The sequence below is a fragment of the Streptomyces flaveolus genome (genome assembly GCF_044765825.1).
Classification (GTDB): domain Bacteria; phylum Actinomycetota; class Actinomycetes; order Streptomycetales; family Streptomycetaceae; genus Streptomyces; species Streptomyces flaveolus.
The window spans coordinates 226,841-283,216 of the sequence record NZ_JBIWKU010000004.1; the positions used below are offsets into that span (position 1 = coordinate 226,841).

Annotated in this window: 47 protein-coding genes and 3 pseudogenes (2 of these 50 only partly in view); 28 read left to right on the top strand and 22 right to left on the bottom strand. The window is 73.4% G+C overall.

The window, feature by feature from the left end; all coding sequences use genetic code 11:
* Positions 1-707, top strand: the 3' end of a protein-coding gene (locus ACIRG6_RS14290) for an OmpL47-type beta-barrel domain-containing protein (protein ID WP_403323124.1). It extends 1,483 nt beyond the left edge of the window; only the last 707 of its 2,190 coding nucleotides appear in the window; its start codon lies beyond the left edge, outside the window; it ends in the stop codon at positions 705-707.
* A 1-nt stretch (position 708) separates the two neighbouring features.
* Here the strand turns inward: ACIRG6_RS14290 and ligD are convergent, their stop codons facing one another.
* Positions 709-1,734, bottom strand: coding sequence for a non-homologous end-joining DNA ligase (gene ligD, locus ACIRG6_RS14295; protein ID WP_350715201.1), 1,026 nt, complete (start codon positions 1,732-1,734; stop codon positions 709-711).
* Positions 1,735-1,808: 74 nt separating this feature from the next.
* On the opposite strand from ligD, the gene ACIRG6_RS14300 reads away from it, so the two are divergent.
* The gene (locus tag ACIRG6_RS14300) at positions 1,809-2,876 is read left to right on the top strand and encodes an ATP-dependent DNA ligase (RefSeq protein ID WP_239764560.1); all 1,068 of its coding nucleotides are present in this window, start codon (positions 1,809-1,811) and stop codon (positions 2,874-2,876) included.
* 11 nt (positions 2,877-2,887) lie between these two features.
* Here the strand turns inward: ACIRG6_RS14300 and ACIRG6_RS14305 are convergent, their stop codons facing one another.
* Positions 2,888-4,078 (bottom strand): zinc-dependent alcohol dehydrogenase, encoded by a 1,191-nt coding sequence (locus tag ACIRG6_RS14305; RefSeq protein ID WP_364677198.1) that lies wholly within the window; start codon positions 4,076-4,078, stop codon positions 2,888-2,890.
* A 197-nt stretch (positions 4,079-4,275) separates the two neighbouring features.
* Here ACIRG6_RS14305 and ACIRG6_RS14310 point away from each other — a divergent pair, with 197 nt between their 5' ends.
* Positions 4,276-5,283 (top strand): DUF3048 domain-containing protein, encoded by a 1,008-nt coding sequence (locus tag ACIRG6_RS14310; RefSeq protein ID WP_365023820.1) that lies wholly within the window; start codon positions 4,276-4,278, stop codon positions 5,281-5,283.
* Here ACIRG6_RS14310 and ACIRG6_RS14315 read toward each other — a convergent pair whose 3' ends face one another.
* Positions 5,284-5,748, bottom strand: coding sequence for a MarR family winged helix-turn-helix transcriptional regulator (locus ACIRG6_RS14315; RefSeq protein ID WP_364677195.1), 465 nt, complete (start codon positions 5,746-5,748; stop codon positions 5,284-5,286).
* 224 nt (positions 5,749-5,972) lie between these two features.
* Between ACIRG6_RS14315 and ACIRG6_RS14320 the strand changes: the two genes are divergently transcribed.
* From ACIRG6_RS14320 to pcaDC, 7 genes are read left to right on the top strand one after another with little or no spacing between them, the layout of a single operon-like run.
* Complete coding sequence (locus ACIRG6_RS14320) at positions 5,973-6,728, top strand: CoA transferase subunit A (protein ID WP_364677193.1); 756 nt, start codon at positions 5,973-5,975, stop codon at positions 6,726-6,728.
* Complete coding sequence (locus ACIRG6_RS14325) at positions 6,728-7,372, top strand: CoA transferase subunit B (RefSeq protein ID WP_364677192.1); 645 nt, start codon at positions 6,728-6,730, stop codon at positions 7,370-7,372. Before ACIRG6_RS14320 ends, ACIRG6_RS14325 begins: the two co-directional genes overlap by 1 nt.
* Entirely contained in the window at positions 7,369-8,610 is a 1,242-nt protein-coding gene (locus tag ACIRG6_RS14330; RefSeq protein WP_364677190.1) for a thiolase family protein, read from the top strand. The genes ACIRG6_RS14325 and ACIRG6_RS14330 overlap by 4 nt, the downstream gene beginning before the upstream one ends.
* 42 nt (positions 8,611-8,652) lie before the next feature.
* On the top strand, positions 8,653-9,426 hold the full coding sequence (pcaH, locus tag ACIRG6_RS14335) for a protocatechuate 3,4-dioxygenase subunit beta (RefSeq protein ID WP_364677188.1): 774 nt from the start codon (positions 8,653-8,655) through the stop codon (positions 9,424-9,426).
* 5 nt (positions 9,427-9,431) lie between these two features.
* Positions 9,432-10,037, top strand: coding sequence for a protocatechuate 3,4-dioxygenase subunit alpha (gene pcaG, locus ACIRG6_RS14340; protein WP_364677186.1), 606 nt, complete (start codon positions 9,432-9,434; stop codon positions 10,035-10,037).
* Positions 10,034-11,362 (top strand): 3-carboxy-cis,cis-muconate cycloisomerase, encoded by a 1,329-nt coding sequence (gene pcaB / locus ACIRG6_RS14345; RefSeq protein ID WP_364677185.1) that lies wholly within the window; start codon positions 10,034-10,036, stop codon positions 11,360-11,362. The genes pcaG and pcaB overlap by 4 nt, the downstream gene beginning before the upstream one ends.
* Before the next feature lie 2 nt (positions 11,363-11,364).
* A complete protein-coding gene (gene pcaDC / locus ACIRG6_RS14350; RefSeq protein WP_364677235.1) occupies positions 11,365-12,480 on the top strand; it encodes a bifunctional 3-oxoadipate enol-lactonase/4-carboxymuconolactone decarboxylase PcaDC in 1,116 nt (371 codons plus the stop codon).
* 9 nt (positions 12,481-12,489) lie between these two features.
* Here pcaDC and ACIRG6_RS14355 read toward each other — a convergent pair whose 3' ends face one another.
* Positions 12,490-15,165, bottom strand: a complete 2,676-nt coding sequence (locus ACIRG6_RS14355; protein WP_364677183.1) for an ATP-binding protein — start codon at positions 15,163-15,165, stop codon at positions 12,490-12,492.
* A gap of 240 nt (positions 15,166-15,405) precedes the next feature.
* On the opposite strand from ACIRG6_RS14355, the gene ACIRG6_RS14360 reads away from it, so the two are divergent.
* Complete coding sequence (locus tag ACIRG6_RS14360) at positions 15,406-16,479, top strand: DUF2510 domain-containing protein (protein WP_350715178.1); 1,074 nt, start codon at positions 15,406-15,408, stop codon at positions 16,477-16,479.
* A gap of 147 nt (positions 16,480-16,626) precedes the next feature.
* Here ACIRG6_RS14360 and ACIRG6_RS14365 read toward each other — a convergent pair whose 3' ends face one another.
* Complete coding sequence (locus ACIRG6_RS14365; protein ID WP_364677181.1) at positions 16,627-17,238, bottom strand: TetR/AcrR family transcriptional regulator; 612 nt, start codon at positions 17,236-17,238, stop codon at positions 16,627-16,629.
* Positions 17,239-17,489: 251 nt separating this feature from the next.
* On the opposite strand from ACIRG6_RS14365, the gene ACIRG6_RS14370 reads away from it, so the two are divergent.
* Together ACIRG6_RS14370 and ACIRG6_RS14375 are read left to right on the top strand one after the other, a co-directional pair.
* Positions 17,490-18,320 carry a phosphatase PAP2 family protein gene (locus tag ACIRG6_RS14370; RefSeq protein WP_364677179.1) on the top strand — a complete coding sequence of 277 codons (831 nt, stop codon included), beginning with the start codon at positions 17,490-17,492 and terminating at the stop codon, positions 18,318-18,320.
* On the top strand, positions 18,317-19,279 hold the full coding sequence (locus ACIRG6_RS14375) for a DMT family protein (protein WP_364677177.1): 963 nt from the start codon (positions 18,317-18,319) through the stop codon (positions 19,277-19,279). The genes ACIRG6_RS14370 and ACIRG6_RS14375 overlap by 4 nt, the downstream gene beginning before the upstream one ends.
* 15 nt (positions 19,280-19,294) lie before the next feature.
* On the opposite strand, the gene ACIRG6_RS14380 is transcribed toward ACIRG6_RS14375, so the two are convergent.
* Positions 19,295-21,349 carry a phosphocholine-specific phospholipase C gene (locus ACIRG6_RS14380; RefSeq protein ID WP_364677175.1) on the bottom strand — a complete coding sequence of 685 codons (2,055 nt, stop codon included), beginning with the start codon at positions 21,347-21,349 and terminating at the stop codon, positions 19,295-19,297.
* 173 nt (positions 21,350-21,522) lie between these two features.
* Between ACIRG6_RS14380 and ACIRG6_RS14385 the strand changes: the two genes are divergently transcribed.
* Together ACIRG6_RS14385 and ACIRG6_RS14390 are read left to right on the top strand one after the other, a co-directional pair.
* Positions 21,523-22,818 (top strand): MFS transporter, encoded by a 1,296-nt coding sequence (locus ACIRG6_RS14385; protein WP_364677174.1) that lies wholly within the window; start codon positions 21,523-21,525, stop codon positions 22,816-22,818.
* A 241-nt stretch (positions 22,819-23,059) separates the two neighbouring features.
* A pseudogene (locus tag ACIRG6_RS14390) lies at positions 23,060-23,242 on the top strand (glycosyltransferase family 2 protein); the annotation flags it as partial.
* 28 nt (positions 23,243-23,270) lie between these two features.
* On the opposite strand, the gene ACIRG6_RS14395 reads toward ACIRG6_RS14390, so the two are convergent.
* Both ACIRG6_RS14395 and ACIRG6_RS14400 read right to left on the bottom strand, forming a co-directional pair.
* The gene (locus ACIRG6_RS14395) at positions 23,271-28,274 is read right to left on the bottom strand and encodes a DNA-binding protein (RefSeq protein ID WP_403322727.1); all 5,004 of its coding nucleotides are present in this window, start codon (positions 28,272-28,274) and stop codon (positions 23,271-23,273) included.
* A 41-nt stretch (positions 28,275-28,315) separates the two neighbouring features.
* Positions 28,316-29,185 carry a DUF4132 domain-containing protein gene (locus ACIRG6_RS14400; protein WP_365020886.1) on the bottom strand — a complete coding sequence of 290 codons (870 nt, stop codon included), beginning with the start codon at positions 29,183-29,185 and terminating at the stop codon, positions 28,316-28,318.
* A 205-nt stretch (positions 29,186-29,390) separates the two neighbouring features.
* Here ACIRG6_RS14400 and ACIRG6_RS14405 point away from each other — a divergent pair, with 205 nt between their 5' ends.
* Genes ACIRG6_RS14405 through ACIRG6_RS14415 form a run of 3 tightly spaced genes read left to right on the top strand, consistent with a single transcriptional unit; the run spans position 29,391 to position 31,566 of the window.
* Positions 29,391-30,464 carry an aromatic ring-hydroxylating dioxygenase subunit alpha gene (locus ACIRG6_RS14405; protein ID WP_318215338.1) on the top strand — a complete coding sequence of 358 codons (1,074 nt, stop codon included), beginning with the start codon at positions 29,391-29,393 and terminating at the stop codon, positions 30,462-30,464.
* Positions 30,461-30,631, top strand: a complete 171-nt coding sequence (locus tag ACIRG6_RS14410) for a hypothetical protein (RefSeq protein WP_364677167.1) — start codon at positions 30,461-30,463, stop codon at positions 30,629-30,631. The genes ACIRG6_RS14405 and ACIRG6_RS14410 overlap by 4 nt, the downstream gene beginning before the upstream one ends.
* Positions 30,628-31,566 (top strand): PDR/VanB family oxidoreductase, encoded by a 939-nt coding sequence (locus ACIRG6_RS14415; RefSeq protein WP_365020883.1) that lies wholly within the window; start codon positions 30,628-30,630, stop codon positions 31,564-31,566. Before ACIRG6_RS14410 ends, ACIRG6_RS14415 begins: the two co-directional genes overlap by 4 nt.
* Here the strand turns inward: ACIRG6_RS14415 and ACIRG6_RS14420 are convergent.
* From ACIRG6_RS14420 to ACIRG6_RS14465, 10 genes and pseudogenes are all read right to left on the bottom strand, one after another.
* A pseudogene (locus ACIRG6_RS14420) lies at positions 31,517-31,984 on the bottom strand (IclR family transcriptional regulator domain-containing protein); the annotation flags it as partial. The gene ACIRG6_RS14415 and the pseudogene ACIRG6_RS14420 sit on opposite strands and share 50 nt — an antisense overlap.
* A 49-nt stretch (positions 31,985-32,033) precedes the next feature.
* Positions 32,034-32,135: pseudogene (locus ACIRG6_RS14425) on the bottom strand (ABC transporter ATP-binding protein); the annotation flags it as partial.
* Between the two features lie 64 nt (positions 32,136-32,199).
* Positions 32,200-33,195: a LacI family DNA-binding transcriptional regulator gene (locus tag ACIRG6_RS14430; RefSeq protein ID WP_364677164.1), complete on the bottom strand. Its 996-nt coding sequence runs from the start codon at positions 33,193-33,195 to the stop codon at positions 32,200-32,202.
* 46 nt (positions 33,196-33,241) lie between these two features.
* Positions 33,242-33,916 (bottom strand): GntR family transcriptional regulator, encoded by a 675-nt coding sequence (locus ACIRG6_RS14435; RefSeq protein ID WP_351135179.1) that lies wholly within the window; start codon positions 33,914-33,916, stop codon positions 33,242-33,244.
* The gene (locus ACIRG6_RS14440) at positions 33,913-34,914 is read right to left on the bottom strand and encodes a proline racemase family protein (protein WP_364677161.1); all 1,002 of its coding nucleotides are present in this window, start codon (positions 34,912-34,914) and stop codon (positions 33,913-33,915) included. The genes ACIRG6_RS14435 and ACIRG6_RS14440 overlap by 4 nt, the downstream gene beginning before the upstream one ends.
* 8 nt (positions 34,915-34,922) lie before the next feature.
* Positions 34,923-35,813: a dihydrodipicolinate synthase family protein gene (locus tag ACIRG6_RS14445; RefSeq protein ID WP_364677159.1), complete on the bottom strand. Its 891-nt coding sequence runs from the start codon at positions 35,811-35,813 to the stop codon at positions 34,923-34,925.
* Positions 35,810-37,189: an FAD-dependent oxidoreductase gene (locus ACIRG6_RS14450; RefSeq protein ID WP_403322732.1), complete on the bottom strand. Its 1,380-nt coding sequence runs from the start codon at positions 37,187-37,189 to the stop codon at positions 35,810-35,812. Before ACIRG6_RS14450 ends, ACIRG6_RS14445 begins: the two co-directional genes overlap by 4 nt.
* Complete coding sequence (locus ACIRG6_RS14455) at positions 37,179-37,502, bottom strand: (2Fe-2S)-binding protein (RefSeq protein ID WP_350715145.1); 324 nt, start codon at positions 37,500-37,502, stop codon at positions 37,179-37,181. Before ACIRG6_RS14455 ends, ACIRG6_RS14450 begins: the two co-directional genes overlap by 11 nt.
* Positions 37,499-38,650, bottom strand: a complete 1,152-nt coding sequence (locus ACIRG6_RS14460; RefSeq protein ID WP_364821806.1) for an NAD(P)/FAD-dependent oxidoreductase — start codon at positions 38,648-38,650, stop codon at positions 37,499-37,501. The genes ACIRG6_RS14455 and ACIRG6_RS14460 overlap by 4 nt, the downstream gene beginning before the upstream one ends.
* A gap of 85 nt (positions 38,651-38,735) precedes the next feature.
* Positions 38,736-39,392: an MmyB family transcriptional regulator gene (locus ACIRG6_RS14465; protein ID WP_350715141.1), complete on the bottom strand. Its 657-nt coding sequence runs from the start codon at positions 39,390-39,392 to the stop codon at positions 38,736-38,738.
* Between the two features lie 232 nt (positions 39,393-39,624).
* On the opposite strand from ACIRG6_RS14465, the gene ACIRG6_RS14470 reads away from it, so the two are divergent.
* Both ACIRG6_RS14470 and ACIRG6_RS14475 read left to right on the top strand, forming a co-directional pair.
* On the top strand, positions 39,625-40,278 hold the full coding sequence (locus ACIRG6_RS14470; protein WP_239764527.1) for a helix-turn-helix domain-containing protein: 654 nt from the start codon (positions 39,625-39,627) through the stop codon (positions 40,276-40,278).
* Positions 40,279-40,418: 140 nt separating this feature from the next.
* On the top strand, positions 40,419-40,640 hold the full coding sequence (locus ACIRG6_RS14475; protein ID WP_318215327.1) for a hypothetical protein: 222 nt from the start codon (positions 40,419-40,421) through the stop codon (positions 40,638-40,640).
* A gap of 40 nt (positions 40,641-40,680) precedes the next feature.
* On the opposite strand, the gene ACIRG6_RS14480 is transcribed toward ACIRG6_RS14475, so the two are convergent.
* Entirely contained in the window at positions 40,681-41,361 is a 681-nt protein-coding gene (locus tag ACIRG6_RS14480) for a 4'-phosphopantetheinyl transferase family protein (protein WP_403322737.1), read from the bottom strand.
* 311 nt (positions 41,362-41,672) lie between these two features.
* Positions 41,673-43,031, bottom strand: coding sequence for a 6-phospho-beta-glucosidase (locus tag ACIRG6_RS14485; RefSeq protein ID WP_403322739.1), 1,359 nt, complete (start codon positions 43,029-43,031; stop codon positions 41,673-41,675).
* Between the two features lie 327 nt (positions 43,032-43,358).
* Here ACIRG6_RS14485 and ACIRG6_RS14490 point away from each other — a divergent pair, with 327 nt between their 5' ends.
* Together ACIRG6_RS14490 and ACIRG6_RS14495 are read left to right on the top strand one after the other, a co-directional pair.
* A complete protein-coding gene (locus ACIRG6_RS14490) occupies positions 43,359-44,126 on the top strand; it encodes an IclR family transcriptional regulator (protein ID WP_364677147.1) in 768 nt (255 codons plus the stop codon).
* A gap of 451 nt (positions 44,127-44,577) precedes the next feature.
* Positions 44,578-45,978, top strand: coding sequence for a glycoside hydrolase family 16 protein (locus ACIRG6_RS14495; protein ID WP_364677145.1), 1,401 nt, complete (start codon positions 44,578-44,580; stop codon positions 45,976-45,978).
* Between the two features lie 66 nt (positions 45,979-46,044).
* Here ACIRG6_RS14495 and ACIRG6_RS14500 read toward each other — a convergent pair whose 3' ends face one another.
* Positions 46,045-46,968, bottom strand: a complete 924-nt coding sequence (locus tag ACIRG6_RS14500; RefSeq protein WP_403322742.1) for a helix-turn-helix transcriptional regulator — start codon at positions 46,966-46,968, stop codon at positions 46,045-46,047.
* A gap of 157 nt (positions 46,969-47,125) precedes the next feature.
* Here ACIRG6_RS14500 and tkt point away from each other — a divergent pair, with 157 nt between their 5' ends.
* The 6 genes from tkt to gnd are packed head-to-tail and all read left to right on the top strand — an operon-like array spanning position 47,126 to position 55,648.
* Positions 47,126-49,201 carry a transketolase gene (gene tkt, locus ACIRG6_RS14505; RefSeq protein WP_364677142.1) on the top strand — a complete coding sequence of 692 codons (2,076 nt, stop codon included), beginning with the start codon at positions 47,126-47,128 and terminating at the stop codon, positions 49,199-49,201.
* A gap of 42 nt (positions 49,202-49,243) precedes the next feature.
* Entirely contained in the window at positions 49,244-50,413 is a 1,170-nt protein-coding gene (tal, locus tag ACIRG6_RS14510) for a transaldolase (RefSeq protein ID WP_403322744.1), read from the top strand.
* Positions 50,410-52,188: a glucose-6-phosphate dehydrogenase gene (zwf, locus tag ACIRG6_RS14515; RefSeq protein WP_403322747.1), complete on the top strand. Its 1,779-nt coding sequence runs from the start codon at positions 50,410-50,412 to the stop codon at positions 52,186-52,188. The genes tal and zwf overlap by 4 nt, the downstream gene beginning before the upstream one ends.
* Positions 52,185-53,120, top strand: coding sequence for a glucose-6-phosphate dehydrogenase assembly protein OpcA (opcA, locus tag ACIRG6_RS14520; protein WP_350715120.1), 936 nt, complete (start codon positions 52,185-52,187; stop codon positions 53,118-53,120). Before zwf ends, opcA begins: the two co-directional genes overlap by 4 nt.
* Entirely contained in the window at positions 53,113-54,765 is a 1,653-nt protein-coding gene (gene pgi / locus ACIRG6_RS14525; protein ID WP_364677136.1) for a glucose-6-phosphate isomerase, read from the top strand. The genes opcA and pgi overlap by 8 nt, the downstream gene beginning before the upstream one ends.
* Position 54,766: 1 nt before the next feature.
* Complete coding sequence (gene gnd, locus ACIRG6_RS14530) at positions 54,767-55,648, top strand: phosphogluconate dehydrogenase (NAD(+)-dependent, decarboxylating) (RefSeq protein ID WP_318215317.1); 882 nt, start codon at positions 54,767-54,769, stop codon at positions 55,646-55,648.
* Between the two features lie 52 nt (positions 55,649-55,700).
* Here gnd and ACIRG6_RS14535 read toward each other — a convergent pair whose 3' ends face one another.
* Positions 55,701-56,376, bottom strand: partial view of a bifunctional sugar phosphate isomerase/epimerase/4-hydroxyphenylpyruvate dioxygenase family protein gene (locus tag ACIRG6_RS14535; RefSeq protein ID WP_403322751.1) — the end only. Its footprint extends 1,121 nt past the window's final position; only the last 676 of its 1,797 coding nucleotides appear in the window; its start codon lies beyond the right edge, outside the window; its stop codon occupies positions 55,701-55,703.

A 56,376-nucleotide genomic window follows, 5' to 3' on the forward strand; every position in this document is an offset into this window, starting at 1 on the left:
TCGTCGACAAGCGGGAGGTCAGGGCGATCAACAAGGCCGCCCGGCAGTCGGGGATCGGCAAGCCCGGCCAGACCGACGGCTACCGCAAGATCCTGGACGGCTCCCAGGAGTCCTTCGCCAAGTGGGAGCAGGTGGGCGGTGGTTCGTTCGCGCTGAACGCGGACGGGTCGATCACGTCCAGCACCAGCACGCCGGGCATGGGCATGCTGTGGTTCCCCGAGCGCAAGTACGGGGACTTCTCGCTGAAGCTCCAGTGGCGTGACGACGCGCCGGGCACCGGGAACGCCAACGGCGGTGTGTTCGTGCGCTTCCCGTGGGTCCACGACCACCCCGAGGAGTCGCGGCCGGAGTGGGTCGCCATCAAGTACGGGCACGAGGTGCAGGTGCTCGACAGCCCGAGCGGCGACATGTACAAGACGGGGTCGATCTACGGCTTCGACCGGGTCGGGCTCGCCGGTGCCGGAGTCACCGGGAAGGGCACCTGGAACGACTACGAGATCCGGGTGGTCGACCAGCACTACTCCGTCTACCGCAACGGCGTGCTGATCAACGAGTTCGACAACATCGGCGGTCAGGACTTCTACCCGGCGCGCTCGGACGACCCGGGCACGGACGGGCGGCGGTTCGCCTCCGGCTATGTCGGGCTCCAGGTGCACAGCACGACGGACGTGGTCTCGTACCGGGACGTCCGGATCAGGGAGCTGTAGCTCACTGCGCTCCAGGAGCCGGCTTCTTCGCCCGGCTCGGCTGTACCCGTCTGGGTTCTCCCGGCATCTTCGGATACTCGGGCGGGTACGGCAGGTCGCCGAGTCCGTGGTCGTGCTCGTCCTTCGTCGCGAGTTCCAGCAGGGCGTCGAGGGAGTAGGCGTGATCGTCCATGTCCGCGTGCACGTCGCCGAGTTCGGCGAAGCGCGCGGGCATGGTCGTGATGTCGAAGTCCCGCGGGTGCGCGACGCCGACCTCCTCCCAGCGCAGCGGCGCGGAGACCGGGGCGTGCGGGCGGGGGCGCACCGAGTAGGCGGAGGCGATGGTGCGGTCCCGGGCGGTCTGGTTGTAGTCGACGAAGATGCGCTCGCCGCGTTCCTCCTTCCACCACTTGATGGTGACCTGTTCCGGCATCCGCCGCTCCAGCTCCCGTCCGACGGCGATGGCGGCGCGGCGCACCTGGGTGAAGGTCCAGCGCGGCTCGATCGGCACGAAGACGTGGATGCCGCGCCCGCCGGAGGTCTTGGGCCAGCCGCGCAGGCCCCCGAACTCCTCCAGCACAGCCCGCAGCTCGTGGGCGGCGCGGACCGCGTCGTCGTAGTCGGTGCCGGGCTGGGGGTCGAGGTCGATGCGCAGTTCGTCGGGGTGGTCGACGTCGTCGCGGCGCACGGGCCAGGGGTGGAAGGTGAGGGTGCCGTACTGCGCGGCCCACACGACCGCGGCCTGTTCGGTGGGGCACATCTCGTCGGCGCTGCGTCCGCTGGGGAAGGTGATGTGCGCGGTGGGGATCCAGTCGGGCATGCCCTTGGGGGCGCGTTTCTGGTAGAACCACTCGCCCGTGATCCCGTCCGGGTAGCGCTCCAGGGTGGTGGGCCGGTTCCGCAGGGCGCGCAGGATGCCGGGGGCGACCGCCTGGTAGTAGCGGGCGACGTCCAGCTTGGTGTAGCCGGGCTCCGGGAAGAAGACCTTGCCGGGGCTGGACAGCCGCACGGCTCGTCCGTCCGTCTCCAGTTCCACCGCTTCCGCCATGCGAGCCACGGTAGGCGCACCCCGCACACTTCGCATATCGCGCATCCGGGGCGTCCGGCGCGCAGAATCGGTGCATGGATCTCCCCGTCATGCCGCCCGTGAAGCCGATGCTCGCCAAGTCCGTGGCGAAGATCCCGCCGGGCATGCAGTACGAGGCGAAGTGGGACGGTTTCCGGGTGATCGTGTTCCGCGACGGTGCCGAGGTGGAGTTCGGCAGCCGGACGGGCAAGCCGCTGACCAGGTACTTCCCCGAGCTGGCGGAGGCCGTGCGGGAACGGCTGCCCGAGCGGTGCGTGGTGGACGGGGAGATCGTGATCGCGCGGGAGGGCCACCTGGACTTCGACGCGCTGACCGAGCGCATCCATCCGGCGGACTCCCGGGTGCGGATGCTGGCCGAACGGACCCCGTCGTCGCTGGTCGCCTTCGATCTGCTGGCGCTGGACGACGAGTCGCTGCTCGACGTGCCGCTCACCGACCGGCGGGCGCTGCTGGTCCGGGCACTGTCGGGTGTCACGCCGCCGGTGCACGTGGCGCCGGCGACGGACGACATCGAGGTGGCGCGGCAGTGGTTCGAGCAGTACGAGGGGGCGGGTCTGGACGGCGTCGTCGCCAAACCGCTCGACCTGCGCTACCGGCAGGACGAGCGGGCCATGTTCAAGATCAAGCACGAGCGGACGGCGGACGTCGTCGTGGCCGGCTACCGCCTCCACAAGAGCGGGCCCGTGGTCGGCTCCCTGCTGCTCGGCCTCTACGACGACCGGGGCCGGCTCCAGCACGTGGGGGTGAGCGCCGCCTTCTCGATGAAGCGCCGGGCCGAGCTGGTGGAGGAGCTGGAGCCGCTGCGCATGGACGACGTCCAGGGCCATCCGTGGGCCGCCTGGGCCGAGGAGGCGGCCCACGAGTCGGCGCGGCTGCCCGGCGCGCCCAGCCGCTGGTCGGGCAAGAAGGACCTGTCCTGGGTACCGCTGCGGCCCGAGCGGGTCGTCGAGGTGGCGTACGACCACATGGAGAACGGGGCGCGCTTCCGGCACACGGCCCGGTTCCGCCGCTGGCGCCCGGACCGCACGCCGGAGAGCTGCACCTACGCCCAGCTGGAGGAGCCGGTCCGCTACGACCTGGCGGAGATCCTCGGCGGCCCGTGAGCGCCTGAGCGCTACGGCTTCATCAGGACCTTGACCGCGCCGTCCTGCTTCTTCTGGAACATCTCGTACGCGCGCGGCGCCTCGGTGAGCGGGACCCGGTGGGTGGCGAAGTCGTCGACGCCGAGCGGGTCCTCGTCGGTGAGGTACGGGACGATCTCGTCGCTCCAGCGGCGTACGTTGGCCTGTCCCATCCGCATCTGGATCTGCTTGTCGAACAGGGTGAGCAGCGGCATCGGGTCGGCCATGCCGCCGTAGACGCCGCTCAGCGAGATGGTGCCGCCGCGCCGCACCAGGTCGATGGCGGTGTAGAGGGCCGCGAGCCGGTCGACGCTGAAGCGCTCCGCGAGCGGGCCGCCGATGGCCCGGGGCATCATGGCCGCGGACTGCTGGACCAGCTTGGCCACGGTGCTGCCGTGCGCCTCGGTGCCGACCGCGTCGATCACGGCGTCGGGGCCGCGGCCTCCGGTCTCGTCGTGGATCGCGGCGACCAGTTCCTTCTCGTTGTCGAAGGCCCGCAGGTCGTACGTCTCCACACCCCGGGCGCGGGCCCGCTCCAGCCGCTCCGGCACCAGGTCCACGCCGAACACGCGTCCGGCCCCCTTGACCTGCGCGACCCGGCAGGCCATGTCGCCGATGGGGCCGAGTCCGAGCACGGCGACGCTGCCGCCCTGGGGGACGGCGGCGTACTCGACCGCCTGCCAGGCGGTGGGCAGGACGTCGGAGAGATAGACGAAGCGGTCGTCGGCGGGCCCCTCCGGCACCTTGATGGGTCCGTACTGGGCCTGCGGTACGCGCAGGTACTCGGCCTGACCGCCGGGCACCGCGCCGTACAGGCGGGTGTAGCCGAACAGCGGGGCTCCCATGCCCTCGCCGGTGACCTGGGTGGTCTCGCACTGGGTCGGCAGCCCGGTGTCGCACATGTAGCAGTGCCCGCACGCGATCTGGAACGGCACCACGACCCGGTCGCCGGGCTTCAGACCGGTCACCTCGGCTCCGACCTCCTCCACGATGCCCATGGGTTCGTGGCCGAGGATGTCGCCCGGTGTCATGAACGGCGTCAGCACCTCGTACAGGTGCAGGTCGGAGCCGCACAGCCCGCTGGACGTGACGCGGATGACCGCGTCCGTCGGCTCCTGGATCTTCGGGTCGGGCACGTCCTCGACCCGCACGTCCCGCTTGCCCTGCCAGACAACTGCCTTCATCGCCTCGCGCTCCCTCCGTCGCCCGTGCGCGTCGGTCCTGCGTCGCGGCCGGGTACCCCGGGGCACCCCCACCGAACCGCGGCCGGTTCGGCCGAACAGCGCATTCCGGGTGCCTTGTCAGATTCAGTCGGGTATGGCCATAAACGCCTTGAGAAGCAGACAATCATGGATACGAAGTGGGTGGGCGGGTGGTCGGAATGCGACACAAGACGCGCAGGCGGAACCGTGCCGTGCGGCGCGGCACACGGGCCGGCGCCGTGCCGGTGCTGCTGGCCGCGGCGGTGACGGCCTCGCTGGCGGCGGGCTGCACGACGCCGCCGACGGCGAGGGAGGACGACGGCCGGGCCCCGCACCTGGAGCGGTCGCACGGCACGCACGGCACGCACCGCGCGGGCCCCGTACTCGCCGTCAAGGTCGACAACATGCCCGCGGCCCGGCCGCAGCGGGGTCTGGACGCCGCGGACGTCGTCTACGTGGAACCGGTGGAGGGCGGGCTGAGCCGCCTCATGGCGATCTACGCCACCAGGCTGCCGGAGTCGGTCGGGCCGGTGCGCAGCGCCCGGGAGTCCGACCTGGAGCTGCTGCGCCAGTTCGACCGGCCGACGCTCGCGTTCTCCGGCGCGCAGAGCAAGCTGCTCCCGCTGATCGACCGGGCGCTCCTGCGGGCGGAGCCGCCGGACCGGGCGCCCGACGCCTACGTCCGCGACGACGGCCGCCCCGCACCGCACAACCTCTACCTGCGCCCGGACCGGCTGATGCCGTCACCCCCGGGCGCCGCCGCGCTGACCACGGGCTACCGCTACGGCGAGGCTCCCGAGGGCGGCCGGGCCGAGACTTCGCGCACGGTGCGCTATCCGGCGGCGAGCTTCACCTTCACCTGGTCGGCGGACCGTGGCCGCTGGCTGATCGCCATGGACGGCGACCCCGTCCCCGCGGCCGGCGGCGGGCGCCCGGAACCGGCGACGGTCGTCGTCCAGCACGTGACCGTGCGCCAGTCCGCCTTCCACGACTTCCTCGGCAACCACTCGCCGTACGTGGAGTCGGTGGGCTCCGGGAAGGCGGAGGTGCTGCGCGACGGGCGCTCCTACGACGTGACGTGGAAGCGCGGGGCGGCCGAGGAGGGCACGGCCTTCAGTGCCGGGGACGGCACGCCGGTGAACCTCGCCCAGGGCCCGGTGTGGGTGGTGTTCACGAATACGCCCTGATCAGCCGGGGGCCACCACGGGCTCGGACGGGTTGCGGAGGCCCTCGGCGGCGTCCGCGACCCGTTGGATGAGGTCGAAGAACACGGCCTGTTCCGCGGCGGAGAGCGGGGCGAGGAAGACCTGGTTCATCCGGGCCGTCCGTACGCTCAGCCTGCGGTGCACGCGCAGCCCCTCGTCCGTCAGGCGCAGCAGGAAGCGGCGACCGTCCTGCGGATCGCGGACCTTGTCGAGCAGCCCGCGGCGGCCGAGCCGGCTGATCACCTCGGCGATGGTGGACCGGTCGAGACCCACTCGCTCCCCCACGGTGCGCTGGTCGAGGCCCGGTTCGGCGACGAGCGCGTTGAGGACCGCGAACTGCGGCGAGGTGGTCTCCTCGGAGACCATCGTGTTCCACAGCAGGTAGTGCGCCTGCTGCAGCCGCCGGGCCAGATGCCCGGGGTGGGTGGTCAGATCGACCGCTGCCATGTGCGCTCCCCTAGCGGCGAGATTCGTCGGTGCACTGACGATACATCGACCGACCTGAAATCGCCTGGGGCCTCCCCACGCGATCTACCTCGCACTTTTCGAGGTCTTGACGCCCCGGCCGACCGGTGGCAGCGTGTGGGCCATCTCGCTGAAATACTCAGTGCCCTGATTAATTTCGCGGGGATTCAGGTCCCGGGGCGCTTGGAAGAGATGGGGCTTCTCGGATGGACAAGGTGGTGGCCACAGCCGGTGAGGCAGTGGCCGACGTGCCGGACGGCGCATCGCTGGCGGTGGGCGGTTTCGGACTCAGCGGTGTGCCGAACGTGCTGATCGAGGCGCTCCACGAGCGCGGGGTCGGCGGGCTGTCGGTCGTCTCCAACAACTGCGGCGCGATGGACTCGGGACTGGCCGTCCTGCTGGCCGCGGGACGCATCGCCCGGGTGACCGGGTCCTACATCGGGGCCAACAAGGAGTTCGCACGCCAGTACCTCGGCGGCGAGCTCGAGGTGGAGATGATCCCGCAGGGCACGCTGGCCGAGCGGCTGCGGGCCGGCGGCGCGGGCATCCCGGCCTTCTACACGCCGGCGGGCGTCGGCACGCAGGTCGCCGAGGGCGGACTGCCGTGGCGCTACGACGGCTCCGGCGGTGTCGCGCTGGCGTCGCCGCCGAAGGAGGTCCGTGAGTTCGACGGCGGTCAGTACGTGCTGGAGCGCGGCATCCGCACCGACTTCGCCCTGGTCAGGGCGGCCAAGGGCGACCGGCACGGCAACCTGGTGTTCGCGAAGTCGTCGCGGAACTTCAATCCGCTGGCGGCCATGGCGGGCCGGATCACCGTCGCCGAGGTCGAGGAGCTGGTGGAGCCCGGCGAGATCGACCCGGACCTGGTGCACCTGCCGGGGATCTTCGTGCAGCGGGTGGTCGCGCTGACGGCGGAGCAGGCGGCGGACAAGAAGATCGAGCGGCGGACGGTGAGTTCCTGATGGCCTGGACGCGTGAACAGATGGCCGCGCGGGCCGCGCGTGAGCTGGAGGACGGCCAGTACGTCAATCTCGGCATAGGTCTGCCGACGCTGATCCCGAACTACCTGCCCGAGGGCGTGGAGGTGACCCTGGAGTCCGAGAACGGCATCCTGGGCACCGGCCCGTACCCGGCGGAGGACCAGGTCGACCCCGATCTGATCAACGCCGGCAAGGAGACCGTGACGGTCCTGCCGGGCGCGTCCTTCTTCGACTCGGCGCTGTCGTTCGGGATGATCCGCGGCGGGCACATCGACGTCGCCGTGCTCGGGGCGATGCAGGTCTCCGCCGCCGGTGACCTGGCCAACTGGGCCATCCCGGGCAAGATGATCACCGGGATCGGCGGGGCCATGGACCTCGTCCACGGCGCGCGCACGGTCATCGTCGTCATGACCCACACGGCGAAGGACGGCTCTGCGAAGATCCTCCAGGAATGCGCGCTGCCGCTCACGGGCAAGGCGTGTGTGAACCGGATCATCACCGACCTCGGCGTCCTCGACGTCACCGACGACGGCCTGGTCCTGGTGGAGACCGCACCGGACGTGGACGTCGACGAGGTCGTCGCCAAGACCGACGCCAAGCTCGTCATCGCGGAGGACCTGAAGTGAAGGACGTCTACGTCGTCGACGCGGTGCGCACCCCGTTCGGCAAGTACAACGGCTCCCTGGCCGGTGTACGCCCCGACGACCTGGCCGCGCACGCCGTCCGCGAGCTCCTCGCCCGCACCCCCTCCCTGGACCCCTCGCGGATCGAGGACGTGTACTTCGGCAACGCCAACGGCGCCGGCGAGGAGAACCGCAACGTCGCCCGCATGGCCGCCCTGCTGGCCGGCCTGCCCACCTCCGTGCCCGGCGTGACCGTGAACCGGCTGTGCGCCTCCGGTCTGGAGGCGGTGATCCAGGCCGCCCGTGCCATCGCGGCCGGGGACGCCTCGATCGTGCTCGCGGGCGGCGTGGAGTCGATGACCCGGGCCCCGTACGTGCTGCCCAAGTCGGACCGGCCCTTCCCGGCCGGGCACGCCGAGCTGTACTCGACCACCCTGGGCTGGCGCATGGTCAACCCGAAGATGGACCCGCAGTGGACCGTCCCGCTCGGCGAGTCGGCGGAGCTGATCGCGGACAAGCACAAGATCGGGCGGGAGCAGCAGGACGAGTTCGCCCTCGCCTCCCACCGGAAGGCCGCGCAGGCGCAGGCGGACGGCCTGTTCGACGTCGAACTCGCACCGGTGCCGGTGCCACAGCGCAAGGGCGACCCGGTCGACTTCGCCGCCGACGAGTGCGTACGCCCGGGCGCTTCCCTGGAGGCGATGGCGAAGCTCAAGCCGTCCTTCCGCACGGCGAGCGAAGCGAGAGGGGGGTCCCCCCGGCCGGAGGCTGGGGGAGGCACCGTGACCGCCGGGAACGCCTCGCCGCTCAACGACGGCGCCGCGGCGCTGCTCCTCGTCGACGAGGAGGGCCTGAAGGCCACCGGCCGCGAGCCGCTGGCCCGGATCTCCGCCACCGGTGTCTCGGCGAACGACCCGCAGTACTTCGGCCTCGCCCCCGTCGAAGCGGTGAACCGCGCCCTGGCCAAGGCCGGCAAGACCTTCGCCGACCTGGACGTCCTCGAACTCAACGAGGCCTTCGCCGCCCAGGTGCTGGGCTGCGTCGCCGAGTGGCCCGAGTTCGACCCGGCGATCCTCAACCCGCAGGGCGGTGCCATCGCCCTCGGCCATCCGCTCGGCGCCTCCGGCGCCCGCCTCGCCGGCACCGTCGCCCACCAGCTCGCCCGCAAGGGCGGCGGCACGGGCGTCGCCACCCTCTGCATCGGCGTCGGCCAGGGCCTCGCCCTCGTCCTCGACCGCTAGGGTCTGTCCGCCGGACAGACCCCAGTCACCCAGGGAACCCCCATGACTCTCACTCAGCACGACATCGACGCGGAGATCGCGGCCGAGCACGCCGCCTACGAGAAGCGGGTCGCCGACGGCGCGCCCGTCGAGCACCACCCGCGCCGCGACTACGCCCCGTACCGGTCCTCGGTGCTGCGCCACCCCAAGCAGCCGCCGATCAACATCGACGTCAGCAAGGACCCGGAGCTGGTGGAGCTGTCCTCCCCCGCCTTCGGGGAACGGGACCTCACCGGCATCGACAACGACCTGACCCGGCAGCACACCGGAGAGCCGGTCGGCGAGCGCATCACCGTCTCCGGCCGCCTCCTCGACCGCGGCGGCAAGCCCGTGCGCGGGCAGCTCGTGGAGATATGGCAGGCCAACTCGGCCGGCCGCTACGCCCACCGGCGCGAGCAGCACGACGCCCCGCTGGACCCGAACTTCACCGGCGTGGGCCGCACCCTCTCCGACGACGACGGCTTCTACCGCTTCACCACCATCCAGCCCGGCCCCTACCCCTGGCGCAACCACGTCAACGCCTGGCGTCCGGCCCACATCCACTTCTCGGTGTTCGGCTCGGCGTTCACCCAGCGGCTCGTGACGCAGATGTACTTCCCGAACGACCCGCTGTTCCCGTACGACCCGATCCTCCAGTCGGTGACCGACGACGCGGCCCGGCAGCGGCTGATCGCGACGTACGACCACAGCCTGTCCGTGCCCGAGTTCTCCCTCGGCTACCACTGGGACATCGTGCTCGACGGCCCGAACGCCACCTGGATCGAAGAAGGACGCTGACCGCCATGACGAAGATCGACACCAGCGGCGCGGAGAACGTGCTGCCCACCCCGTCGCACACGGTCGGCCCGTTCTACGGCTACGCGCTGCCCTTCCGCGGCGGCGAGGACATCGCGCCCCTCGGGCACCCCGACACCGTCACCGTGCACGGGTACGTGTACGACGGCGAGGGCCGGCCGCTGCCCGACGCCCTGCTGGAGGTGTGGGGTCCGGACCCGGACGGCAAGGTGCCCACCGCCGACGGCTCGATGCGGCGCGACCCCGCCTCCGGCGGCTTCCTGGGCCGCAACGGCGTGGAGTTCACCGGCTTCGGCCGCATCCAGACCGACGCCGACGGACACTGGTACGCGCGGACCCTGCGCCCGGGGGCACGCGGGCGGAACGCGCCCTACCTCAGCCTGTGCGTGTTCGCCCGCGGCCTGCTCGTGCACCTGTTCACCCGGATCTACCTGCCGGGCGACGACGCCGCGCTGGCCGCCGACCCGCTGCTGTCCCGGGTGGACGCGGAGCGCCGCGGCACGCTGATCGCCGGGGACGAGGGCAACGGCACGTACCGTTTCGACATCCGCCTTCAGGGCGAAGGCGAAACGGTCTTCCTGGAGTTCCAGTGACATCAGCTCCCGACGCCGGCCTGCTCGCCCCCGGGTGGGCGGGCTCGCCGGCCGCCGACGCGACCGGCGACCGCGCCTGGCTGCGGGCCCTGCTCGACGCGGAGACGGCGCTGACCCGGGCCCAGGCCGGGCTGGGGCTCGCTCCCGCCGAGGCGGCGAGGGCGGTGACCGAGGCCGCCGACCCGGCCCGCTTCGACGTGTACTCCCTGGCCGCGCGTGCCCGCGGCGGCGGCAACCCGGTGATCCCGCTGGTCGCGGACCTGACGAAGGCGGTCGGCGACGAGTACGGGCCGTATGTGCACCGGGGCGCGACCAGCCAGGACATCATGGACACCGCGACGATGCTGGTCGCCGCCCGCACCCTCGACCTGCTGCTGCCCGACCTCACCCGCACGGAGCGGGCGCTGGCCCGGCTGGCGGCCGAACACCGGGACACGGCGATGCCGGGCCGGACGCTGACCCAGCACGCCGTGCCGACGACCTTCGGGCTGAAGGCGGCCGGATGGCGCACGCTGGTGCTCGACGCGCGGGACCGGATCACGGCCGCACGCGACGCGCTGCCCGCCCAGCTCGGCGGCGCGGCGGGCACCCTGGCGGCCTTCGGGGCGTACGGCGCCGAGGACGCGACCGCGCTGCCCGAGGCGTACGCCCGTGAACTGGGCCTGCGGGCACCGCTGTTGCCCTGGCACACGCTGCGCACCCCGATCGCCGACCTCGCCGGCTGCCTCGCCTTCGCCGCCGGCGCCCTCGGGAAGATCGCCGTGGACGTGCTGACGCTGTCCCGCACCGAGATCGGCGAGGTCGCGGAGGGCAGCGGCGGCGGCTCGTCGGCCATGCCCCACAAGGCCAACCCCGTGCGCTCCACGCTGATCGCGGCGGCGGCCCGGCGCGCGCCGCAGCTCGCGGCCACGCTGTACGGCTGTCTGGCCGCCGAGGACGAACGCCCGGCCGGGGCCTGGCACGCCGAGTGGGAACCGCTGCGGGACCTGCTCCGGCTGACCGGCGGGGCGGCGCGCGATGCCGCCGAGCTGGCCGAGGGACTGCGGGTGCGCCCGGACGTGATGCGTGCGCACCTCGGCCTCACCCACGGGCTGATCGTGTCCGAGCGGCTCTCCGCCGAGCTGGCGCCGGTGCTCGGGCGGGCCCGCGCCAAGGCACTGCTCACCGAACTCGCCCGGCGCACCTACGCCGAGGACCGCAGCCTGGGCGACCTCCTCGCCGGGGTACCGGAGTTGGAGGACGTCGACCTCGACGCCCTGACCGACCCCGCCCGCTACACCGGCTCCGCCGGAGCCCTCACCGACCGTGCTCTGGAGCGACGTTGACCATGCTCAACCACCTGACCGAAGGCCCCTCCTCCGCTCCCCCGCTGCTGCTCGGGCCCTCGCTGGGCACCTCGTACGCCCTGTGGGACAAGGTGGCGCCCGAGCTGTCCATCGGCCACCGGGTGATCCGCTGGGACCTGCCGGGACACGGCGGTTCGTCGGCCGACCTCATCGGTCCCGGCGCCACCGTCGCCGACCTGGCCGGCCTGGTGCTTGCGCTCGCCGACTCGCTCGGCGTCGAGCGGTTCGCCTACGCGGGCGTGTCCCTGGGCGGCGCGGTGGGCCTGCACCTGGCCGTGCACCACCCGGAGCGGGTGTCGTCGCTGGCCGTCCTCTGCTCGTCGGCGCACTTCAACGGTGCGAAAGGGTGGGAGGAACGGGCCGCGCTGGTGCGCGCGGAAGGGCTGGACGAGCTCGCCGAGAGCGCCGACGCACGGTGGTTCACGCCCGGGTTCACCGTGCCGGAGCTGGTGCGGGACCACCGGGAGGCCGACCCCGGGGCCTACGCCGCGTGCTGCGACGCGCTGGCCGCGTTCGACCTGCGGGACCGGCTCGGCGAGATCGCCGCGCCCACCCTGCTGATCGCCGGCCGCGAGGACCCGGCCACACCGCCCGCGCATCTGCGGGAGATCGCCGACGCCGTGCCGGGCGCGGCGCTGGTGGAGATCCCGGGCGCCTCGCACCTGGCGCCCGCCGAGCGCCCCGAGGCGGTGCTGACCGCGCTGCGCGGGCACTTCGACGGGGGTGCCAAGCGGGGCATGGCGGTACGGCGCGAGGTACTGGGCGACGCGCACGTGGACCGGGCGCAGGGGCGGCAGACCCCGTTCACCGCGCGGTTCCAGGACTTCATCTCGCGCTACGCCTGGGGTGAGATCTGGACCGACGAGACGCTCTCGCGCCGCGAGCGCAGCATGGTCACGATGACGGCGCTGGTGGCGCACGGCCACTACGAGGAGCTGGCCATGCACGTCCGGGCGGCCCGCCGCAACGGGCTCACGCCGGACGAGATCGGCGCCGTGCTGCTCCAGACGGCCGTGTACTGCGGGGTGCCGGCGGCGAACTCGGCGTTCGCGACGGCCCAGCGGGTGCTGGCCGAGGAGGACGGCGCCGCGGGCTGAGCGGGCGGATCAGCCCACGAGTCCCGCCAGGGCCTCGCGGGCCTTCGCCACCAGCCCGTCCGAGCCGCACGAACGCGCCAGCGCCAGGCCCCGTTCGAGCTCCGCCTTCGAGCGGGCCGCGATGCCGTACTCGACGCGTGCCGCGGCGTGTTCGTACTGGCAGGGCGAGGCCTCCAGGTAGGCGACCGCCTGGGCGGCGAGCCGCACCGCGCGCTGGCCCGTCTCCAGGGCGGCGGCGCAGCGCAGGGCCTCCCCTATGGCGGTGTCGGTGCCGAAGCGCTCGGCCTGGCGGCGCGCGTCGGAGGCCAGTTGCGCGGCGCGGCCGGGGTCCTCCGCAGCGAGGGCGCGGGCGAGGTCGGTCGCCCAGGGGACCACCACCGGGTTGTGCCGGCCGCGTGCGGCGGCGGCCTTCTCGGCGGCCTCCAGTTCGTTGATGCCGTCCTTGGTGCGGCCGGTGGCGAGCAGCAGCCGGCCGCGGACGGTACGGGGGTCGGGCAGCACGATCGTGGACGGGTAGGGCGGGGCGAAGCCGTACTGGTCGGCGAGCGACCGGGCCTCCTCGACGTGGCCGCGGGCGAGCAGCGTGTCGATCAGGTTGCAGGTCGCGGACCAGTACAGCGGCAGGCCGCGGCCGACGCGCTCGGCGATGCGCAGCGATTCGCGCAGGGACTTCTCGGCCTCCCGCAGCCGGCCCCGCCTGCGGTGGCCCAGACCGACGTAGGCGTGCGCGAGGGCCAGGTGGCCGCCGCTCCAGCCCGCGGTCTCGTAGGCGCGCAGGGCTTCGGTGAACAGGGCCTCGGCGCGGTCGAGCCGGTCGCAGTAGGCGTAGGCGCTGGCCAGCATCATGGGCAGTTCGAGGCCCCACTCGGTGTCGGTCCAGCCGAGCCCGGGGGCGAGGCGGCCGTTGACGAGGGCGCGGTCGCACAGTTCGACGACCTCTTCGGCGTTCTCCCCGTGGGTCATGGCGTCGAAGCCGCGCAGGATGAGCAGGGCGCGTTCGGCGTTGTCGCGGCCGGTGCAGGTCGCGGCGAGTTCGGCGAGGCGCGCGGAGCGGCCGGGTGAGGCGGTCTCGCCGGCGTGGATGCCCTCCCACATGTACTGCACGGCCTGGAGGCGCAGCCGCGCCGACGGGTCCGGGTTGCGGGCGGACTCCGCCTCGACGGTGCGGACGGCCTCCTCGAGCTGGTCGTTGTGGAGGAGCGCCTGGGAGAGCCGGAAGACGGCGTCGACGCGTTCCTCGCCGTCGAGGCCGGGCATGGCGAGGGCGGTGCGCAGGTGCCCGATGGTGGTGGCGGGCGCGGTGAGCAGGGTGGCGCAGCCGAGTTCGTAGAGCACCCGGGCGTGCGCTTCGGGCAGCGGCGGTTCCTCGAGGGCGCGTTCGAGGCAGCGCCGGGCCGCGTCGGGCGCGCCGACGGCGAGGTGCTCACGGGCGGCGTCGCGCAGTTGCCGCACGACGTCCTGGTCGTCGTCGGGGTGGACCTGGAGGAGGTGGCGGGAGGCGGCCGCGGCGCCGAGTCCGGAGTCGGCGACGAGCTGGGCCGCTATGCCGTGCATGGCCCGGCGCAGCGCGTCGGGGATCGAGTTGTAGACGGCGGTGGCGATCAGCGGGTGGACGAACTCCAGGTCGCCGTCGGCCGCTCGCCCGGCGGCCGGGTCGGGCCCGGTCAGGATGCGGGCGGTGCCGAGCAGTTCGGCGCAGCGCACGGCGTCGCCACGGTCCAGGGTGGCGAGCCGGGCCACCATGTCGACGGTGATGCCGGTGCCGAGGATGGCGGCGGCCCAGGCGAACCGGGTGGCGTCGATGCCGAGTTGCTCCAGGCGGGCGACGAGTCCGCCGCCGCGGGCCGAGCGGTTCAGGGCGCGCAGTTCGGCGGCCCGGGACTCGACCGGCTCCAGTTCGCTGTCCTGGACCTTGGCGAGCAGTTCGACGGTCTCGTACGGATTGCCGTCGGTGACGGCCCACACCTCGCGGCAGAACGCGCCGTCGGCGTGGGCGCCCACGGTGGCGCGGGTGAGCCCGGCCGTCGCCTCCGGGGTGAGGGCGCTGAGCGGGGCGAGGGGCCGGCCCGCGGCCTCGGCGGCGTCCAGGTGGCGGGCGCTGTCGCCGGTGACGCCGCCGGGACGGCGGGCGATCACCAGCAGGGCGGACGTCTCGTCCAGGCGCTCGGCGAGCGCGGCGAGCCAGCGCAGGGTCTCCTGGTCGGCCCAGTGGACGTCGTCGATGAGCAGGACCAGCGGCCACTCCCTGCGGGCCAGCCGGCGCACGGCGGCGACCAGGCCGTCGCACACGCCCTGCGGGTCGGCCTGCCGTTCGCCGGGTTCGGCTATGCCGAGGGCGGGGCCGGCGATGTCGTACCAGTCGCCGAGGTAGTCGCGCGCCTCCTCTGGGAGCATGGACACGAGGGCCGGCTGCAGCAACTGCCGTACGACGTTGAAGGGGACGGAGCGCAGGGTCTCGCCGCCGCGCGCCGACCAGACGGTGCAGCCGCGGGCCTCGGCGATGCGGCGGGTCTCGGCCAGCAGCGCGGTCTTGCCCAGTCCCGCCTCGCCCCGGCACACCAGCAGGCTGCCGGAGGACGAGCGGTCCGCGCACAGGGTGTCCACCGCCCGTGTGATGGCGGCGACTTCCTCGTCGCGCTCCCATAGGGAGGCCGAGGCGGCGGCCGTGGGCCGTACCTCCGTCATCCCGCTACCTCCCCATGTCGCCCGAACGACGTACAGAGGTTGAGCCTAGCGGCCCGATCGACCCGGTGGTGGATGCTCGGGGCACCAGTTGCCGTGACGGGTGACATGCGGTAAAGCGCGGGCGACGTGCCGGGCCCGTCACCAGCGGCGGAATGCCGGTCGTGCGTCAACGGGCGGGAGAGCGGGGGCTGTCGCGGGGTCTCTCATCCCGCTTTCACCGACGCCTCATACGGTGGGGTCATGACGCAGGTGACTCCTCCCGGGTGGTACCCGGACCCCGGGCAGACAAGTGACGGTCCCGCCACCGAGCGCTGGTGGGACGGCAAGGCGTGGACGGACCAGGTCCGTCCGGCGGGGCCGGCCGCCGCGCGGGAGCCCGGGACTCCGCCGGTGACCGGCGCGGCGCCCGCGCCGCCGGCCCCCGCGCCCGGGCCTCACGACGCCGCATCCGGGCCGTACGGCACCGCACCCGCCCCGTACGGCACCGCACCCGGGCCGTATCCGGTGCACCCGGGCTATCCCGGGTATCCCGTCCAGCCGCCGGCCGGCCGGCGGCGCGGTCTGCGCACCGGGATAGCCGTCGCGGCGGCCGTGGCCGTCCTGGCCGGCATCGGCGGCGGTGTGTACGTGCTGGCCGACGGTGACGGCTCGTCCGGCAGCAGCGCGGGGTCCCGGCAGCAGGAGGGGCCCGGCTCCGGCGACGGGAACGACCCCTTCGGCGGTCCGGGCGGGGGCGACGGGTCGCCCGCGCCGGACTCCCCGGGACAGTCGGAGCCGCCCACCATCGACAGCGGGTCGGTCCCGGACCCGGTCAGCGGGATCAGCCTGCCCATTCCGGACGGCTGGTCGGGGCAGCAGCTGTCGGTCGGCGCGTCGGTGACCTCCGACGACGCCTACAAGTGCCCGGGCGACACCTCGGCGAGCTGCACCAAGGGCGGCGCCTACTCGGCCCCCGCGATGGTGCTCGGCACCGAGGGCACCACCGCCGAGGAGGTCGCGAAGGCGGACATCGAGGCGAACGCGGAGGAGTCGTACGGCGGCAAGTCCTACGGCGGGATCACCTCGCACCAGGAGCTGGCCTCCAAGGCGGTGACGGTCGCCGGTCAGAAGGGCTACCTGGTGCGCTGGAAGGCGGTCACCAGCAAGGGCGCCGACGGGTATGTGGAGTCGCTCGCCTTCCCGTCGCCGGCCGACGCGAAGCGCATCGTCGTCGTCCGCTTCGGTGTCGACACGGACGGGCCGCAGACGGTGATCGACGAGATCACCCAGGGCATCGAGGTGTCCTCCGGCGGGGGCAGCGGACAGGACGTCTGACCGGCCCCGGAACGTCGGTCGGCCGAGTGGGGCGCCCTTCCGCTCAAAGGGCGTCCCACCCGGCCGGTGGTGGCGCGCCGCCCCCGTCCCCACGGTGCGGCGCGGGCAGGCCACCGTCCAGTCATCCCGTGGACGGCGGCCTGGGTCTCAGGGCAGGCCGAGGGCCGGGAGCACGACGGCCTCCACGAACCGCACCAGGTACTCCGCGTCGGCGTACTCGCCCTCGATGACCGGCCGCATCCGCAGGGCGCCGAACATCTGCGCGGGCACGAACTCCAGCGCCGGGTGGCCGGCCGGAACCTCGCCGCGTTCGACCCCGCGCCGCAGGATCTCCCGCAGCGCCGCGATCTCCGGCTCGACCAGCGCCTCGCGCAGCGCGCGCTGGAGCTCCGGGTCCTGCATGACCGCGTGGCCGAGCGCCTGGAGCAGCGTGTCCTTGCCGGACCACTGGCCCGCGGCCCGGGCCGCCTGGCGCAGGTCCTCGGCGAGCGAGCCGGTGTCGATGCCGGCGAAGCGCACCCGGCGGCTGGAGCGCAGGGCCGCCGCCACGAACTGCGGCTTGGTCTTCCACTGCCGGTAGAGCGTGGACTTGCTGCACCGGGTGCTGGCGGCGATGCCCTCCATGGTCACGGCGTCGTAGCCGCACTCCCGGATCTGTTCGAGCACGGCGTCGAAGAACTCCTTCTCACGCTCGGGCGTGATCTTGGAGCGGCGCGAGGCGCCGACCGTGTCCGGTCGGTCCGCGGCCTGCGACGTCATGCTCTTCTCCTCACTCGTTGCAGCGGCACTGCAGCCAGGGGTCGAGGGACCCGTGTTCCAGTGTGTCGTATGTCTATCGATACGGCAGTGTACCGGTACCCCACCGTATCGGTACACTGGCGTATCGGAACGGGGTCGTATCGATGAGAACCGTCACACGCCCCCCGGACCGATGACTCCGCCACACCCGGTGAGTCGTCGGTCCGGCCAGCACCACCGCACGCACCACCGTCAGCGAAGGGGCCCCGGGGATGAATGCCCGCACCTGGCCTGCAGAAGCGGAGCCGGACGCGCCCGCGCGCCCGCCACTCGTCCGTGAACTCCTGCTCGTCGCAGGGCTCTTCCTCGTCTACAAGTTCGGCCGCCGGCTGGCGACCGGCCACACCGCCGAGGCCTACCGCAACGCGTACCACGTGTGGGACTGGGAGCGCGCGCTGCGGCTGCCCGACGAGGGCACGGTGCAGTCCCTGCTGCTGCACGGCGACTCCCTGATCCACGTGGCGAACACCTACTACGCCACCGTCCACTTCCCGGCCACCGTGGCCTTCCTGGTCTGGCTCTATCTGCGGCGGCCGGCGCACTACGTCTGGGCCCGCAGGGTGCTGGCGGCGGTGACCGGCGCCGCGCTGGTGCTGCACCTGGCCTTTCCGCTGGCCCCGCCGCGCATGCTGGGCGCGACCGGACTGATCGACACGGCCCGGGTGTTCGGGCCCTCGGTGTACGGCCCGCCGCGCACCGACCAGCTGTCGAACCAGTTCGCGGCGATGCCCTCCCTCCACTTCGGCTGGGCGCTGATGCTGGCGGTCGGCCTGATCGTCGCCACCCGGTCGCGCGGGCGGTGGCTGTGGCTGCTGCATCCGCTGGTGACGCTCCTGGTGATCGTGGGCACCGCGAACCACTACTGGCTCGACGTGATCGGGGCGACCGCCCTGCTCGGCGCCGCCCTCGCCGTCGTCCGCCCGCCGCACGCGGCCCACCGGACGCCGCACCGCCTGCCGGTGCCCCGGCGACGCCCGGCCGAGCGGCGCGAACCGCAACGGCGCGAACCGGAGCGGCACGAGCTGGTGGGGGCGGGCCGGTGAACGCCGCGCTGATCGCCGTCCTGCTGTCCCTGGTCTCGGCCGTCGCCTACGCCGCCGCGGCCGTGGCCCAGGAGCGGCTGGCCGCCCGCAGCTCCGCGGGCGCGCTGCGGATGCTGGGCAACGGCGCCTGGTGGTGGTCCGTCGCGCTCAACGCGTCGGCCGCGCTGCTGCACGTCGTGGCCCTCAAGTACGGCCCGCTCACGGTGGTCCAGCCGCTCGGCGCGCTCACCCTGGTCGCGGCGGTGCCCCTGGGGGCGCGGCTGGCGGGCCGGCGGGTGAGTGCGGTCGAGTGGCGGGGCACCGGACTGACGCTGCTCGGCCTGGGCGCGCTGCTGCTGACGGCTTCCGGCCCCGCGCCCGACGACGTGCTGAGCGTGCCGGAGGCGCTGACGGTCTCCGGTGCGACGGCGGCGCTGATCGGTCTGCTGTCGCGGCCCGGCGCCCGGCCGGGTCTGCGGCACGCGACGGCGTCCGGCATCGCCTCCGGGGTCGCCTCGGCACTCACCCAGACCGTCACGGTAGCCGTCACGGACCGCTCGGGTCCGCTGCTCAGCGTCCAGGTGATCGGGGTGGCGGTGCTGGTGTCGGCCTTCGCGGCGGGCGGGCTGCTGCTGTCCCAGACGGCCTACCGGGGTGGCCTGGGCGCCCCGCTCGCGGTGGTGACGCTGGCCAACCCGGTGGCCGCCGCGGTGATCGGGGTGTCACTGCTCGGTGAGCGGCTGCGCGGCGGCCCGGCCGGTGTGCTGCTCGCGCTGACCGGTGCGGCACTGGCCGGCTGGGGCGTGGTCCAGTTGAGCCGGGCCACGCCCGCGCCGGCCGACGAGCCGCTCCCGGTGGCCGAGGACCGGCCTCAGGTGGGCCCCGCCGTGCCGGGGCCGGAGCCGGACGGCGGGCCCGTGGGGACGGAGCCGGTGCTGGTGCCCCGGCAGCCGATGCCGGGGCACCTGACTCCGCTGTGATGCCCGCGCCGACGCCTACACGGTGGCGATCGCCGGGTCGCTCACTCCCGGCCGCCCGTTCTCCACGTGCCCGGCGAAGCGCCGCAGGAAGGCCGGGTCGCCGTCGGCCGTGACGGTGAGGTCGTACCAGCGCCGGCTCTCCGCCAGGTCGACGGTGTGCCGCACGGTGGCACCGGGGCGCACCGTGACCGTCCTGCCCGGACCGCCGTAGCCGTCGGCGATCCGCAGGCGGACCGTGCCGGACCCGGCGTTGGTGAAGGTCAGCCGGACGTCGTCGCCGGTGTGCCGGGCGGTGACCTCGGGCCCGGCGGCCCTGTTCCCGCCCCGGAAGACGCGCAGGAAGCCGTTGGGGCCGTGCACGGTCAGGTCGTACGCGCCGTCCGAGTACACCGAGTTCCAGGTGTCCGCGATGCTCTTGCCGGCCTCGGTGGTGTACGTCCACGGGCCGTCGCCGCGGTTGCCGGAGGTGACGAGGAAAGCGGCACCGGCCCGGGCGCCGGAGGCGAAGGTGAGCGTGAACTTCCCGGCCGCCGCGTCCACGGCGCCGTCCACGTGCGGGTCGTAACGCAGCGGGCGTGCGGGGCGCGGGCCACGCTCCTGGCGGGGCATGTCCGGGTCCGCCGGGGGTGTCGGGCGGTAGTCCGGGTGGCGCTCGCGGTCCGGCGGCTCGTAGGCGTCGGTGTCCGGCAGCCGGGCGGGCCGGCTGTCCGGGCGGGAGAAGTCGAAGGCGGAGGTCAGGTCGCCGCAGATGGCGCGCCGCCACGGCGAGATCTGGGGTTCGCGCACGCCGAAGCGGCGCTCCATGAACCGGATGACCGAGGTGTGGTCGAAGGTCTCGGAGCAGACGTAGCCGCCCTTGCTCCACGGCGAGACGACCAGCATGGGGACGCGGGGGCCGAGCCCGTAGAAGCCCTCGGTGTGCGTGGCGCTGCCCTTGAAGACGTCGAGGGACACGTCGACGGTGGACAGGCCCTGCGCGGCCGACTTCGGCGGCAGCGGCGGCACCACGTGGTCGAAGAAGCCGTCGTTCTCGTCGTAGGTGATGAACAGGGCGGTCTTCGCCCACACCGCCGGGTTGGAGGTGAGGGCGTCCAGGACCTGGGAGATGTACCAGGCGCCGTAGTTCGAGGGCCAGTTGCCGTGCTCGGAGAAGGCCTCGGGGGCGGCGATCCAGGAGATCTGCGGCAGCTTCCCGGCCTTGACGTCGGCGCGGAGCCGGTCGAAGTAGCCCTCGCCGCTCCTGGCGTCGGTGCCGGTGCGGGCCTTGTCGTACAGCGGGTCACCGGGCCGGGCGCTCCGGTACGAGTTGAAGTACAGCAGGGAGTTGTCGCCGTAGTTGCCGCGGTAGGCGTCGCCGATCCAGCCCCAGGAGCCGGCCGCGTCCAGGCCGTCGCCGATGTCCTGGTAGATCTTCCAGGAGATTCCGGCCGCCTCCAGCCGCTCGGGGTACGTCGTCCAGTCGTAGCCGCGTTCGTCGTTGCCGAGGACCGGGCCGCCGCCCTTGCCGTCGTTGCCGGTGTGGCCCGACCACAGGTAGTAGCGGTTGGGATCGGTGGAGCCGATGAAGGAGCAGTGGTAGGCGTCGCAGACGGTGAAGGTGTCGGCGAGCGCGTAGTGGAAGGGGATGTCCTCACGGGTCAGGTACGCCATGGTCGTGGTGCCCTTGGCGGGCAGCCAGCGGTCGTACTTGCCGTTGTGGTAGGCGGCCTGACCGTCGGACCAGCCGTGCGGCAGACCCTGCAGGAACTGCATGCCGAGGTCGTCGGCTTCGGGGTGGAAGGGCAGAACCTCGGTGCCGTCGCTCTTGGTCTGGTGCCACACCGACTTGCCGCTGTCCAGGGTCACCGGGTGCGGGTCGCCGAAGCCGCGGACGCCTCGCAGCGTGCCGAAGTAGTGGTCGAAGGAGCGGTTCTCCTGCATCAGGACCACGATGTGCTCGACGTCCTCGATGCTTCCCGCGCGGTGGTTCGCCGGGAGTGCGGCGGCCCGCTCGATGCTCGCGGACAGCGCGCTGAACGCCGATGTGGCGCCCGCGAGTTGGAGAAAGCGGCGCCGGTTGACTTCGGGCATGGGGTGGGAAGCCTCTCGCCTCGGGGGGTGGGGATCGTGCCGGACCGTGCCGGGCCGGTGACGGAATGCGCGCGAAAAGAGTGTTCCAGGAGCACCAAACGTCAGGGAAGGGTCCGGTGGCGCTGATGTGAAAGTCGTCGGTACGTGGGGTGTGCCGGACCCGCCGGGCGGGGATGGTCGCGATCATGACAGGCATGCACACGGACTCCCCGCCGACCCGACGGCCCGTACGCCAGCTCCTCGCCGCCTCGGTGGGCAACGCCGTGGAGTGGTACGACTGGTACGCCTACACCTTCCTGGCCACCTACATCGCCGACCAGGTCTTCCCCGAGAGCGCCGACAACTCGCTGGTGCCGTTGCTGTCCACATTCGCGGTGTTCGCCGTGGGCTTCTTCATGCGGCCCGTCGGCGGACTGCTGATGGGCGCGATCGCCGACCGGCGCGGGCGGCGGGCGGCGCTGACCGTCACCATCCTGCTGATGGGCGGCAGCAGCCTGCTGGTCGGGCTGACCCCGACGTACGCGGCGGCCGGTGTGCTGGCGCCGGTGGTGCTGGTCGCCGCGCGGCTGCTCCAGGGGCTGTCGGTGGGCGGCGAGTTCGCCGCGTCGACCACCTTCCTGGTGGAGTCGGCGGGGCCCGGCCGTCGCGGTCTCTTCTCCAGCTTCCAGTACGTCTCGACGACCGCCGGGCAGCTCGTCGCGTCCGGTGTCGCGACCGTGCTGGTGGACACGCTCGACGAGGGACGGATGAACGGCTGGGGCTGGCGGGTGCCGTTCGTGTTCGGGGCCGTGCTCAGCCTCGTCGGCTTCTGGATCCGGCAGGGCGCCCAGGAGACCCGCAGCGCCGAGCAGCAACGGGCGCCGCGTCCGGGGCTGTTCGAGGCGCTGCGCCGTCATCCGCGCGAGTCGCTGCTGATCGGCGGCATCACGGCGGGCGGCACGATCGCCTACTACACCTGGACGTCGTACCTGCCGACGTACGCCGAACTCAACACGGGGCTGGACAAGTCGGACGCGCTGCTCGCGGGCACGATCTCGCTGGCTTTCTTCGGGCTGCTCCAGCCGCTCGGCGGACTGCTCTCCGACCGCTTCGGCCGCCGCCCGCTGCTGCTGTTCTTCGGCGTGGGGTTCGCCCTGCTGAGCGTGCCGCTGCTGCACGCCCTGCGCGACTCGTTCGCCGTGCTGCTGCTGGTGCAGTGCGCCGGCATGATCCTGCTGACCGGCTTCACCTCGATCAGCGCGGCCGTCAACGCGGAGATCTTCCCGCCCCGGGTGCGCGCGGCCGGCATCGGCTTCCCGTACTCGCTCACCGTCGCCCTGTTCGGCGGCACGGCCCCGTACATGGGCACGCTGTTCAAGGAGCTGGGTCACCCCGGGCTCTTCCCCTGGTACGTCGCCGTCCTGTGCCTGCTGTCCTCGCTGGTGTACCTGCGGCTGCCGGAGACGGCACACAAGGAGCTGGCGCGATGACGGGCACTGCGGGGTGAACGGCTCGCCCCCACGCGGTGACCTCTCTGCGCTCGTCACAGCGGGACGGCGCGGTTCCGCAGGCCGCGTCGCCGTGGCAGAGCGGCCCCTTGCGACCGGCGTGGGCGAGGCCCCGTCCACGCCGACCGACGGGGCGGGGCGGGCCTGGCCCCAACCCGTCCGCGGGTTCGCATCCCGCCGGCGCCGCAGCCGCCCGAGGCACGCCGGGCCGGCGAGGGACGGCCCGCAGGTGGCGGCGCGGCCGGCGGCGGAGCTCGCGGAGGTCAGGTCCTCCCGGCTGGAACAGAAGGGCCGGGGCCGGGCCCTCGGGACCGTCTGGTCGGCCTCCGACGCCCCGGTCCTCGCCTCCATGGACGTCGACCAGTCCACCGACCTCAACGCGCTGCTGCCGCTGGTGGCCCCGCTCACGCGAAGGCCGTCCCTCCGGGCGGAACTCAGCGGCGGCGCCTGCGCGGTCGCGGCACCTCCAGTTCCTCCAGCTGCGGACCGTCCCCGTCCTGGACACGCCGCCAGGCCTCGCGGTAGAGGCCGGCGACGGGCCGGGAGGGCACGACGACGCCCAGGACGGGCGTCTCGCCGTCGAGCAGGTCGTACAGCGGCAGCTTCCACCGCTCCAGCGGGAGGTGCGGGTTCGCGAGCTGCACCCACCCGCCGGGCAGGAACAGCGAGCGTCCCGCCTTGGGGCGACTGCCCTCCAGTACCAGTCCGGTGGCCGCGAGTTCGGCGCGGGCGGCACGGTGCCGGGCGGTTCCCCCGCGCTGTCCGCCCCAGCCGGTCCAGCGCGCGACGTTGCGGTCGGTGGGGTCCGGCATGGCGAGCAGCATCAGGTAGAGGACGGCGGCGTCCTCTCCGAGGCCGTGCCGCCCGGCCACCTCGCCGACCAGGTCGGGCACGGAGCGGGCGGGGTCCTGCGGCCACCAGGGACCGTCGGCGTCGCGCTCGCCGGCCACCGGGGTGCCGGGGTCGGCGAGCAGCTCGGCGAACCGCGGGTCGTGGACCAGACGCAGGGCGGTCTCCTGGGCGTTGGGCCGCTCACCGGCCGACAGGGCCGTCAGGTGGGGGCCGTCGCCCGTGGTGTCCAGCAGTGCCGGCCGGACGGCGGGAACCGGCTCGGGCCCCTCGGTGCCGAACAGGATCGCGCCGTGGCGCACGAAATCGTCGCCGGTCTCGTCCGGGTCTCCGGCGGCCCGCCGGAACGCCTCCCAGTCGGCCCTCCTGTCGAGACCCAGCAGCAGCCCGGGGTGGGCCAGCCGGTCGCGCAGCGCCGTCAGCACACCGGGCAGGGCCGCCCGGATCGGGTCTCCGGACGGGAGGCGGTGGGCGAGCCACGCGGCCAGGGCCACCGAGCCCTTCAGGGTGCTGTTGTCGAAGCCGGGCGTCTGCTCGGCGGACACGACCCGGTAGCGGCCGAAGGTCCAGGTCAGGTCGCGGGTCAGCCGGGGCTCGGTGGCCAGGTCGACGAAGCCCCGCAGGGCGTCGGCCGGTGCCCATCCGACGGGCTCGACGGTGCGGACCGCGTCGTGGAGCACCTCCTCCGGGAGGGGAGTGCGCCGGCCCAGCCGCTCGTTCCAGACCTCGGCCGCACGGGCCGCGTCGGGGCCGTGCGTCCACAGCCGGGCCGGTTCGGCGGGCAGCAGGGCCGCCACGACGGCCCGCAGGGCGTCCATGTCGAGGGCCCTCAGCCCGTCCTTGGCCACGCGGGCGTCGGCCGCCTTCACGCCGATGGTCTTCAGCGTCGCGGAGGGCACGGCCTCGCGCTTGTCGTCGATCTGCGGCATTCCGGCCAGCACGAGCCGGGCCGTGGTCGGGGTGACGCCGGTGAGCCGGGCGAACTCCTCGGCGGCCGCCGGCCGCCAGGGCGCCGGGCCGCGCTGGGCCAGCTCGGCCCGGAAGGCCGCGACCCAGCCCGGCGCCCGCGTCGGCTCCGGTACGAACGGCTCCTCGGACACCAGGATGTAGGGGGCGGGAACCTCGAAGCGGCCGGAGGGGTCGTGGAACACCGCGCCGTAGTGCTTCCCCCTGTCTCCGGCCGGGTCGTACTCGCTGACGAACCGGTACCAGTCGGCGGGGAAGAGCAGGAACGCGCCGCCACCCAGGTCCAGCACGGCCGCCTTCGGGTAACCCCCCACAGCGCCCGGCCCCTTGAACAGGGCGTAGTCCAGGACCACGCGGACCCGGCGCCAGTGGGCGGGGTCCAGCTCCGTCAGCCCCTGCGCGTCCAGTTCCGCCAGGTAGGCGTCGAGAGCCTGCCGGTGCTCCTCGACGGTGGCCTCCGAGGCGGCCCGCAGCGCCAGTACGACGGGCAGTTCGGGCAGCGCCCGCACGTTCACGGTCTCCAGCGGCTCATTCGTGTCCAGGGACACGTGCACGGTGCCCGCCGGGACCGGCTCCGCCTGGCCGCGTGCCGACCGGGCGAGCAGCTTCGGCAGTTCGAAGGCGCGGTGGAGCCAGTCGTAGAGCTGGCGTTTGTCGCGTTCGGTCAGGCCGGTGCCGTTCAGCGCCGAGGCGAGCAGGCGGTCGCCGATCGCGGGACGGGGCTCCTCCGTGGCGTCGCCCTGGACCGCCGAGTCCAGTCGGGCGAGCGCCGCGTCGAGGGTGCGCTGCTGCTCGGCGGCGAACCGCACCACCCCGATGATGCCGGCGCGCAGGGCCTCGTGACCGACCTGCGGCAGCAGGGTGCCGACCAGATCGGGCAGCGCGTCCCGGTCGTCCGTGCCGTCCCCGGGCACCTCCGCCACGGCCGCTGCCAGCAGTGCCGCCGCGGTGTCCTCGCCGACCCGGCGCAGCGCCGCGGAGCCCTGCGGGTCGCGGGGCCGGAGCAGGGGCCAGTACCGCAGGGGCGGCAGCAGGGCGGTGCCCGCGCTGAAGGGGCCGGCCGTGTGACCGCGGGTGACTTCGGCGACCACCCTGCCCTCGGGATCGACCAGCCGGATGTCACTGCTCGACCACCGCATCACGGTCAGGGGCCGATCCGTGCCGGGGAACAGCAGCGCGTGCTCCGGGCTCCCGCCCGCTGCGGGCGGCACGACGACCGAGCGACCGGCCAGGTCCTCGCACCGTCGCGAACCGTCGGGCAGCGTGAGCACCCGCCAGCCGAGCAGTCCGTCCACCGGGGCGCACACCGGGCCCGGCTCGGCGGAGGGGGCGGGCAGCAGCCAGGCGGTGCCGAGGGTGCTGCCCTCCGGCGCGGTGCGCAGGCCCTCGGCGAACCAGTCCGGACCGCCGGACTCCCCCACCGTGTTCTCGGCCGGGTCGTACGCGTGCCAGGCGCTCTTCGCGTCGTCGGCCCAGTCCTTGATCCACACCCAGTACGACGTGCCGTCGCTGATCACCGGCCGTCGCGAGGGTATGCGGGTGGTGTCCCCCCGCCGCAGCACGCCGTGCCCGGTGGTCCGGCCGCCCCCGGGCAGGGGGAGGGAGGCGGGAGGCATGCCGTTCATCCCGCCGGTCCCGTCCGCCGCGCACAGGTAGCCGTAGCGGACGTCGCCCTCGACCGGCACCGGTGACGAGGCGTCGGTGTCGTGCCAGTAGCCGTGCGAGCTGGACGTGGAGAACGCGTACCAGGTGACGAGCAGTCCGCCGTCCACGTACCGGAAGTCGGGGTGCCACCGGTCCGCCCCGTCCGGGAGGCGCAGCTCGTGCGCGAGGACCGTGCCCTCCGGGCCGATCACCCGGACCCGTGTGCCGTGGTGGACGATCAGGTGCGGCCAGGCCTCGCCCACTCGCGTGGCGCGCGCCGCCTCCGGTGACTCGGGCGAGCCCACCGCCTCGTCCCAGGCGGGCCAGCCCAGCTCGTCGAGGATCCCGGTGCGCAGGGTGCGGGCGAGCGCCGGGGCCATGCCGGTGGCCAGGGCCGCGCGTACCGCCTTCTCGGCAGTTGCCAGGACCTCGCCGGGCAGCCACTTCAGCGTCTCGAACGGGCCGGAGCAGGCGGTGAACCCGCCCAGTTCCGCGGTGAGGTACCTCCGGCTCACGTCGGCCACCCACTCGGCGAGCATCGGTCGTCCGCCGGGCGACCCGGCCAGCGTGGTGACGGTGCGTTTGTCGGTGTTCTCCCGCTCGTAGGTGGGACAGCCGCGACGGAAGGCCGCGCGGAAGCGGGTGTCGGCCTCCAGGGCGAGGAGATCGCGCCGCCGGTCGCACGCCGCCCAGTCCTGGAGGTTGAGCCGCGAGCGCTCCTCGGGGTCGGCGACCGGGATACGCAGGGCCAGGAACTGGTCGAGGAGGTTGACGTCGCTGACCGGGGGCGGCAACGCGGTGCCGTCGGCGAGCAGTTCGGCGCGGAGTGCGTCGGCCATGCGGTCGACGAGTGGCGGCAGCTCCGCCGGTGCGAGCCGCCCGTCGCCGGTGCGGCACAGGTCGAGGAACCGGCGCGTCCAGCCGGCCGTGCCGTCGGGTGAACGCTCCTCGGCGGGCAGGCCGGCGTCGCACAGCCCGGCGGTGGCGCCCGACGCGTCCAGCAGGTCCAGCCACTGGGGCAGTTCCTCCTGCTCCCACTCCGTGGGCAGCAGGCCCAGCAGGGCGCCCCGGACGGCGGGCTCCCGCCGGGTCAGTTCCAGCAGGGCGGGGCGATGGGACTTCCACCAGCCGGGCGGTGCCTTGGCCGTGCCGGGCAGCGGCAGCATCTCGCGCAGATAGGCCATCTCCTCGGCGAGCGCGTTCTTGCCCGCGACGGCCTTCGCCAGTCTGCGCAGGTCGGTCGCGCCCGGACTGGACGGCGGCACGCCGTGCGACGCGAGCCGGACGAAGAGCCCGCGCAGATGCCGGAACGCCGTGGCGGCCGGTACCCGCGACGACAGCCCCTTGGCGTAGCCGGAGAGTATCTTCGTCGGCACGGCGTCGGCCAGGGCGAACTCGAGGAACACCGCGTCCATGCGCGCCTCGTCGAAGGGCAGCGCGTGCGCCGTCTCCGCCTTGCGCGCGTTGACGAACATCTGGGACGCGTATGCCTTCTGGTCGGCGGCCAGGAAGACCCGGCCGGCCTGCTCGTAGAACGTCGGCAGGAAGTGGGGCACGGATCCGGCGAGCCGCTGCCCGATGGACTCGTAGGTGGCGCGGGCCTTCTTCGGCCGCGATCGCACCGTCCGCGCCACCTTGTTCATCTCCTCGACGAGGGACATGGCCAGGTGGCCGTCCGAGGGATGACGGACCAGGACCCATTCGGGGAAGCCCATCGCCCGGGGCCGCCCGAGGCCGACCTCCACCGGCTCGCCCTCGGGTTCGAGACCGAGGAAACCGGTGCCCGGCTCCACGCCCTGTTCCGCGGTGGTGAGGCGGACGATGATCCGGCCGTCGAGGCCGGGATGCCGGTAGGCCTGGGTGAGCACGGGCACGGCCCGGTCGCCCGCCCCGGTGGTGCCCGGGGGCAGCACGGCACCGGCGCGCAGCAGCTCCTCCGTCCGTGCCGTCGCCCCGCCCGGTGTCGTCGCGTCGTTCATGAATCGGTTGCCTTCCGTGGGTGTCCGTGCCGCCATGCCGTTCACTCGCCGCCGTCCGTGGGCACCGCGCGGCCCGCGTGCAGGGCCGCGGCCATGCGCATGCCCTCGGACCAGGCCACGGGGCCGACGTCGGTCAGCGCAAGCGCGCGGTGCCCGTCCTCGTCCCGCCAGGTCAGCGCGCCGGTCCAGGCCTTCTCCTCGGTGAAGGGGTTGCCGATGTCGACCGAGGCGGTGAAGATCCGCCCGGCGTCGCGGATCCGGTCGACGGCGCTCATGCCGGAGACGCGGTAGCCGAGCGACGTGGCGCGGGCGGAGAGGTGGTACCACGAGCCGTACTCGGCGCCCGCGAACTCGGTGACGGCGAAAGCGCCGCCGTCGATCGCGTCGGGCTTGTGCCAGGTGGCGCGGTGGAGCTGGTCGACGCCCTGGGTCACGCCCGACTCGGCCGCGAACGCGCGGAGGTCCTCGAGGTCCGGGAGGAGGACCGGATGCGGCAGGGTCACCGTCCGGGGCGTCAGCCGGAGGGTCTCGCCGCCGGCGTTCACCAGCCGGAGCCCGCCCGAGTCGTCCGCGTCCCGCAGGAATCCGACGTCGTCGGGGCCGTCGCCGGCGATGACGATGTCACGCAGCACCGCCCGCCACGCCTCGTCGGGCCAGACCCGGGCCAGCAGAGCGGCCGGGACCGGCAGCGAGGACACCATCCAGTGGGCGACCTGTGCCGCGCACTCGGCCGCGTGCCGGTCCAGCCACTCGGCGAACCGCTCGAGTCCGCTCACCTCGGGGTGGTCCCGTATCTCCGCCGGCAGGCCGGCCACCCGCTCGCCCGGTGACTCCCCCGACGCGGACCGGGCCACCACCCGCCCTTCCACCAGTGCGACTTCGTACGTGTCGCCCGCCGCCAGCCAACCCATCGCTGCCTCGCCTCTTCCCATCCGGATCCGGCACCGCGTCCCCCGGCGGCCCCAAATGGCGCGCCACGCCGTGACGTTGACCGGAAGACTAGGGGCACCCACCGACAATCCCCGGCGCGCTGCTTCCGTGAGGCGGAAGCAGCGTTGCCGCCCCGCCGCGCCCTCGCCGACGATGCCACCACCCACGACGGACGGAGCCGCAACGATGCCGCACATGACCGCCTTCGCCAGGAACCAGTGGTACGTCGCCGCCTACAGTCATGAGGTCGGACGCGAGCTGCTCGGCCGGACGATCCTCGGTGAACCGCTCGTCCTCTACCGCACCGAGGAGGACGGGACCCCGGTCGTCCTGCACGACCGGTGCGTGCACCGGCGCTATCCGCTGTCCGAGGCGCCGACCCGGCTCGACGGCGACCGGATCGTGTGCGGGTACCACGGCTTCACCTACGACACGACCGGCACCTGCGTGTACGTGCCGGGGCAGAAACGCGTCCCCCGCACCGCCCGGGTCGCCTCCTACCCGGTGCTCGAACAGGACTCCCTGGTGTGGGTGTGGATCGGCGACCCGGCACTCGCCGACCCCGGGGACGTGCCGCGCGCCCGGCACCTGGACTCGCCGGGCTGGGTCACCGTGCGGGGCATGGAGCCGATCGACGCCGACTACGGGCTGCTCGTCGACAACCTCCTCGACCTGTCCCACGAGACGTATCTGCACGGCGGCTACATCGGCACCCCGGAGGTCGCCGAGACGCCGATCACCACGGAGGTCGACGAGGGCGCCGGGATCGTCCGGGTGAGCCGGCACATGGACGACGCCGAGTGCCCGCCCTTCTACGCCAGGTCGACCGGGATCAGCGGGCGCATCTCGCGGTGGCAGGACATCGAGTACCACGCGCCCTGCCTGTACCTGCTGCACAGCCGGGTCGCCCCGGTCGGCGTGGTGCCACAGGCGGACGGCAGCGATCCGCACGGTTTCCACACCGAGATCACCTACGCCATCACGCCGTCCGGCGACGGGAAGGTGTACGACTTCTGGGCGGTCTCCCGGGACTGGGCGACCGAGGACGCCGAGGTCACCGAGTTCCTCCGGACGAACAACCACACGGTCGTCATGCAGGACGTCGACGCGCTCAACCTGCTCCAGCGCACGCTGGGCACCGAGCGCACCGGCTACCAGGAGCTGAGCATCAACATCGACACCGGTGGTCTGGCCGCGCGTCGCATCCTCGCCCGGCTGGTCGAGGAGGGCGACAAGCCCGGTGAGCGGGCGGCCCGGTGAGCGCGCGCACCGGCGAGATCTACCGCGTCGACTGGGTCCCGGGCACCGACGTGCTGCACGGCACCTGCCACTGCGGCGCCCAGCACAGCGCCGAGGACCCGGTCGCGATGTGGGAGTGGATGCTCGCCCACCCGCAAGGACACCGGCCCCGGGGAAACGCCTCATGACCCTGTACGAGACCGAACTCGTCGTCGGCCGCCGGGAGGCCGTGGCCGACGGCGTGCTCGCCCTGACCCTGCGCCACCCGCTGGACGAGCCGCTGCCCGCCTGGGAGCCCGGGGCGCACGTCGACGTCGTCCTCGGTCCGGGTCTGGAGCGGCAGTACTCGCTGTGCGGCGACCCCGCCGACCGGCAGGCGTGGCGGATCGCCGTGCTGCGTGAGGCCGACGGGCGGGGAGGGTCCGCGTATGTGCACGGGCGGCTCGGGCCCGGCGACAAGGTGCGGGTGCGGGGACCGCGCAACCACTTCGCGCTGGAGCCCGCGGCCCGCTACCGCTTCGTCGCCGGCGGCATCGGGATCACCCCGCTGCTGCCGATGCTGGCGGCCGCCGAGGAGGCGGGCGCCGAGTGGACGCTGCTGTACGGCGGGCGGACCCGGGACACCATGGCGTTCACCGGCGCATTGGAGCGGTACGGCGAGCGGGTGACGATCGTCCCCGAGGACGAGGCCGGGCTGCTGGACCTCGCCCCCGTGCTCGACGACGTGCCCGAGGACACGCTCGTGTACTGCTGCGGGCCCGGGGCGCTGCTGGACGCGGTCGAGGCGCGGTGCCCGGCCGGGGTGCTGCGCGTGGAGCGCTTCTCCCCGAAGGAAGCGGAAGCGGCCGGCCCGGACACCGGGTTCGAGGTCGTTCTCGCCCGCAGCGGACGCACGGTCACCGTCGCGCCGGACGTCTCGGTCCTGGACGCCGTCCGCGCCGCCGGGGTCGAGGTGCTGTTCTCCTGCACGGAGGGCACCTGCGGCACCTGCGAGACCGAGGTCGTCGAGGGCACCCCGGACCACCGGGACTCGGTGCTCACCGACGCCGAGCGGGCCGCCGGGGAGACCATGCTCATCTGTGTGTCCCGCTGTCGTGGCCGGCGGCTCGTGCTGGACCTGTGATCCTCAGGCCGGCGTCGGTCCGGGCGACGGTCGCCGGCAGGTGGGGCAGCAGGTCCCGGCGCACCGACTCCACCGAGGTGCGGCCGGCGTGCACGGCGATGTTCACGCCGGCCCCCACCTCGCCGTCCCGGCCCCTGACCGGCGCGACGACCGACCGCAGGCCCTCCTCCAGTTCCTGGTCGACCAGCGCGTACCCCTGGCGGCGCACCCGGCGCGGTTCCGCGCGCAGGGCGTGCGGCGAAGTGAGGGTGCGGGAGGTGTGGGCGCGCAGGTCGGCGCGGGCGAGGCGGGTGCCGATCTCGGCGTCCGGCAGGCTGCGAGGACGGTCCGCGGCGGTGAGGTGTGCCGGGAAGCGGGTGCCGACCGTGATCGACGCGGTCATGATGCGGCTGGCCGGGACGCGGGCGACGTACACGATTCCCGCTGCGGCAGCAGGGCCTCGGCCGGCCGGGGCGGCCGTCACCCGCCCCGCGTTTCGCCGCCCGGATCTGCTCGTACACATGGGTCCGCAGTTCGGCGAGGCGCGGGGCGACCCGCGTGTGCACCTGGTCCCGGGCCTGCGGCAGATCCGCGATCGCCGCCCGCCGCTGCCTGTCACGGAGGACCGGTAAGTGCTCGGCAGGCAGAGGGCTTTCAGGAACGAGGTGCTTGCGCGGTCGAGCCCCGCACCACCAGCTCGGGCTCGAACAACAGCTCTTCGGCGGCGACGGAACTGCCGTTGATCTGCGCGTTCAGCAGCTCCACCACGGCCCGCCCCATGGCCTCGATGGGCTGCCGGACGGTGGTGAGGGGCGGCTCGGTGCAGTTCATCAGCGCGGAGTCGTCGTAGCCCACGACGGAGATCCGCGACGGCACGTCGAGGCCCTTGCGCCGGGCGGCCCGTACGACACCGAGGGCCAGCGGGTCGCTGGCGCAGAGGAAGCCGGTGACGCCCCGGTCGATGAGGCGGGAGGCCGCCGCGTGACCGCCCTCGACGGAGAACATGGCGCGTGCGACGAACTCGTCCGGCACCTCCCCGATGGACCGGGCGGCGGCCAGCTTGCGGCCCGAGGGCATGTGGTCGCCGGGACCGAGCACCAGGCCGATCCGCTCGTGGCCGAGCGAGGCGAGGTGCCGCCAGGCCTGCTCCACCGCCACCGCGTCGTCGCAGGAGACGCCGGGGAAGCCCAGGTGCTCGATGCCCGCGTTGACCAGGACGACCGGGATGTTGCGTTCGGCGAGCCGCTCGTAGTGGTCGTGGGGCGCGTCGGCCTGCGCGTACAGTCCGCCGGCGAACACCACGCCGGAGACCTGCTGTTGCAGCAGCAGGTCGACGTAGTCGGCCTCCGAGACCCCGCCCTTGGTCTGCGTGCACAGCACCGGGGTGAGGCCGAGCTGGGCCAGGGCGCCGCCGATGACCTCGGCGAACGCCGGGAAGATCGGGTTCTGCAGTTCGGGCAGGACCAGGCCGACCAGCCGGGCCCGCTCGCCGCGCAACTGGGTGGGCCGCTCGTAGCCGAGCACGTCCAGGGCGGAGAGCACCGACTGCCGGGTGGCCTCGGAGACTCCGGGCTTGTTGTTGAGCACCCGGCTGACCGTGGCCTCGCTGACCCCGACCTTCTTCGCCACCTCGGCAAGTCGTCGCGTCATGCGCGCAAGCGTAGCGCAAGTTACGCAAGCCGCTTGCGTGCCGGTGTCATGCCCACAGGCCCCGTACGTGTCCGAGGTGCCGGGCCATCACGTCCCGCACCGCCCGCTCGTCCCGGGCCAGCAGCGCGTCGAGGATCTCCAGGTGCTCCTGGGCCGACGCCTCCAGGCGCCCCTGCTCCACCAGCGCCGTCAGCCCGTACAGCCGGGAGCGCCGGCGCAGGTCCCGTACGACCTCCACCAGGTGCGCGTTGCCCGCCAGGGCGAGCAGGCCGAGGTGGAAGCGCAGGTCGGCCTCGACGTACGCGATGAGGTCGCCGGCCACCGCGGCCGTGACGATCTCCTCGGCGACCGGGCGGAGCGCCTCGACGGCGACCGGGTCGGCGGTGCCGGCCAGGGCTGCGGTGGTCGGGATCTCGATGAGCGAGCGGATGTGGGTGTACTCGTCGAGCTGCCGGTCGGAGACGGCGGTGACCCGGAACCCCTTGTTGGGGACGGTGTCGACCAGCCCTTCCTTGGCGAGGTCGAGCAGGGCCTCGCGCACCGGTGTGGCGGAGACGCCGAAGCGGGCGGCGAGGCCGGGCGCCGAGTACACCTCGCCGGGCCGCAGTTCGCCGGCGATCAGCGCGGCCCGCAGCGCGTCGGCGACGCGCTCCCGGTGGCTGGGCCTGCGGCCGCCCAGGTGGGGCAGGGACGGGCCGGTGCCCGTGCTGACGGCGTTCACAGGACGAAGCCTGCCGGGAAGGGGTCCTCCGGGTCCAGCAGGTACTGGGCGGTCCCGGTGATCCAGGCGCGGCCGGTGAAGCTGGGCAGGACGGCCGGATGCCCGGCGACCTCGGTCGTGCCGAGCAGCCGGCCGGTGAACCGGGTGCCGATGAAGGATTCGTTCACGAACTCGGTGGCCAGCGGGAGTTCGCCGCGGGCGTGCAACTGGGCCATGCGGGCGCTGGTGCCGGTGCCGCAGGGCGAGCGGTCGAACCAGCCGGGGTGGATCACCATGGCGTGCCGTGAGTGGCGGGCGGTGGCACCGGGCGCGGTCACCTGGACGTGGTGGCAGCCGTGGATGGACGGGTCCTCCGGGTGGACCGGCTCTGCCCCGGCGTTGATGGCGTCCATGAGCGCCAGACCGGCGGCCAGGATGTCGTCCTTGCGGGAGCGGTCGAAGGGCAGCCCGAGCCGCTCCAGCGGCAGGATGGCGTAGAAGTTGCCGCCGTAGGCGAGGTCGTACGTCACCGTCCGGCCGTCGGGCAGGGTCGCCTCGCGGTCGAGGGCGACGGCGAAGGACGGCACGTTGCGCAGCGTCACGGCCTTCGCCGCACCGTCCCGGACGGCCACCTCGGCGACGACGGGTCCGGCGGGGGTGTCGAGGCGGATGGTGGTGACGGGCTCGGTGACCTCGACCATGCCGGTCTCCACGAGGACGGTCGCCACGCCGATCGTGCCGTGGCCGCACATGGGCAGGTAGCCGGAGACCTCGATGTAGACGACGCCCCAGTCGCAGTCGGGCCGGGTGGGCGGCTGGAGGATCGCGCCGCTCATGGCGGAGTGCCCGCGCGGCTCGTTCATCAGCAGGCGCTTGACGTCGTCGCGGTGTTCGCGGAAGTACAGCCGCCGTTCGTTCATGGTCGCGCCGGGGATGGTGCCGATCCCGCCGGTGATCACGCGGGTGGGCATGCCCTCGGTGTGCGAGTCGACGGCGTGCAGGACGAGTCTGCTGCGCATGACGCCCCCTAGGCCAGTCCGGCCGCGAGGGCCTTCTCGGTGGCGGCGCGGACGGCGGCCTCCTGCTCGGGCAGCAGCGGGACGCGGGGCGGGCGGCAGACGCCGCCGTGGCGGCCCGCCAGATCCATGGACAGCTTGATGGCCTGGACGAACTCGACCCGCGAGTCCCAGCGCAGCAATGGGTGCAGCTGCCGGTACAGCCGCTGCGCGGTGGCCAGGTCGCCGGCCGTCGCGGCCCGGTACAGCTCGGCGCAGGAGGCGGGCAGGGCGTTGGGGTATCCGGCGACCCAGCCCTTCGCACCCGCCACCGCCAGCTCCAGCAGGACGTCGTCGGCGCCGATCAGCAGGTCGAGTTCGGGGGCGAGTTCGGCGATGCGGTAGGCGCGGCGGACGTCGCCGGAGAACTCCTTGACGCCCCGGATGTGTCCCTCGCCGTGCAGCCGGGCGAGCAGCTCGGGCACCAGGTCGACCTTGGTGTCGATGGGGTTGTTGTAGGCGACGACGGGCAGGCCGGCCCGCGCGACCTCGGCGTAGTGGGCGAGGACGGAACGCTCGTCGGCGCGGTAGGCGTTGGGCGGCAGGAGCATGACCGCGCCGCAGCCGGCCTCCCCGGCCTGCTCGGCCCAGCGGCGGGCCTCGGCGGACCCGTAGGCGGCGACGCCCGGCATCACCCGTTCCCCGCCGATCGCGGCGACGGCGGTCTCGACGACCCGGGCCCGCTCCTCGGGGGTGAGCACCTGGTACTCGCCGAGCGATCCGTTGGGGACGACGCCGTCGCAGCCGTTCGCCACCAGCCAGGAGCAGTGCTCGGCGTAGGCGTCGTAGTCCACGCGGAGGTCGTCGGTCAGCGGGAGCGCGGTGGCGACGAGGATGCCGCGCCAGGGACGGTGGTCGGTCATGCGTGTCCTTCCGGGGGTTTCGGCTGGTGCCGGGCGAGGACGCCGAGGGGTACGGGGCGGGCGAACGGCCGCCGGGACGGGACAGGTCCGCATCCGGTGAGGCCGGCGACGGCGGGGGCGCACATCCGCCCCTGGCACCAGCCCATCCCGGCCCGGGTCAGCAGTTTCACGGTGCGGACGTCGCCCGCGCCGAGTCCGCCGACGGCCTCGCGGACGGCGCCGGCCGTGACCTCCTCGCAGCGGCAGACGACGGTGTCGTCGTTGACGCGGTCGGTCCAGTGCGCGGGCGGGGCGAAGGCGGCGGCGAGGGCGGCGGCGGACGTCCGCAGCGTCTCGCGCGTCCTGGCGGCCGGCGCCCATCCCGACGGGTCGGGTGCGGTGCCCCGCAGCCGGGCGGCGATCGAGCGTCCGGCGATGTGCCCCTCGGCGAGCGCGAGACCCGCGCCGCCGATGCCGGTGGCCTCACCGGCCGCCCACACCCCCGGCACACTGGTGCGCTGCTCGGTGTCGACGGCCACCGTCGTGCCGTCGACGCGGCAGCCGAGGCCGTCGGCGAGGTCGGTGTGCGGGAGCATGCCGTGGCCGACGGCCAGGGTGTCGCAGGGAAGGTACCGCTCGGTGCCGGGCCGGGTGTGACCGTCGGCGTCGAGGGCGGCGACGGTGACGCCGGTCAGCCGGTCGTCGCCGTGGGCGCGGACGACGGTGTGCCGGGTGAGGGTGCGGACGCGGTGGCGCAGCAGGCGGGCCGCGTACCCGGCGCCCTCGGGGAGCTTGCCGGCCAGGGCTCGGGCGTGGCGGGCGGCGTGCGCCGGGCCGGCCGACTCGACGAGCGCCGCCACCCGCACGCCGGCCGCCGCGAGCCCGGTCGCCACGGGCAGCAGCAGCGGCCCGGTGCCGGCGACGACGGCGGTCCGGCCCGGCACCACCAGGCCGCCCTTGAGCATGGCCTGGGTGCCGCCGGCCGTGAGGACGCCGGGCAGGGTCCAGCCGGGGAAGGGCAGGACGTACTCGTAGCCGCCGGTGGCGAGCAGTACGGCGTCGGCGTGCACGGCGACCGGATCGTCCTCGCCGGGCCCGCGCAGCGCGTGCACGGTGAAGACGCCGGAGTGCTGCTCGACGAACCACACCTGGTGTTCCGTCAGGACGCGTACGTCACTCGCGGCGAGCCCGTCCCGCAGCCGCTCCCAGGTGCGCCACCCGTGGTGGAGGGACCGGGGGCGCCGGGCGCCCAGGCCGGGGGCGGGCTGCCGGTAGTACTGCCCGCCCGGCCCCGCCGCCCCGTCCACCACCGTGACGTGCACGCCCCTCGCGGCCGCCGCCAGTGCCGCCGCGAGCCCGGCGGGTCCGGCGCCGATCACCGCGAGTTCAGTCCTCATGCCCGGTCCCCTCCTGGGTGCGGATCACGTCGCCCGGCCGGGCGGGCACCAGGCAGGCCCGCTGGTTGGGACGGCCGTTGACCGTGACCAGGCAGTCGAAGCACGCGCCGATCCCGCAGAACACCCCGCGGGGGCGGCCGGTGCCCCGGGTGGTGCGCCAGGAGGTGATGCCGGCCGCCCAGAGCACCGCGGCGACCGTCCGGCCGGGCAGCGCCTCGATCTCCCGGCCGTCGAAGGTGACCGTGCGGGCGGGGCGGGGCCGGGCGCGGACCAGGCGGAGCGGACTCGGGCGCCCTTCTCGGCGAAGGTTCACGCGGCCTCCTCGGCGAAGCGGTCGGGGCGGAAGGGGGTGAGGTCGAGGGCGGGCCGCTCGCCGCACAGGGCCTGGGCGATGAGGTGTCCGGTGCCGGTGGACAGGCCGATGCCCGCGCCCTCGTGCCCGCAGGCGTGCAGCAGACCGGGCACCCTGGGGTCGGGACCGATCGCGGGCAGGTGGTCGGGCAGATACGGCCGGAAACCGGCGTACGTCCGCATGGCCCGCACCCCGGCGAGGAACGGGAACAGGCGGGTCGCGCCGGCCGCCAGCGCCCGCAGCGCGGGAAGGGACACCGACCGGTCGAAGCCGACCCGTTCGCGGCTGGCGCCGATGAGGACCGGGCCCGCGGCGGTGCCCTCCACCACCGGAGAGGTCTGCAGGTCCGCCGAGTCGCTGGCGACGTCGGCGACGTAGTCCGCGGCGTACACCTTGTGCCGCACCCGGCGCGGCAGCGGCTCGGTGACCAGGACGTAGCCCCGCCGGGGCAGGACCGGCAGCCGCACCCCGGCCAGGGCCGCCACCTCGCCGCCCCAGGGACCGGCCGCGTTGACGACCGCCGGGGCGTGCAGGTCGCCCCGGTCGGTGCGCACTCCGCGCACGGCGCCGTCCGGGCCCCGCAGCACGCCGGTCACCGTGCGGCCGGTGAGCAGCCGGGCCCCCGACGCCCGCAGCATGTGTGCCGCGGCCAGGGCGGGCATGACCTGGGCGTCCTGCGGATAGTGCACGGCGCCCGCGAGGCCGGGGGCGAGGTGGGGCTCGAGGTCGTGCAGCCGGTCCGCGGGGACGCTCACCGCCTCCACGCCGGCCGCCCGCTGGCCCGCGGCGAAGGCCTCCAGGCCGGACAGGGCCCCGGTGGTGCCGGCGACGACGACACCGCCCTTGGGCTCGTACTCGACCGCCCGGCCCAGGTCCTCGGCCAGTCCGCTCCACAAACGGCCGGAGAGCAGGGCCAGTTCCAGCTCCGGGCCGGGTTCCTTGTCGGAGACGAGGAGGTTGCCCTCCCCCGCTCCCGTGGTGCCGCCGGCCACCGGGCCGCGGTCCACCACCGTCACGTCGAGCCCGGCGCGGGCGGCGTACCACGCACAGGCGGCACCCACCATTCCGGCCCCGACCACTACGACATCGCAGGTCGGCGACTCGATCACGCCAGTACTATGTCACACATCACATGCTGCGGGAACGGTGCCGCAAAATCTCTTCGGGGAAGCGCCCGGCCTTGCGCGGACGCGCTCAGTCCGTCGCGGAGACGACCCTCAGGTGGGTGGCGGGCCGGGCCCGGCCGGGCCGCTGCGAGGTGCGGCGCGTCTCGCGCAGGACCAACGTCAGCCGGGTGTAGCCGAGTTCCTCCAGCGACCTGGGCGTCTCGACGACGACGCGGCAGTCGGTGGCACCCCAGCGCGGGTCGGGGTGGTGCAGCGGCCGTACGGCGCCGTCGTGCTCGACGGCCTCCACGCCGACGGCGCGGACCCAGTGCGGCAGGCCCTGCCGGTAGGCGGCCTCCATGATCGGGTCCTGGGCGATGTCCCGGCGGACGGCCTGCAGCCCGGCGTCGTGTCCGTACGTCTCCATGGCGGCGGCGAACTGCGCCAGCATGGGCAGGCACCAGCTCGCCTCGTGGTCCGCGAGCACCGCGGACGCGTCCGGGTGGAAGAGGACGAACCTGAGGAAGTTGTCGGCCGGCATGGCCGTCGGGTGCGGTCCCGCGCCCCGGAAGAGTGTCCGGAAGGCGCCGTTGGCGAGGACCACGTCCCAGCGGTGGTCGACGACGAGGGAGGGAAAGGGGACGGCCTCCAGGAGGGTGCCGTAGTCCTGGAGATACGCCTGGGCGTCGGGGGTCGCGGGGACGGGCCGCGGTGCCGGCCGCTGCCCTCCTGCCTGAAATGCCATCGGGAGGTCACCCCTCTTGCCTATGCGGCCTTCTCGCGGCGTCCCGATCCTGGTGCCCCGACGCGAGGCGTGTCAACTATCGTGGCATTTCGTGCCTGTTGACGGCTGAAATAGGCCACAGTTGTGGCGAGACCTGGATGTGAGTTCGAGCGGCAGGCTACTCTCCGGGAAGTTCACGGCTACCGCTTGTGAGAAGCCTGTGAGGGCTGTGAGAGACGTAGGAGATCTGTCGGTGACCGGTGGCTTCGAGGGTCCGGGTGCCAAGCCGACGGCCGCGCTGCCGGCGGTGGTCGCCCGCGTCACCGCACTCGCGGACCGGCTCGGCGTGGCACACGCCGAGGTCTTCGACGTCGGCGCCCTCTCCGTCGCCTCCGGCGTCCCCGAACCCGTGGTGGGGGCCCTGCTGAGCGGCCGGCCCGCGGGCGAGCCCGATGTGCAGGCGCGGTTCGTGCAGCGGCTGGACCTGCTGCGCCGCACCCGCCTCAAGCCCAACGGCCGCAAGTACACCCAGCAGGAGATCGCCGACGGCGCCGGCATGTCCCGGCAGCAGGCGGGCGCCCTCATCAACGGCGACCGGCGGCCCACGATGGAACACTGCGACGCCATCCAGCGCTTCTTCCGCGTGCACGCCGGTTTCCTCACCGCCGAGGACCCCGAGGCGCTCGCGGGTGCCCTGCAGCACACCGAGCAGGAGTTGCTGCAGCAACTCGCCGACCGCGAGCGGGCGGCTGCGGGCGCCGCCGACGATCCGCTGGAGCGGCTGCTGCAGGACCACGGCGTGCGGGGAATCGCCTGGCGCGCCGCCCAACTGCCCACCGACCAGCACCGCGACAAGGTCGCCGAGTGGCTGGACATGCTCCTGGAAAGCGTCAAGCGGCCCGAGTGATGACCCCGGCCGGCCGCGAGCCCCCGGGGATGCGGGGCGCGGCTCGGGGGAATTGTCAGTGGTGGGCGGCAAGCTGGTGGGAGTGCCACCGCGGTGCGGGGGCGCGTGACCGCCGACGTCGTTGTGGGGAGAGCCGACCGATGACCACCGCCGTGCTGACCGACCGCGAGCGCACCGCCGTTCAGGCCTACCTGCGCCTCCTGCACACCGTCCGGGCCGGCTTCGACACGGCGGCCGGGCCGCCCGTCGTCCCGCCCTCCGTGCTCGCCGAGGCGGAGCGGGCGCTCGAGGCCGCGGGCCTGGCGGGGAACGAGGACGCCTTCTTCCGGCTGCTGGGGAGCTGGTGCCCGCCGAACCCGTGACTCGGGGGACGGACCATGTCGGGCCCGAAGGGGGGTGGGGTCAGGTGTGCGGGACCGTGATCGTCGTGGCGACCAGGCCGTGGCGGGCCGTCCAGCGGCCCTCGAAGTGGGTCAGCCGACGGCCGCCCACCCACGGCCCCGGCACCAGGAGCGCGGCGTACAGCCCGCCGCGGCGGCCGTCGTCGGGGTCGACGGATATCTCTATGTCGGCCTCCGTGAAGTCGAGCCACTGCCCGGTCAGGGGGAACCACGCCTTGTACACGGACTCCTTGGCGCTGAACAGCAGCCGCTCCCAGTGTATGCCGGGACGTTCCCCGGCCAGCCGGCGCAGCCGCTCGACCTCGCCCGGCAGGGACACGGCGGGCAGGACACCGTCGAGCAGCGGCCCGTCGGGTTCGGCGTCGATGCCGAGGGACGCCAGGTCGGTGGCGCGGGCCAGGGCGGCGGCGCAGTAGCCGTCGCAGTGGGTCATGCTGCCCGTCAGACCGTCCGGCCAGCGCGGTGCGCCGCGGTCCCCGGGCAGGACGGGCTGCGGCGGCACGCCGAGCTTCCGCATGGCCCGGCGGGCGCAGGACCGGACGACGGTGAACTCCCGGCGCCGTTTGTCGACCGCCCGCGCGACGAGCGGCTCCTCCTCGGGGTGGAGGGGCGAGTGCCCGGCGTCGTCCAGGTCGTGGGCCTCGACGGTGACGACCGTGTCGGGCATCAGCTCCTCGATCACCGGGCTCGTTCCTTCCTCTGCGGCGTCGGCCGGACACGGCGCGGTCGTGCCGGGTGGCCCGCGGACTCGGAGGTGTCCGTGGACCATGGTGTCGGCCCGGAGCCAGGGGTGCCAGTCGAGGGTGGCGGTCGGCCGGTGGCCGCGGGCCAGGGGGTGTCGTCCGGATCGGGCCGACTCCAGGCAACGGTGTCCGGCGACCGACCCGAGCGGGGTCTGGTGCGTGCAGCCGCAAGGCGGAGGAGGGCGACAGGGCGGAGCCCCGGCAACCGACGACAGCGCCGCGGATGCGCGTGCCGGGCCCCGCGAGCCCGTCAAGAGCCGAACGACACCCCCTGGTTGAGATAGGCGAGCCCGGGGTGGACGCTGGTGTAGCCGTCGACGAGGCGGCGCGCGACGTTCACCGAGTCGACGAGCGGGTGCAGGGCGAAGGCCTTGACGGCCGTGGCGCGCGAGCCGGTGGTGGCCGCCTCCAGCACCTCCCGCTCGACGGCCTTGACCGCGCAGACCAGCCCGGTGGCGTGCCCGGGCAACGGGTCGACGGCCACCGGGTGCGCGCCGCTCGCGTCGACCACGCACGGGACCTCGATCACGGCCTCGGAGTCGAGGACCGACAGGGTGCCGCGGTTGCGGACGTTGAGGATCAGGACCGTGCGTTCGTTGCGGGCGACGGCCCGCATCAGTGCCAGGGCCACCTTCTCGTAGCCGCCGGACAGGTCGTCGGCCTCGCGCTCCCCGGCGCCGGCCGCTTCCCGGTTCTCGGCCATGTAGGTGGCCTCGCGTTCGGCGCGGGTGCGGTCCCAGGCGGCGAGGGCGGGGGTGCCGGGGTGGCGCATCTCCTCGTAGAAGCGGGCCTGCTGGTCGCGCAGGAACGCGCCGCGGGTCCGTTCCGCCTCCTGGTAGGCGCGTACGGCTTCCCGGTTGAAGTAGTAGTAGTGCAGGTACTCGTTGGGGATCGCGCCCAGTGAGCGGAGCCAGTCGGTGCCGAAGAGCCGGCCCTCCTCGAAGGAGCCGAGCAGGGCGGGGTCGGCGAGCAGGCGCGGGAGCTGGTCGCGGCCGGCGACGCGCAGGCCGCGGACCCAGCCGAGGTGGTTGAGGCCGACGTAGTCGATCCAGGCCTCCTTCGGGTCGGCGCCGAGCACGCGGGCGATGCGGCGGCCGAGACCGACGGGGGAGTCGCAGATGCCGATGACGCGGTCGCCGAGGTGCCGGGACATGGCCTCGGTGACCAGGCCGGCCGGGTTGGTGAAGTTGATGACCCAGGCGTCGGGCGCCAGTCGGGCCACGCGGCGGGCGATGTCGACGGCGACCGGGACGGTGCGCAGCCCGTAGGCGATGCCACCCGCGCCGACCGTCTCCTGGCCGAGGACGTCCTCGGCGAGCGCGACCCGTTCGTCGTCCGCGCGGCCCTGGAGGCCGCCGACGCGGATCGCGGAGAACACGAAGCCGGCGCCGCGCAGCGCCTCGTCCAGGTCGGTCGTGGCGGTCACCTCGGGGGCGTCCGGCACCCCGGCGGCCTGCTCGGCCAGCACCCGGGTCACCGCCGAGAGCCGGTCGGCGTCCAGGTCGTGCAGGACGACGTGGGTCACGCGTCCCTCGGCGCGGTCCGCGAGGAGCGCCCCGTACACGAGCGGCACGCGGAACCCGCCGCCGCCCAGAATCGTCAGCCTCACGCCGGCACCCCTTCCTCACGGCCCTACCGCCTGGGGCCGATCATGGCATGCCCGCGCCGTGCCGCGGGCCAGGGCGTGTGGGGTGCCCCGACGCGGGGGCGGGTGGCCCGGCGCTGCCGGGGTGCCCCTGGAGGGGTTACCCCCAGCGCCCGTCCGAGCCGTCCCTGGGGGCACCTGCACCTCCCAGGCCGTTCAGGCACTGAGGGAGGCACGCCTGCCCGCAGTTGCGGCGGCATGGCGGTGCGACTGGCCGACGCTCTCCCCCACACCCGCCCCGCCCCGTAACCTGCCCGACGACCCCGCCCGGCCACCGGAAGGACGCCAGCCGTGCCCACCCGCTCCGCGCCCGACCGCCTGCTGTCCGTCCTCGCCGCGTTCGACCACGAACACCCGGCCCTGTGCCTGACGGACATCAGTCGCCGTGCCGGCCTCAGCCTCACCACCGCGCACCGTCTCGTCGGCGCGCTGACCGCGTGGGGCGCGCTGGAACGGGACGACGCCGGCCTCTACCACGTCGGCCTGCGCCTGTGGGAGGTCGCCGCGCTCGCCCCGCGCGGCCTCGCGCTCCGGCAGCTCGCCCTGCCGTACCTGGAGGACCTGTACGAGGCCACGCACGAGAACGTGCAGTTGGCGGTCCGCGACGGCGGCGAGGTCGTCTACGTCGAGTGGCTGTCGGGCCGTTCGGCGGTCGGCGTGCACATCCGCGTAGGGGCGCGCTGGCCGCTGCACGCCACCGGGGTGGGACTCGCGCTGCTCGCCCACGGCGAACCGGAGTTCCAGGAGGCCTACCGCGCGGGGCCGCTCGCCTCCTTCACCCCGCACACGATCACCGATCCGGTGCGGCTGCGTCGCGTGCTGGCCGAGGTGCGGCGCACCGGCGCGGCGGTGAGCGACCGCCAGGTCACCGACGACGCGCTGTCGGTGGCCGCCCCGGTGCGCGGGCCGGACGGGACGGTGACCGCCGCCGTCTCGGTCGTCGTCCCGCATGCCGACGCGGCGGTCCCCGTGCTGGTCCCGGCGGTCCGGCTGGCGGCGCGCGGAATCTCACGGGCACTGGGGTGGCGTCCTGCTGCCGGATCTCCCTCCCACCGGTGAGGACGGTGCGCCTGTCGGCCGCGTGATACGGGAACGGCCCTTGCCCCGAGAGGCCGCCGTGCCCGCCCCGTCCCCGCTCGCCGTCCCCCCGCCGTGGCTCGGGGGGCGTGGTGAGCTGCGCGGCTGCTGCTCGCGGTGGTGTTCGGCGCCTTCATGACGGGCGGTTGCTCCCCCCTCCGCAGATCGGTCTCGGTCTCGCCCTGGCGGGACCGCTCGACGCGACGGTCGTACGGATACTGCTGGTTCCGGCGACCACGGCGCGCTGCTCGGTCGGCCTGCCTCGCGGGAACCGATTCGCCACCGTTGACCCCCTTCACGTACTGAACTCCCTTGCCCGCAAAGGAGTTTCTCGGTTTCACCACTTGACGGCAGCCATGGCCGGGAGCACATTGGCCGGACTCTGAGAGCGCTCTCAGAACCCGAGCTCCCGCACCCGAGAGGCGACCCCCACATGAGAGAGACCTCCGGCAACCCGCCCCGACGGCCAAGACCGCTGCGCCGGGCCCTGGTGGCCGTCGTCGGCACGCTCGGCCTGGCGGCGGCCGCCACGGCCGTCACCGGCCCGTCCGCGAACGCCTCCGCTCCCCCGCCCCCGTCCGGCTGGACGCAGGTCTTCGCCGACGACTTCGACGGCGCCGCCGGCTCCGGCGTGAACACCGCGAACTGGCAGTACGCGACCGGAACTTCGTATCCCGGCGGCCCCGCCAACTGGGGCACCGGCGAGATCGAGACGATGACGGCCGGCACGGACAACGTCTCCCTGGACGGCAACGGCAACCTGCGCATCACCCCGCGGCGCGACGGCGCCGGCAACTGGACGTCGGGCCGCATCGAGACGAGGCGCACCGACTTCCAGCCCCCGGCCGGCGGCAAGCTGCGCGTGGAGGCCCGCATCCAGGTCCCGAACGTCACGGGGGCCGCGGCCAAGGGCTACTGGCCGGCGTTCTGGATGCTCGGCGCCCCCTACCGCGGCAATTACTGGAACTGGCCCGGCGTCGGCGAGATCGACATCATGGAGAACACCCAGGGCCTCAACACCGTGTGGGCCACCCTGCACTGCGGCACCTCGCCCGGCGGCCCGTGCAACGAGACCAGCGGCATCGGCGGCAACACGCCGTGCCCCGGAACCACTTGCCAGGCCGGCTTCCACACGTACCGGGTGGAGTGGGACCGTTCGGCCAGTGTGGAGGAGATCCGGTTCTCCGTCGACGGGACCACGTACCACACGGTGCGCCAGAACCAGGTCGACGCGACGACCTGGGCGAACGCCACGAACCACGGCTACTACGTCATCCTCAACGTGGCCATGGGCGGCGGCTTCCCGAACGCCTTCGGCGGCGGCCCCGACGGCGGCACGCAGCCCGGTCACCCGATGCTGGTGGACTACGTCCAGGTGCTGTCGTCCGGTGGGGGCGGCACCACGCCTCCCCCGGCCGGCGGCCGGGACGCGTACGGCACCATCCAGGCCGAGTCCTACGACGCGCAGTCCGGCACCATGACGGAGGCCACCTCCGACTCGGGCGGCGGGCAGAACCTCGGCGCGCTCGCGAACGGTGACTGGGTCCAGTACAAGGGCGTGAACTTCGGCTCGAACCCCGCGACGCAGTTCACCGCCCGGGTCGCGAGCGGCGCGGCGTCCGGCGTCAGCGGCCTGGTGGAGGTGCGCCTGGACAGCCGCGGCAGCGCGCCGGTCGGCAGCTTCGCGGTCGGCAACACCGGCGGCTGGCAGTCGTGGCGCACGATCCCCGCGAACATCGGCGCCGTCACCGGCACCCATGACGTGTATCTGACGTTCACCAGCGGCCAGCCGGCGGACTTCGTCAACGTGAACTGGTTCGGCTTCGGACACTGACCCGCACGGCCCCCACAGAGGGCGGAGGGCTCCACGCGCGCGTGGAGCCCTCCGTCGTGCGGGGTCTCAGCGCAGCTCCGCCCGGAACGCCGCCGGGGTCATGTCCGTGTGCTGCTGGAAGAACTTGGAGAAGTTCGCCGCGTCCGGGAAACCGACCGCCGCCCCGACCCGGCCGATCGGCATGTCGGTGTGCGCGAGGAGCCGCTTGGCCTCCAGCACCACCCGCTTGTCGATGAAGCCCTTCGGTGTCTCGCCGGTCGCGGCGCGCACCGCGCGGACGAGGGTGCGGCGGGAGTAACCGAGCGCGTCGGCGTAGGCGCTGACGCTGTGGTTGGTGGCGAAGTCCCGTTCGACCGCGTTCCGGAAGAGCGTGAAGGTGGTGTCCCCCGGCGCGTCCGCCTGCCCCGCCCCCTGACGAGCCTCCTGTGCCGAGCTGGCCGCGAGATGGGCCAGGCGCAGCAGGAACGCGGTCAGCGTGTGGCGCAGCACCGCGGTGTGCAGGCTCAGCGGGAGGGTCGTGGCGTCCTCGTACTCGCGTCGCAGCTGGTCGAGCGAGGCGGTCAGCGCGGCGAGCCGGGCCTGGTCGGGGCGGAGCAGGGGCGGCAGGTCGTAGCGGTAGAGGCCGGTGGCCTCCACGGTGGCGCTGGGCAGGAAGCCGGGCTGCATGGTCAGCACCGTTCCGCGGTACTCGCTGTCGGGTGAGAAGCGGTGGACCTGGCCGGGACGGATCCACAGCAGCTCGCCGGCCGTCGCCTCGTACTCGGCGAAGTCGATCATGTGACGGACCGGTCCGCCGGTGAAGAGCATGACGACGTGGAAGTCGATGCGGTGCACGCGGTGCAGAGGGGCATGCGCATGCCAGGTGCGACCCGTGCCCATGGGGCCGACCTGCATACCGACGCCGAGGAGGCTGAGATCGACCGGGAAGGGGAAGGTTCTGATCCCGTCGCCGCCATCGCCGTCGCCGTGTTGGGTGTGTTCGTCCGCCATGTCCTTCTCGCGCCGTGCCGCCCGTGCGCCGTGACGCCGGGGCGTGTCCCAGTTTCACCACAGGCTGGCACACCACGACCTTCACTCTCAAAAGTCAGACTTTTAAGTTTGAACGCGTCAGACCAGATCTTTCGCTCCGATCGAGGATTTCTTGAAGATGAGCACGCAGACAACGGACAGCTTCGAATGGACCGAACTCGACCGGCGTGCCGTCGACACCGCCCGTGTTCTGGCGGCCGACGCCGTGCAGAAGGTGGGGAACGGCCACCCGGGCACGGCGATGGCCCTCGCCCCCGCGGCGTACACGATCTTTCAGAAGGTGATGCGGCACGACCCCGCGGACCCGGAATGGACCGGCCGTGACCGCTTCGTGCTGTCCCCCGGCCACACCTCGCTGACCCTCTACACCCAGCTCTACCTGGCCGGGTACGAGCTGGAGCTGGACGACCTCAAGGCGTTCCGTACCCACGGCTCGAAGACGCCGGGCCACCCGGAGTACGGGCACACCGCGGGCGTGGAGACCACCACCGGCCCGCTCGGCCAGGGCGTCGCGAACGCGGTGGGCATGGCGATGGCCGCCCGCTACGAGCGCGGCCTGTTCGACCCCGAGGCCCCCGCGGGCGAGTCCCCCTTCGACCACACGATCTGGGCGATCGTCTCCGACGGCGACCTCCAGGAGGGCGTCTCCGCCGAGGCGTCGTCCCTCGCCGGTCACCAGAAGCTCGGCAACCTGGTCTTCCTGTACGACGACAACCACATCTCCATCGAGGGCGACACCGCGACCGCGTTCTCCGAGGACGTGCTGAAGCGGTACGAGGCCTACGGCTGGCACGTGCAGCGCATCGAGCCCGCCGAGAACGGCGACGTCGACGTGCACGCCCTGCACGCGGCCCTGACGGCGGCGAAGGCCGAGACCGGGCGCCCCTCCATCATCGCCATGCGCACGATCATCGCCTGGCCCGCACCGAACGCCCAGAACACCGAGGCGTCCCACGGCTCCGCCCTCGGCGAGGACGAGGTCGCGGCCACCAAGCGCGTCCTCGGCTTCGACCCGGAGCGGTCCTTCGAGGTCGCCGACGACGTGCTCGCCCACACCCGCGCGGCCCTGGACCGGGGCGCCGAGGCGCACGCCGCCTGGGACAAGCGGCTCGACAAGTGGCGCGGCGCCCAGCCGGACCGCGCGCAGCTGTTCGACCGGGTCGTCGCGGGCCGCCTGCCCGAGGGCTGGCAGGACGCGCTGCCCGTGTTCGAGCCCGGCCGGGCGGTCGCCACCCGCGCCGCGTCCGGCAAGGTCCTCCAGGCCCTCGGCCCGGTCCTGCCCGAGCTGTGGGGCGGCTCCGCCGACCTGGCCGGCTCGAACAACACGACCATCGACAAGACCAGCTCCTTCCTCCCCGAGGGCAACCCGCTGCCGGAGGCCGACCCGTACGGGCGCACCGTGCACTTCGGCATCCGCGAGTTCTCGATGGCCGCGGAGATGAACGGCATCGCCCTGCACGGCAACACCCGCGTCTACGGCGGCACCTTCCTGGTGTTCTCCGACTACATGCGCAACGCCGTGCGGATGTCCGCCCTGATGCAGCTCCCGGTGACCTACGTGTGGACGCACGACTCCATCGGCCTCGGCGAGGACGGCCCCACCCACCAGCCCGTCGAGCACCTGGCCGCGCTGCGCGCCATCCCCGGCCTCAACGTCGTCCGCCCGGCCGACGCCAACGAGACCGCCATCGCCTGGGCCGAGATCCTCAAGCGGCACTCCACCGCCCCGGCCCCGCACGGCCTCGCGCTGACCCGCCAGGGCGTGCCGACGTACGAGCCGAACCCGGACGCCGCGCGCGGCGGCTACGTCCTGAAGGATGCCTCCACCGGCTCCCCGGACGTCGTCCTGATCGCCACCGGCTCCGAGGTCCAGCTCGCCGTGGCCGCGCGGGAGGCGCTGGAGGCGGAGGGCACCCCCACCCGGGTGGTGTCGATGCCGTCCGTCGAGTGGTTCGAGGAGCAGCCGCGCGAGTACCGCGACAGCGTGCTGCCGCCGTCCGTGAAGGCCCGGGTGGCCGTCGAGGCCGGGATCGGCCTGACCTGGTACCGCTTCGTGGGCGACGCGGGCCGGATCGTCTCCCTGGAGCACTTCGGCGCCTCCGCCGACGCCAAGACCCTGTTCGCCGAGTACGGCTTCACCGCCGAGCACGTCGCCGCCGCCGCCCGGGAGTCCCTCGCCGCCGTCCGCGGCTGAGCCGACCGGGTCCGCACGCCGAAAGAACCGCAGAAAGAGAAGATGATCACTGTGACCGAAGCAACCGCCACCGCGGGAGCACTGCGACGCCTGTCCGAGGCGGGCGTCTCCATCTGGCTGGACGACCTGTCGCGGCGGCGGATCGAGTCCGGCAACCTCGCCGAGCTGATCGCCACGAAGAACGTCGTCGGCGTCACCACCAACCCGTCGATCTTCCAGGCCGCCATCGGCTCCGGTGAGGGCTACGAGGAGCAGCTCGCCGACCTGGCGACCCGGGGCGTCGCCGTCGACGAGGCGGTCCGCATGATGACCACGGCCGACGTCCGCGCCGCCGCCGACGTGCTGCGCCCGGTGTACGACGCCACCGGCGGCCGGGACGGCCGGGTCTCCATCGAGGTCGACCCGCGCCTGGCCCACGACACGACGGCCACGATCGCCGAGGCCCGGCAGCTGGCCTGGCTGGTCGACCGCCCCAACGTGATGATCAAGATTCCGGCGACGAAGGCCGGTCTCCCGGCGATCACCGAGGTCATCGGGGCGGGCATCAGCGTCAACGTCACGCTGATCTTCTCGCTGGAGCGCTACCGCGAGGTCATGGACGCCTACCTCGCCGGTCTGGAGAAGGCGCGGGCGGCCGGGATCGACCTGTCGGGCATCCACTCCGTGGCCTCCTTCTTCGTCTCCCGCGTCGACAGCGAGATCGACAAGCGGCTGACGCTGCTGGGCACGGACGAGGCCCTCGCCCTGAAGGGCAGGGCGGCGCTGGCCAACGCACGACTGGCCTACGAGGCGTACGAGAGCGTGTTCGGCTCTGCCGACGAATCGACACAGCCGGGCGACCGGTTCACCGCCCTCGCCGGCGCCCGGGCCAACGCCCAGCGCCCCCTGTGGGCGTCCACCGGTGTGAAGGACCCCGCATATCGGGACACCCTGTACGTGGAGGAGCTGGTCGCTCCCGGCACCGTGAACACGATGCCGGAGGCCACCCTGGACGCCGCCGCCGATCACGGTGAAGTCCGGGGTGACACGGTCACCGGTGGTTACGCCCAGGCCCGGGCCGACCTCGCGGCCGTGGAGCGGCTCGGCATCTCGTACGACGAGGTGGTGGAGCAGCTGGAGCAGGAGGGCGTCGCCAAGTTCGAGGCGGCCTGGCAGGACCTGCTCGACGCCGTGACGAAGTCCCTCAACAACAAGGGAGTTGACGGGGAATGAGCGAGGAGCTTCCCGCTACGAGGGTCCACGAGACCAAGGCGACGAAGGAAGCCAAGGAGGCGACGGCGTCCCAGGAGGCCGCCGGACCGCTGACGGCCGAGGAGACCGACGAGTCTCCGGCCGCCGAGGCCCCCAAGGCCGCCCGGGCGAGCAGGTCCGCACGGTCCGCCAAGAAGCCCGGGGCGGCCGGCGCCGCCGAGAAGGCCGGGAGCGGAAAGACGGGTGACGGCACCGTCGAGCCCGTGGCGCCGCTCGACTGGAGCAATCCCCTGCGCGATCCGCAGGACCGCCGCCTCCCGCGCATCGCGGGCCCTTCCGGCCTGGTCATCTTCGGTGTCACCGGCGACCTGTCCCGCAAGAAGCTGATGCCGGCCGTGTACGACCTCGCCAACCGGGGTCTGCTGCCGCCGGGCTTCTCCCTGGTCGGGTTCGCCCGCCGGGACTGGGAGGACCAGGACTTCGCCGAGGTCGTGCACGACGCCGTCAAGGAGCACGCGCGCACGCCGTTCCGCGAGGAGGTCTGGCAGCAGCTCGCCGAGGGCATGCGCTTCATCCCCGGCGACTTCGACGACGACAACGCGTTCGAACAGCTGCGCAAGGCCGTCGAGGAACTGGACGCCTCCCGCGGCACCAGCGGCAACTACGCCTTCTACCTCTCCGTGCCGCCGAAGTTCTTCCCGAAGGTCGTCCAGCAGCTCAAGAAGCACGGGCTGGCCGACGCCCCGGAGGGCTCCTGGCGCCGCGCGGTCATCGAGAAGCCGTTCGGGCACGACCTGGACAGCGCCTGCGACCTGAACGCGCTCGTGCACGACGTCTTCGACCCGGAGCAGGTCTTCCGCATCGACCACTACCTGGGCAAGGAGACCGTCCAGAACATCCTGGCGCTGCGCTTCGCCAACCAGATGTACGAGCCGATCTGGAACCGGTCCTACGTGGACCACGTGCAGATCACCATGGCCGAGGACATCGGCATCGGCGGCCGGGCCGGTTACTACGACGGCATCGGCGCCGCCCGCGACGTCATCCAGAACCACCTGCTCCAGCTGCTCGCGCTCACCGCGATGGAGGAGCCCGCCTCCTTCGACGCGACGTCGCTGCTCACCGAGAAGCTGAAGGTGCTGAAGGCGGTACGGCTGCCGGACGACCTCGGCGAGCACACCGTGCGCGGGCAGTACGCGGCCGGCTGGCAGGGCGGCGCGCAGGTCCCCGGTTACCTGGAGGAGGAGGGCATCGACCCGGCCTCCACGACCGACACCTACGCCGCGGTCAAGCTGGCGATCGACAACCGCCGCTGGGCGGGCGTCCCGTTCTACCTGCGCACCGGCAAGCGCCTGGGCCGCAGGGTCACGGAGATCGCGGTCGTCTTCCAGCGGGCGCCGCACTCCCCCTTCGATTCCACCGCGACGGAGGAGCTGGGCGAGAACGCGATCGTCATCCGCGTCCAGCCCGACGAGGGCATGACGGTGCGGTTCGGCTCGAAGGTGCCGGGCACGTCGATGGAGATCCGGGACGTGTCCATGGACTTCGCGTACGGCGAGTCCTTCACGGAGTCGAGCCCGGAGGCGTACGAACGGCTGATCCTGGACGTCCTTCTGGGCGACGCCAACCTGTTCCCCCGTCACCAGGAAGTGGAAGAGTCCTGGCGGATCCTCGATCCGATCGAGGAGTACTGGGCCACGCACGGCAGGCCCGCACAGTACGCCTCGGGCAGCTGGGGACCCCGGGAAGCCGACGAGATGCTCGCACGAGACGGACGGAGCTGGCGCAGGCCATGAGGATCGACCTGACCGACACCACGGCAAGCAAGGTCAACAAGGCGCTGGTGCAGGGCCGCCGCGCCATCGGCACCCCGGCCGTGGGCATGGTCCTGACGATGGTGATCGTCACGGACGAGGAGAACGCCTACGACTCGATCAAGGCCGCCGAGGAGGCCTCGCACGAGCACCCCTCGCGCACCCTGGTCGTCATCAAGCGGCACGCCCGCAACCTGCGCGACCGCACCCGCTCGCACCTCGACGCCGAGGTCCGCGTGGGCTCGGAGGCCGGCACCGGCGAGACGGTCGTGCTGCGCATGTACGGCGAGGTGTCCGAGCACGCCGACTCGGTCGTGCTGCCGTTGCTGCTGCCGGACGCCCCGGTCGTCGTGTGGTGGCCGGTGGAGGCGCCCGACAACCCGGCGAAGGACCCGCTGGGCGCGCTGGCCCAGCGCCGGATCACCGACCTGTACGCGGTCGAGCGGCCGATGGAGGTCCTGGAGAAGCGGGTCCGCTCCTACGCGCCCGGCGACACCGACCTCGCCTGGACCCGGCTGACGCTGTGGCGCTCCATGCTGGCCGCGGCGCTGGACCAGGCCCGGGTGCCGGTGACCTCGGCGGCCGTGGAGGCCGAGGCGGACAACCCGGCCGCCGAGCTGCTGGCCCGCTGGCTGGAGGCACGGCTGAACGTGCGGGTCGACCGGGTGGTCACCGACGGCCCGGTCGTCACGGCGGTCCGCCTGGGCACCGCGAACGGCGAGATCGTCATCGACCGGCCGGAAGGCCCGCTCGCCACACTCACCCTGCCGGACCAGCCCCCGCGTTCGCTCGCGCTGAAGGTCCGCCCCACCTCCGAACTCATCGCCGAGGAGCTCAGGCGCCTCGACGCGGACGAGATGTACGCCATCGCCCTGCGCGGCGAGGCCGACAAGGAGACGCCCGTCCATGTCTGACACCCCCAAGCTCACCGACCGGCCCGAGTGGACGGCGCTGAAGGACCACCGTGCGGACGCGCTCGCGCGTCCCGACCTGCGCGAGCTGTTCGACCGGGACCCGGGCCGGGCCGAGCGGTACGTCGTGCGCGTCGGCGACCTGCGCATCGACTACTCCAAGCACCTGGTCACCGACGAGACGCTGTCCCTGCTGCGGGAACTGGCCGCCGCCACCGACGTGTCCGGGCTGCGCGACGCCATGTTCCGCGGCGAGCGGATCAACATCACCGAGGACCGCGCCGTGCTGCACACCGCGCTGCGCGCCCCGCGGGACGCGGTGATCGAGGTCGACGGCGAGAACGTCGTCCCGAAGGTCCACGCCGTCCTGGACAAGATGGCCGACTTCGCGGACCGGGTCCGTTCCGGCGAGTGGACCGGTCACACCGGCAAGCGCATCCGCAACGTCGTCAACATCGGCATCGGCGGCTCCGACCTCGGTCCGGCGATGGCGTACGAGGCGCTGCGGGCCTTCACGGACCGTTCGCTGACCTTCCGGTTCGTGTCCAACGTGGACGGCGCCGACCTGCACGAGGCGGTCCGGGACCTGGACCCGGCGGAGACCCTCTTCATCGTGGCGTCCAAGACGTTCACCACGATCGAGACCATCACGAACGCCACCTCGGCCCGGTCCTGGCTGCTGGCCGGGCTCGGGGGCGAGGAGAAGGCGGTCGCGAAGCACTTCGTCGCCCTCTCGACCAACGCCGAGAAGGTCGCCGGCTTCGGCATCGACACGGCCAACATGTTCGAGTTCTGGGACTGGGTCGGCGGACGCTACTCGTACGACTCGGCGATCGGCCTGTCCCTGATGATCGCCATCGGCCCGGACCGCTTCCGGGAGATGCTCGACGGGTTCCGCATCGTCGACGAGCACTTCCGCAACGCCGAGGCGGAGGACAACGCCCCGCTGATCCTCGGCCTGCTGGGCATCTGGTACGGCAACTTCTTCGACGCGCAGTCGCACGCGGTGCTGCCGTACTCGCACTACCTGTCGAAGTTCACCGCCTACCTCCAGCAGCTCGACATGGAGTCCAACGGCAAGTCGACGGACCGCGAGGGCCGTCCGGTGGAGTGGCAGACCGGGCCGGTGGTGTGGGGAACGCCCGGCACCAACGGACAGCACGCCTATTACCAGCTGATCCACCAGGGCACCAAGCTGATCCCGGCGGACTTCATCGGCTTCGCCCGGCCGGTGGCGGAGCTGAGCGACGAGCTGAAGGCCCAGCACGACCTGCTGATGGCCAACTTCTTCGCCCAGACCCAGGCGCTCGCGTTCGGCAAGACCGCCGACGAGGTGCGGGCGGAGGGCGTGCCCGAGGAGCAGGTGCCGCACCGCACCTTCCACGGCAACCACCCCACCACGACCGTCCTGGCCGGCGAGCTGACCCCGTCGGTCCTCGGCCAGCTGATCGCGCTGTACGAGCACAAGGTGTTCGTGCAGGGCGCGGTGTGGAACATCGACTCCTTCGACCAGTGGGGCGTCGAACTCGGCAAGGTCCTCGCCAAGCGCGTCGAACCCGCCCTGACCGAAGGCGCGGACGTGCCCGGTCTCGACCCGTCCACGGCCGCGCTGGTGGCCGCCTACCGTGAACTGAAGGAAGTGCACTGACATGCAGATCGGTCTCGTTGGTCTCGGCAAGATGGGCGGCAACATGCGCGAGCGCCTGCGCAACGCCGGCCACACCGTCGTCGGATACGACACCAATCCGGAGAAGGCCGACGTCGCCAGCCTGGTCGAGCTCGTCGAGCAGCTGGAGCGGCCGCGCGCGGTCTGGGTGATGGTCCCGGCCGGGGCCGCCACGCAGCACGTCATCGACCAGCTGGCGACGCTGCTCAAGCCCGGCGACACCGTCATCGACGGCGGCAACTCCCGCTGGACGGACGACGAGAAGCACGCCGAGGAGCTCGGCAAGCGCGGCATCCACTTCGTCGACGCCGGTGTCTCGGGCGGCGTGTGGGGCCTGAAGAACGGCTACGCGCTGATGGTCGGCGGCGAGAAGGAGTGCGTCGACGACCTCAAGCCGATCTTCGACGCGCTCAAGCCGGAGGGCCCGTACGGCTACGTCCACGCGGGCAAGGTCGGCGCGGGGCACTTCTCCAAGATGGTCCACAACGGCATCGAGTACGCGATGATGCAGGCCTACGCCGAGGGCTGGGAGCTGCTGGAGAAGGTCGACTCCGTGGACAACGTCCGCGAGGTCTTCCGCTCCTGGCAGGAGGGCACCGTCATCCGCTCCTGGCTCCTCGACCTGGCCGTCAACGCCCTCGACGAGGACCACCACCTGGACAAGCTGCGCGGCTACGCGGAGGACTCCGGCGAGGGCCGCTGGACCGTCGAGGCGGCCATCGACAACGCGGTGCCGCTGCCGGCGATCACCGCGTCCCTGTTCGCGCGGTTCGCGTCCCGGCAGGACGACTCGCCGCAGATGAAGATGATCGCCGCACTGCGCAACCAGTTCGGCGGGCACGCCGTGGAGTCGGCGAAGAAGTGATCCGCTCGCACGCCCCCGCCCGGCCCTCCGGCCGGGCGGGGGCGTCGGCGTGTCAGCCGCCGGTGAATCCCCGTACCGCGTGCTGCGCGGCCAGCCGGACCGGGGCGTTCGCCGCGCCGTAGCCGCGGTAGCCGTCGTCGCGCTGGACGAGTTCGAAGAAGACCCGGCCGACGGTGTGCGTGTAGCAGTGCCGGAAGGTGCCGTGGTCGTCGCGGTCGTAGAGGATGCCCAGCTCCCGGTACGTCTCCAGCTCGCCGTCCGCGAACTCGAAGCGGGCCGCGAGGTCGTCGTAGTAGTTGGCCGGGATCGGCAGCAGCGGACCGCCGGCGGCGCGGTAGCGGCGGGCGGCGGCGACCACGTCGTGGGTGGCCAGGGCGATGTGCTGGGCGTGCGCGGTGTCGTCGGTCGGGGCCGCGCCGACGGTCAGCACGATGCGGACGGCGCCGTCGCCGGTGGTGACGGCGCGGCTGCGCAGCAGGCCGTAGGGGTCGGCGACGTCCACGCTCTCCTGCGGGCGCAGCCCGAGGACGCTGCGGTGGAAGAGCGCCGCCTCGTCGAACTGGTGCCAGGGCTGGGCGAGGGAGAGGTGGTCGACGCGCCCGCCCGGCCCCGCCCCGGCGACGGCCCCCGTGTCCTCGAAGTCCGCCCGCCAGTCGGACGGCCCGGTGCGTTCGGTGGCGCAGAAGAACAGCTCAGTGCCGTCGGGTGCGGCGACCGCCTCCAGCGGG

Excerpts from the sequence above, each read along its gene's own strand:
- ligD (WP_350715201.1), bottom strand. The coding sequence starts at position 1,734 with ATGGCGGAAGCGGTGGAACTGGAGACGGACGGACGAGCCGTGCGGCTG.
- ACIRG6_RS14465 (WP_350715141.1), bottom strand. The coding sequence starts at position 39,392 with ATGGCATTTCAGGCAGGAGGGCAGCGGCCGGCACCGCGGCCCGTCCCC.
- ACIRG6_RS14415 (WP_365020883.1), top strand. The coding sequence starts at position 30,628 with ATGACCCTGTACGAGACCGAACTCGTCGTCGGCCGCCGGGAGGCCGTG.
- ACIRG6_RS14450 (WP_403322732.1), bottom strand. The coding sequence starts at position 37,189 with ATGAGGACTGAACTCGCGGTGATCGGCGCCGGACCCGCCGGGCTCGCG.
- ACIRG6_RS14300 (WP_239764560.1), top strand. The coding sequence starts at position 1,809 with ATGGATCTCCCCGTCATGCCGCCCGTGAAGCCGATGCTCGCCAAGTCC.
- ACIRG6_RS14405 (WP_318215338.1), top strand. The coding sequence starts at position 29,391 with ATGCCGCACATGACCGCCTTCGCCAGGAACCAGTGGTACGTCGCCGCC.
- ACIRG6_RS14325 (WP_364677192.1), top strand. The coding sequence starts at position 6,728 with ATGGCCTGGACGCGTGAACAGATGGCCGCGCGGGCCGCGCGTGAGCTG.
- ACIRG6_RS14320 (WP_364677193.1), top strand. The coding sequence starts at position 5,973 with ATGGACAAGGTGGTGGCCACAGCCGGTGAGGCAGTGGCCGACGTGCCG.
- ACIRG6_RS14440 (WP_364677161.1), bottom strand. The coding sequence starts at position 34,914 with ATGCGCAGCAGACTCGTCCTGCACGCCGTCGACTCGCACACCGAGGGC.
- opcA (WP_350715120.1), top strand. The coding sequence starts at position 52,185 with ATGAGGATCGACCTGACCGACACCACGGCAAGCAAGGTCAACAAGGCG.
- ACIRG6_RS14385 (WP_364677174.1), top strand. The coding sequence starts at position 21,523 with ATGGTCGCGATCATGACAGGCATGCACACGGACTCCCCGCCGACCCGA.
- ACIRG6_RS14380 (WP_364677175.1), bottom strand. The coding sequence starts at position 21,349 with ATGCCCGAAGTCAACCGGCGCCGCTTTCTCCAACTCGCGGGCGCCACA.
- zwf (WP_403322747.1), top strand. The coding sequence starts at position 50,410 with ATGAGCGAGGAGCTTCCCGCTACGAGGGTCCACGAGACCAAGGCGACG.
- tal (WP_403322744.1), top strand. The coding sequence starts at position 49,244 with ATGATCACTGTGACCGAAGCAACCGCCACCGCGGGAGCACTGCGACGC.
- pcaH (WP_364677188.1), top strand. The coding sequence starts at position 8,653 with ATGACTCTCACTCAGCACGACATCGACGCGGAGATCGCGGCCGAGCAC.
- pgi (WP_364677136.1), top strand. The coding sequence starts at position 53,113 with ATGTCTGACACCCCCAAGCTCACCGACCGGCCCGAGTGGACGGCGCTG.
- ACIRG6_RS14370 (WP_364677179.1), top strand. The coding sequence starts at position 17,490 with ATGAATGCCCGCACCTGGCCTGCAGAAGCGGAGCCGGACGCGCCCGCG.
- pcaG (WP_364677186.1), top strand. The coding sequence starts at position 9,432 with ATGACGAAGATCGACACCAGCGGCGCGGAGAACGTGCTGCCCACCCCG.
- ACIRG6_RS14475 (WP_318215327.1), top strand. The coding sequence starts at position 40,419 with ATGACCACCGCCGTGCTGACCGACCGCGAGCGCACCGCCGTTCAGGCC.
- gnd (WP_318215317.1), top strand. The coding sequence starts at position 54,767 with ATGCAGATCGGTCTCGTTGGTCTCGGCAAGATGGGCGGCAACATGCGC.
- ACIRG6_RS14430 (WP_364677164.1), bottom strand. The coding sequence starts at position 33,195 with ATGACGCGACGACTTGCCGAGGTGGCGAAGAAGGTCGGGGTCAGCGAG.
- ACIRG6_RS14365 (WP_364677181.1), bottom strand. The coding sequence starts at position 17,238 with ATGACGTCGCAGGCCGCGGACCGACCGGACACGGTCGGCGCCTCGCGC.
- ACIRG6_RS14310 (WP_365023820.1), top strand. The coding sequence starts at position 4,276 with ATGCGACACAAGACGCGCAGGCGGAACCGTGCCGTGCGGCGCGGCACA.
- ACIRG6_RS14400 (WP_365020886.1), bottom strand. The coding sequence starts at position 29,185 with ATGGGTTGGCTGGCGGCGGGCGACACGTACGAAGTCGCACTGGTGGAA.
- ACIRG6_RS14305 (WP_364677198.1), bottom strand. The coding sequence starts at position 4,078 with ATGAAGGCAGTTGTCTGGCAGGGCAAGCGGGACGTGCGGGTCGAGGAC.
- tkt (WP_364677142.1), top strand. The coding sequence starts at position 47,126 with ATGAGCACGCAGACAACGGACAGCTTCGAATGGACCGAACTCGACCGG.
- pcaDC (WP_364677235.1), top strand. The coding sequence starts at position 11,365 with ATGCTCAACCACCTGACCGAAGGCCCCTCCTCCGCTCCCCCGCTGCTG.
- ACIRG6_RS14495 (WP_364677145.1), top strand. The coding sequence starts at position 44,578 with ATGAGAGAGACCTCCGGCAACCCGCCCCGACGGCCAAGACCGCTGCGC.
- ACIRG6_RS14315 (WP_364677195.1), bottom strand. The coding sequence starts at position 5,748 with ATGGCAGCGGTCGATCTGACCACCCACCCCGGGCATCTGGCCCGGCGG.
- ACIRG6_RS14355 (WP_364677183.1), bottom strand. The coding sequence starts at position 15,165 with ATGACGGAGGTACGGCCCACGGCCGCCGCCTCGGCCTCCCTATGGGAG.
- ACIRG6_RS14445 (WP_364677159.1), bottom strand. The coding sequence starts at position 35,813 with ATGACCGACCACCGTCCCTGGCGCGGCATCCTCGTCGCCACCGCGCTC.
- ACIRG6_RS14360 (WP_350715178.1), top strand. The coding sequence starts at position 15,406 with ATGACGCAGGTGACTCCTCCCGGGTGGTACCCGGACCCCGGGCAGACA.
- ACIRG6_RS14500 (WP_403322742.1), bottom strand. The coding sequence starts at position 46,968 with ATGGCGGACGAACACACCCAACACGGCGACGGCGATGGCGGCGACGGG.
- ACIRG6_RS14395 (WP_403322727.1), bottom strand. The coding sequence starts at position 28,274 with ATGAACGACGCGACGACACCGGGCGGGGCGACGGCACGGACGGAGGAG.